The organism is Paracraurococcus lichenis, from assembly GCF_030657435.1.
Classification (GTDB): domain Bacteria; phylum Pseudomonadota; class Alphaproteobacteria; order Acetobacterales; family Acetobacteraceae; genus Paracraurococcus; species Paracraurococcus lichenis.
The window spans coordinates 1-55,627 of record NZ_JAUTWS010000005.1 but is presented as its reverse complement, the minus strand read 5'-3'; the positions used below and the strand labels follow the sequence as shown (position 1 = coordinate 55,627).

The following is a 55,627-nucleotide window of genomic DNA, read 5'->3' as shown; positions in this document are numbered from 1 at the left end:
GCGCGCCTCACGGCGCTCGACCGGGTGCGCGCGGCGCTCGCGGCCGGCCAGCCGCTCGGCGAGGGCCTCGGCGGCATCGACCAGCCGCCGGCCGCGCTCACGCGCTTCGCGCAATCGGCGCCGCCGACGCTGGCCGCGCTGCAGCAGGGCTTCGAGGATGCGGCGCGCGCGGCGCGCGACGCGGCGGTGCCGGCCGCGCAGGGCGGCAAGGCGGACCCGGTGGACAGCGCGCTGGCGCGCGTCGGGTCCTTGTTGACGGTGCGGCGTGGCGACCAGGTGCTCTGGGGGGACTCGATCGAGCCGGACCTGGAACGCGCGCGCCGCGCCCTGGAGACGGGGGACCTGGAGATGAGCCTGCAGCATGTCGGGAAGCTGCCGCCCTCGGCACAGACGGCGATGGCGCCCTGGGTGGACCAGGTGAAGGCGGTGATCGCGGCCCGTGCCGCGCTGCGCCAGATGGCGGCGGGCTGAGCCGATGCGGATTGCGATCCTCGTCCTTCTGGTCCTGGCGGCAGGCGTCGCCGGGTCCATGTGGCTGGCCGGCCTCGGCGGCACGGTGGAGATCAAGGTCGGCGATTCCCTGGTCGCCACCAGCTTCCCGATGGCCGTGCTGATCGCCGCCATCGCCTTCCTGGTGCTGCACGCGATCCTCTCCGTCATCGGCGCCATCCGCCGCTGGCCGCGGCGGGCGCGGGTGACGCGGACGCTGCGCCGGCGGGAGCAGGGCGATGCCGCGGTGACGCGCACCCTGATCGCGCTCGCCGCCGGCACGGGGGATGCCGCGCGGGTCGAGGTGCGCAAGGCCCGCGGCCTGCTCGGCGACACGCCGCAGACCCTGCTGCTGGCGGCCGAGGCCGAGCGCATCTCCGGCAACGAGGAAGGCGCGGCGGAGGTGTTCCGCCAGCTCGCCGGGCGGGACGATGCCCGCTTCCTCGGCCTGCGCGGCCTGCTGCGGCAGGCCATGCAGAAGGGCGACTGGGACGCCGCCCGCGCCATCGCCAAGGAGGCCGAGGCGGTTCAGCCCGGCGCTTTCTGGCTGCGCGAGGAGCGGACGCAGCTCGCGCTCGAGACCCGCGACTGGCGGGAGGCGCTGGCGCTGGCCACGCCCGAGCAGCCGCGCGCCCAGCTCGCCCTCGCCGCGGCGGAGCAGGAGAGCGACCCGAAGCGGAAGCTGGAGCTGGAGCGGCAGGCCTTCCAGTTCGACAAGGGCTTCGCGCCGGCGGCCATCGCCTTCTCCAACGGACTGCGGCAGGCGGGCAGCCTGCGCAAGGCGAGGGCGGTGCTGGAGGAGGCCTGGCAGGCCGCCCCGCATCCGGACTTGGCGGAGCCCTACCTGGTCGTCGAGCCCGATGCCCTGTCGCGCCTCCGGGCGACAGAGGCGCTGATCCGCCGCAACCCGGCGGCGCCCGAGAGCCGGCTGCTGCTGGCGCGCTCGGCCATCGCGGCCGGGCAGCTCGGCAAGGCGCGGGGCGCGCTGGAGCCGCTGATCGCCTCGGGCGAGGCGGACCGGCGGGCCTATCTGCTGATGGCCGAGCTGGTCGAGGCCGAGAAGGGCGATGCCGGGCGGGTGGCGGCGCTGCGGGAGGAAGCCGAGGCGGCGAAGCCGGCGCCGCGCTGGCTCTGCGCCCATTGCGGGGCGGAGCACACCTACTGGAAGCCGGTCTGCACCGCCTGCGACACGGCGGGGCAGCTCAACTGGACGGCGGAGGCACCGCCTGCCGAGCCGGTGGCGACCCGGCCGGCCGCCTGACGCGCCGAAAGCATGCCAAAGGCTGCGATCGGGCGTTGCCCTTTCGCCGCCCGGCGTGTATCTCCCCGCGGCCTGGAACGCCGGCATAGCTCAGCGGTAGAGCAACTGATTCGTAATCAGTAGGTCCACAGTTCGATTCTGTGTGCCGGCACCAGTCTTCCCCCTCCGATTGACTCCCCCCGCCGCCGGCCAGCACCATGCCGGCAAGCAAGAGCGGCCGTGCGATCCGGCCGGCCCGGGGGGAACCACCATCATGCACCGCAGAGGCCTGCTGGGCGCGCTCGCGCTCTCCACGCCCGCCATCACCGGCGCCTTCGCCCAGGGGGGCGCCCATGCCGAGCGCTGGCCGACGCGCGAGATCCAGCTCGTCACCGGCTTCGGCCCCGGCGGCGGCACCGATGTCGTCGCCCGCGCCATCGCCGCGCATATGGAGAAGACCCTCGGCGTCCCGGTCGTCGTGCGCAACACGCCGGGCGCCGGCGGCACGCTCGGCCCGACCCGCATCGCCCAGGCGAAGCCGGATGGCTATACCTTCGGGCTGGTCGGCTTCTCCGCCCTTGTCGTCGCGCCGATGACGATGGATCTCTCCTACCGACCCTGGGAGAGCTTCGACTTCCTCGGCATCACCTCCGAACTGCGGATCGCCATCCCCGTCGGCCCCTCCCTGCCGCAGGTCCGGACCATCGCCGACTTCATCGCCGAGGCGCAGCGCCGCCCGCTGACCTTCGCCAGTACCAATCCAGGCTCCGCCGTCTCCTTCTTCGACCTGCAGCGCCTCGCCGGCATCCAGATGACCTATGTGCAGATCCCGAGCATCACCGAGGCCGCGAGCCAGGTGGCCGGCGGGCATATCGACACCTACTCCGGCACGGCCGAGATGATCGGCCTGGTGAAGGGCGGCAACCTGCGCATGCTGGCGAGCGCGAGCCTCGACCGCTGGCCGGAATTCCCCGAGGTGCCGACGCTGATCGAGCAGGGCTACGAGACGGCGACGCGGCAGCTCATCATCTGGGCCGGCCCGGCCGGCCTGCCGCCGCCGGTGCGCGAGCGGCTGGCCTCGGCGCTGATGGCCGCGGCGGCCGACCCGGAGGTGATCGCGCGGCAGAACGTGGCGAGCATCGCGCCCCGCCCGGTGCCACGCGAGCAGGCCATGGCGCTGATGCAGGAGGTGCGGCCGGGCGTCGAGGCAGCGCTGGTCGCCGCCGGCCAGGCGCGGAAGCGCGGCTGAGCCCGTCTACTCCGCTGGCCGGGACAGCGCCTCGAGCAAGCCCCGCGGCGGATGCGCCGGGGTGCGCCGCCCTGCGCCGGCGAGCGCGACGACCGCGTCCGCCTGCTCCTGCGCCAGCACGCGCGGCAGGCCGGGGCGCAGCACGGTGAGATAGGCCACCAAATCGGCCAGCGCCGCCTCCGCCGGGCAGCCGCGCGCGAGCAGGCTCCGGTAGCGGTGCACAGCGCTGCGCAGATGGGGCGGGGCCTCGGGCGGCGGCGGGGCTTCGGGCATGGGGCTTACTAGAACATAACATGAACATATGGGCCAGGGCCTCGCGCGGCCGAGAGCCGCCGCGCCGCCGGACCACTCGGGATGTCAGGCACTTGCGGCCTGCGTCGGCTGCGAAGGAGCCCTCGACCCGGACCGGCCGGGATGCCGTTACCGGTCAGCCCGATTCCGCCGCTAAGCGACCTGGCCCGGTCCTCGCCCGCCCCGCGCCAGGCCGGACGCCTGTCCGCCGCGCCTGTCGCACGCCGCCGTGACGTGAAATATCCATTTCCACGCCGGACATGCTTGACAGATTACGACCAACCATCGCTATATATCCGCGTCGCCGGGGCGTTCCGCGCCGGCACCGCGGGATTTGATCCATGCAGCTTGCACCGCGTCACCAAGCGCTAAAGCGCCACCGCCTCGGCCAGGGCCTTCGTGCCCCGTGCCGTCCCGGCGCGCGCTGTCGGCGCTGACGTTCCCCGGGCGCCCCGCGCCCTGACCCACCCAGCCCATCCAGCCGCCCGCCGTGACCGCACGGCCAGAGGACCCACCATGCACACCTCCCGCCCCATCGAGGTCGAGGGACGCTTCCTCGGCGTCGCCGTGACCCATGCCGCCGGCCAGGCCGGCCCCGCCTGGCGCTTCATCGCCACCGACCCGGTGGTCGAGGACCTGGACGGCGCCAGCTTCCCGAGCCCCGCCGAGGCGCAGCGCGTCGCCGGCCTCGTCGTGCAGCGCAGCCGGCAGCCCGCCGGCATCCTCCGGAGGCCCTTGCCGCTGCGATGATCGGCCAGACCCTCCGCACCCTTCTCGTCCTGGGCGGCCTGCTCGCCGCGCTGGCCGCCGCCGGCCTCGCGCAGCCGCCGCACCTGCCCGGGCTTCTGACGGAATTCTCCCGATGACCACACGCCGCCTGCTGCTCGGCGCCGGCCTCGCCGCGCCCTTCCTCCCGCTCGCCAGGGCCGGTGCCGGCACCGGCCCCGCCGGCTTCCCGGACCGGCCGGTTCGCACCATCGTGCCCTTCACGCCGGGCGCGACCAACGACAACGTCGCCCGCACCATGGCGCGCGCCCTGCTGCCGCGGCTCGGCCAGCCCGTCGTCGTGGAGAACAAGCCCGGCGCCGGCGGCGCCATCGCCGCCCGCTTCGTGGCCGAGGCCAGGGCGGACGGCCATGTGCTGCTGAACGCCTCCGCCGCCAACCTGACCATCGCGCCGCACCTCGCCCCGGTCGGCTACGACCCGCTGCGGAGCTTCGCCCCCGTGGCGCTGGCCGGCGAGGCCTTCGCGCTGGTGGCCGTCAACAACGACCTGCCCGTGCGCAGCCTGCCGGAGCTGATCGCCTGGGCCCGGCAGCACCGGGGCGCGTTGAACTACGCCTCGCCCGGCATCGGCTCCATCGCGCAGCTTCGCGCCGCGCTGCTGGCCGACGAGGGCGGGTTCGAGGCCGTGCACGTGCCCTTCCCGGGCAGTGCCCCGGCCGCGACCAGCGTCATCGCCGGCGACTGCCACCTGCTGATCGACCCGGTCGCCGCCCCGCATGTCGAGGCCGGGCGGCTGCGCGCGCTCGCCGTGGTCGGCGCGACGCGCTGGGACGCCTTCCCCGAGGTGCCGACGCTCGGGGAGTTCGGCCTCGGCCAGGAATGGCCGGGCAGCGGCTGGTTCGGCCTGGTCGCCCCGGCGGGCACGCCGGCGCCGGTCATCGCCCGGCTGAACCAGGCCTATAACGAGAGCCTGGCCGAGCCCGAGGTGGATGCCGCGCTGAAGCGCCTCGGCCTGCGGCCGGAGCCGCTCTCGCCGGAACAACTGGCGCGGCGGCTCGCCGCCGACCATGCTGCCGCCGGGGAGGCGCTGCGGCGCCTCCGCATCGCCTGACCGGCGGTCTGGATCGATCCGCCCAGACAGGGGTTGGGGCCAAGAGACGGAGGAACGGCGCATGGCGCACCCGATCCAGTTCATCGGCATGATCTCCCACCGGCGGCAGTCGGAGATCCATCCGCCCACCGGCCCGGTGGTGGACCCGGACTACATCAGCCGCTTCGCGCAGGCGCATGAGGCGGCCGGCTTCGACCGCATCCTCGTCGCCTGGGGCAGCACGTCGCCGGATGCGCTGCTGGTCGCCGCCCAGGCCGCGGCGGCGACCCGCCGCATCGGCTTCATGGTGGCGCACCGGCCGGGCTTCGTCGCGCCGACGCTCGCGGCCCGGCAATTCGCCACCTTCGACCATCTCTCGGGCGGCCGCGCCGCCATCCATGTCATCAGCGGCGGCAGCCCGACCGAGCAGAAGCGCGACGGCGACTTCCTGCCGCATGACGAGCGCTACCACCGCACGGAGGAATATGTCGCGCTGCTGAAGCGCCTCTGGACCGAGCCGAAGCCCTTCGACCACGCCGGCCGCTACTACCGCTTCGAGCAGGGCTTCGCCGAGGTGAAGCCGCTGCAGCAGCCGCATATCCCGGTCTATTTCGGCGGCTCCTCCGACATCGCCATCGAGATCGCCGGGCGGCTCGCCGATGTCTATGCCTTCTGGGGCGAGACGCTGGAGCAGGCGCGCGAGACCATCGCCCGCGTCCGCGCCAGCGTGGCGAAGGCCGGGCGCGACCCGGCCGCGATCCGCTTCAGCCTCTCCTTCCGCCCCGTCCTGGCGTCGACCGAGGAAGCCGCCTGGGCGCGCGCCGAGCGCATCATCGCCCGCATCCGGGAACTGCGCTCGGCCGGCTCCGGCGGGCCGAAGCCCGAGAGCGTCGGCTCGCAGCGCCTGCTCGAGGCGGCGGCGGGCGGCAGGGTGCGCGACAAGCGGCTCTGGACCGAGGTCGCCGCCGCGGTGGGTGCGGGGTCGAACACCACGGCGCTGGTCGGCACGCCGGAGCAGGTGGCCGACAGCCTCGCCGACTACCACGCGCTCGGCATCGACACCTTCCTGATCCGCGGCTTCGACCCGCTGGAGGATGCCGCCGAATACGGCCGCTCCCTGCTGCCCGCGGTGCGGGCGGCGATCGCGGCGCGCGGCATCCCCGCCGCGGCCGAGTAGCCGAGGCCCGCCCCCCATGCTCTCCCGCCGCACCGCGCTCGCCGCGCCGCTCCTCCTGCTCGGCGCGCCGGCGCGTGCGCAGGACTACCCGGAGCGGACGGTCCGCCTGATCGTCCCCTTCACCCCCGCGGGGCAGACCGACATCATCAGCCGCCTGGTCGCGCAGCGGCTGCAGCAGGACTGGGGCAAGCCGGTCGTCGTCGAGAACCGGCCGGGCGCCAATGCGCAGCTCGGCGCCGATGCGGTGGCGAAGGCGGCGCCGGACGGGCACACGCTGCTCGCCATCACCCTGACCCATGCGGTGAATACCTCGCTCTTCCCGCACGCGTCCTATGATTTCCTGCGCGACCTGCAGACGCTGACCCTGCTCGGCTCCCTGCCGCTGGTCGTCGTGGTGCGCGCCGGCGCGCCCTGGGAGGACCTGCCGGCGCTGGTCGCCGCGGTGCGCGGCGGGGCGCGGCTGAACGTGGGGTCCTCCGGCAGCGGCTCGCCGCCGCATCTGGGCCTCGAGCTCTTCCGCCGCGCGACCGGCGCGGCCGAGCGGCTGACGCATGTGCCCTATCGCGGCGGCGCGCCCTCCGTCACCGACCTGGTGGCGGGCAACCTGGACCTGCTGGTCTCCAACCTGCCGGAATGCATCGGCCAGGTGCAGGCGGGGCGGCTGCGGGCGCTGGCGGTGACCGCCGATGCGCGCCACCCGCTGCTGCCGGAGGTGCCGACCGCCACGGAGGCGGGACTGCCGCAGCTTCGCATCACGAGCTGGACGGCGATCCAGGCGCCCTCCGGCCTGCCGGAGCCGCTGGCCGGGCGCATCGCCGCCGCGATCCGGCAGACGCTGACCGACCCGGGGCTGCGCGGCCGCGCGGCGGAGCTCGGCTTCGACCTGGTCGGCCTGGACCTCGCGGCGTCCCGCCGCTTCGTCGCGGCCGAGGTCACGCGCTACGCGCAGCTCGTCGCCGAGGCCGGCATCCGCGCGGAGTAGCGGCGCCCGGGGCTACCGGCGCGGCGGCACGTCGCGCCCCGCTAGGTAGCCGCCGAGGCCGAGCAGCAGCGCGAGGGCCAGCGTGCCGAAGGCGATCGGCCAAGCCTCCCCGCGCGGCGCGACCGCCACCGCCCAGCCCGTCAGCGCCGGCAGCGCCGCGCTGCCCAGCGTCTGCGCCAGGTTCACCGTCGTCGCCCCGCGCCCGACCAGGTGGTCGGGGAAGAGCGAGCGGCCATGCGCCACTACGACGACGGGATAGCAGGAGAGCAGGCAGAGGCCGGTGAGCAGCGCCACGGCCGCCGCCAGCGGCGGCTGCGGCCAGAGGGTGAGCGCGAGCAGCACCAGCGCCGCGCCGCCGGACAGGGCAGCGACCAGCCATTTGCGGGTGTTCAGCCGCCGCTCCAGCGGTCCGACACCCAGCAGCCCCGCAACCAGCGCCAGCCCCATGCCGAAGAGCACCGCGCCGCGCGGGCCGGGCTCCAGCCCATGCACCTCCGACAAATAGGGCCCGGCCCAGACGGCGAGCACCGTCGCCATGGCGGCATAGCCGACCAGGTGCATGCAGAGCACCGGCAGCAGCCCCGGCGTCCGCCAGACCGTGACCTGGCCGAGCAGCGCCTCGCCCAGCGTCTCGGCCGGGCGATGTGGCGGCGGGCGGTCGGGCGGGTCGTCCCGCACCCAGGCCCACCAGAGCGCCGCCAGGGCCAGCGTCGCCGCGCCGGAGAGCGCATAGGCGCCGCGCCAGCCGAGCACCCCGGCCAGGGCGGCGAAGGGCGCGCCGGCCAGCAGGATGCCGCCCTGGCTCAGCGCGAAGACCCGGGCGAGGGCGGTGGTCAGCCCCGGCCCGGCATGCCAGCGGGCGCAGAGCACCACCGAGGCCATGAAGGAGGCGGCGCAGCCGATCCCGAGCAGGAAGCGCGCCGCGAGGAACCAGCCGGCGTCCGGCGCCAGCGCCTGGCCGAGCGCCCCGAGCGCCGCCGGTAGCGCCAGCCAGGCCACGGTCCGCCGCGGCCCGATCCGGTCGAGCGCCAGCCCGACCGGGACCTGCAGCAGCAGCAGCGCCAGGAAGAAGGCGCCGTTGGCCGCCCCGAGCAGCCCGGTGCCGGCCCCCAGCGCCGCCGCCAATTCCGGCCCCACCACCCCGAGCGCGGCGCGGTGGAACTGGCTGGCCGCGGTCATCAGCGCCAGCGCCGCCAGCAGCCTCGTGGCCGGGGCGAGGCCCGTGGCCGCCGGCAGGGTGGCCGTTCCGCCGCTCCTCATGCCGCCACCCCCAGCGCCTCGTGCAGCCGGCGCGCGCCCTCGGGCGTCACGGCGAGGCGGCGGCGGGCGAGGGGATCGCCCTCCGCCTCGCCGGGCAGCCGGGCAACCCAGTGGCGGCGGAGGCAGCAGGCGGCGATCTCCCGCCCCAGCCCGCCGGCGAGATGCGCGCGGCGTTCCGACCAGTCCATGCAGTCGCAGGCGAAGCGCCGGGCGCGGCGGGCCGAAGGCAGGTCCACCCCGAGCGCGGCGAGGCTCTCTTCCCCCGTCGGGGTCGCCGCCCAGCCGCCCGGCGCCGGCGCGATCCAGCCGCGCGCCGTCAGCCCGGCATGCAGGGCGACGCCGAGCCTCCCCGCGAGGTGGTCGTAGCAAAGGCGGGCGGTGCGGAAGGCCTCGCCATGCGGCCAGCGGCGCGGCGGCGGGGCGACCTCGGCGGCGAGGCCGCCGAGCATCTCGATCGCCGCCGCCACCTCCTCCGAGGCCAGGCGGTGGTAGCGGTGGCGCCCCTGCGGATGCACCACGACCAGCCCGCCTTCGACCAGCCTGGCCAGATGCGCGCTCGCCGCCGGCGCGCCGATGCCGGCGACGCGGGCGAGCTCCCCGGCGGTCAGCGCCTCGCCGGAGAGGAGGGCCTGCAGCATGGCGGCGCGCGGCGGCTCGGCCATCAGGGCGGCGGTGGCGGCGAAGGCGGCGGGGCTGGTCATGCCGGGCAGCCTAGCGCGCTCCGTTCTGGGGCGCTTCGGGCCGGGGCGAAGGACAGGCGGGGGCGGGGCATGCCAGGCTGCGGGGCAGGGAGGAGCCCGCATGATCGCCGTGATCTTCGAGGTCGAGCCGGCCGAGGGCCGGTTCGAGGACTATCTGGACCATGCCGCCCGGCTGAAGCCGGAGCTCGAGAAGGTGCCGGGCTTCATCTCGGTCGAGCGCTTCCGCAGCCTGAGCAACCCGAAGAAGCTGCTCAGCCTCTCCTTCTGGGAGGACGAGGCGGCGGTCGCCTGCTGGCGGACCCATCCGGGCCATCGCGGCTCCCAGGCGGCGGGGCGGGCAGGGATCTTCGCCGGCTACCGGCTGCGGGTCGCGGCGGTGCTGCGGGACTACGGCATGGCCGAGCGGCGGGAGCAGGCGCCGGCGGATTCCCTCGCGCTGCATGGCTGGTAGCGGTTGGCCATCCGTCGGCGCCTTGCCCCGGACGGAACGCCGGAACCCGCGAGGCGCCATCACGGAAGCGTCAAATTGGTCTTGCGTCGCCCGGTGATCGTATGCAGTATCCAATCGCGTTCCCGTGAGGCCCGGCTATCGGAGCCCGCGCCGGCACGCCGCCCGGATACCCGAGGAGCGGGAAGGGTGAAGCAGCCTTGGTGGCCCGGTGCGAGGCCTTCTGCGGAGTCCCCCTTTTCATGTCGCAGGTCATTCCCTTCCGGCCTTACCAGCCCGCCACCCTGCCCGAGGACGTCGCCAGCCTCTCCGCCCGGCTGCTCCAGGTGGAGACCGCGGAGACGAGCGACGAGGATCTGCTGGACCTGCTGCTGGAGGCTGAACTGGCCGCCCTCGGGGCGCTGGCGCGGTCGCGGGCGACCACGTTGGGGGAGGCGGTGCTGAAGCTGGCGACGCTGGTCCGCCGCATCGGCCAGGACCGCGACGGCCCGCTCTGCGAGGGCGAGATCGGCCTGCTGCGCTCCACCCTGCGGGACTTGCAGCGCCTGTCCGCCGCGCCGGGAACCGCGCTGCAGGCCTGATATCAACGGACCGGTCTGCTGACCGGTCCGAGCGCCCGAACGGGCGCCGCGCCGGATGACGCGAAGCCGAGCAAACCGGAGGTTTGCGGCCGGCGTCTGAGGGGCCCCTGAACGTGTCAAGGTTCAGGGGCGTTGGCATGGGGCCGGCCGCCGCGGCCTGATCGGCCAGGTCCCCCGGCACTGCCGCACCGGCCGCCCGGGGGCGCCCGTTGCCCCCGGGCGACGTAACCGCTGGGCGCGCCGATCCCGGGCTCCGGGACGCCCGCGCGCAGCCGTCAGGCGATGGCGACCTCCTCGGCATCCATCCAGCAGCGGTTGCAGGTCTGCCGCTCGGCATGGCGGCCTTCCGCCATCTGCGCCCGCATCCGCTGCCGCGCCGGGGAGAGCAGCACCTCCAGCAGCGGCTGCCGCGACAGGTCGCCGATCGGCTCCAGCCGCTCGAAGTCGAAGCAGCAGCCCATCACCAGCCCGTCGCAGTCGATGATCAGGTCGTCCAGCGCCGCCGGCCCGCAGCGATTGGGCACCGGCGTGAGGGCGAGGCGGTCGAAGACCGAGCGGTCCTCGGCGCAGCGGCTGCTCAGCTTGTCGAAATGCACGCCGCCGGCCCCGGCCGCCAGGAAGTGCCGGCGGATCTCCCCGAGTTCCGGCAGGTTCAGCCGGCTGACCGGGCAGCTCACCTGCACGAGGCCGCCGAAATCCTCGAGGATGGCGTCCATCTTCGGCCGCACGCGCTCGAGGCGGAGCGGCGCCATGAGCTCGGCATAGGCTTCCGGCCGCAGCGATTCGACATGCAGGGCGAGGATGTCGATGGTGCCGCGCAGCGCCTGGTGCCGGGCGCGGTTGTAGGCGGCGCCGTTGGTATTCACCGAGATCTCGACATCCGGCAGGTGGCGCCGGATCAGCCGCGCGCGCTCGACCACATGCGGATCCACCAGCGCGTCGCCGAACAGGCCGAGCGAGATCTGGATGTCCACCGTCAGGTGCAGCCCGGCCATCTCCCGCAGGATGCGCTCATAGAGGTCGAGCGGCATGGGCGTGCGCGGCACATGCGCCGTCACCGGCTTGCCGGTCGGGCAATGCACGCAGGAGGCGTTGCAGAGCCCGGTGGTGCCGATGGCGACGAAGCGGATGCCCGCCGGGATGGCCTCCGGCGCGATGCCGCGCGCGGCGGCGATCTCCTCCCGCATCGCGCGGTTGCGGCGGGCCTTGACCGCGCGCAGCGCATCCCGTGCAAGCCCATGCATCGGCTCCCGCGCCATGATGCCGGCGAGCGTGTCATGCGCCTCCGCCAGCCGGACCTCGCGCGCCTGCAGGGCGGCGAGTGCCAGGGCATGCTCCGCCGTCCCGAGATCGGCCGCGACGGCGCGCCGCAGGATCAGCGCCGCGCTGTCCGGCAGGTCCAGCGCCTCGATCGCCGGGATCAGCGCGATCAGCGGCTGCAACGGCGGCGTGGGCAGGTCGAGGAGGGCGGTGACGCTCTCCGCGATCGGCGCCGGGTCGCGGCGCGCGACGGCCTCCTGCAGGTCCTGCAGCAGCCGCGCGCCATGCAGGCCGAGGAGCCGGTCCCGTTCGCCCCGCAGCAGCGCATCCTCCGGCGCCAGGCGGAGGCCCTGCGTGATCAGCCCGAGCGCTTCCGCGAAGGCGCCGCGGCGGCCGACAACGTGACCGAGATGCAGCAGCGTGTCGGGGTTGTCCGGCTCGAGCGCGATGGCGCGGCGATAGGCCTGCTCGGCGGCATCGGCGTCGCCGCCTTCCTGCAGGGCATGGCCGAGCTGGACCCAGATGGGCGCGAGGCCCGGATCGCGGGCCAGCGCCCGGCGATAGCCGGCCACCGCGGCGGGCCAGGCGGCCCGGTCGCGCGCGGCATCGCCGGCCTGGATCAGCCGGGCGGTCCGCCGGCGGGAGGCGGCGCGGAACAGGCGGGTGAGCGGGACGGGAAGGACAATGCCAGGACGATGCACGATCGCGAATCGATTGTTGTTTCGTGCACCTAATAACAACTCTTGGCTGAGAGCGCGACGGGGTTGCGGCGGGCGGCCGGCAGGCGGGCACGTGTCCGCCTGCCGGTCCTCACGTCGCGATGGTCCGGCCGGCGCTCAGGCCGGCGCCGGGGTGCGGTGCCGCGGCCTCAGCGCTTCCACCAGCCGCGGCGGCGGGGGGCCTCCTCGCCCAGCGCATCGACGCTGATCGGCTGGATGGCCGGGCCCTGCACCACGACCTCCGCCGGGGCGGGTTCCGGCGCCGGTTCCGGTGCGGGCGCCGCGGCAACGGGCTCCGGTTCCGGCGTAGCCTCGGGGGCTGCCAGGGCGGGCTCGGGTGCCGGCGCCTCGGCGGCGGGGGCCGGCGCCTCCGCCACCGGGGCCGGTTCGGGAGCCGCCAGCTCCGGCGCCGCATCGGTCGGCACGGCCTCCGCCAGGACGGCCGGCTCGGGGGCCGCGGCGACGGGCTCGGCCTCTGGCGACGCGGCGGTCGCCGGCTCGGATGCGGGCGCCTCCGACACCGGCTCGGGCGAGGGCGCCTCGGAAGCCGCCTCGGGCACCGGCGTCTCGGCAACCGGCTCCGCCACCACCGCCTCGGCGACCGCGGGCACCGCGGCGCGGGCCCGGCGGCTCGCCGCCGCGGCAGCCTCGGCGGCGGCCTCGGCCGCCTCCATCGCCGCGAGGATATCGTCCACATGCCCGGCGAAGGGATCGGCCGGGGTCGGGCCCATGTAGCGGGGCGCCTGCGGCTCGACGACGCGCGGCGGGTATTCGATGCCCGGGCGGCCCGGCTGGCCTTCCGGCCCGCCGCGGCCGCGGCGCCCGCGGCGGCGGCGGCGCTGGCCGTCGCGGCCGGCCTCGCCCGTCTCGTCGCCCGGCTCGGCGGCACCCTCGGCCGCCTCGGCCGGGGCTTCCGGCCCGGCTTCGGCCTCGGCCTCGGCGCGCGGCGCCTCAGCGGCCTCGCCCTCGGCATCCGCCGCGGCCTCGGCCTCCTCCTCGCCCTCCTCGCCCTCGCCCTCGGCGCCGTCCGGCGCCGCGCCGGCCTCCGGCTGCGCGCCGTTGACGCGGCGGCGACGGCGGCGGCGGCGGCGGCGGCCGTCCCGGTCGCTCTCGCTCTCGGTCTCGGCGCGGGCGGGCGCCTCGGCGCCGGCCTCGGCTTCCGCCTCCTCCATCTCGGCGGGCACCTCGGCGGGCTCCTCGGCCTCCTCGGGCTCCGGCGCATAGTCCATGCGCAACGCGGCGGGCGCCGTCTCCACCGGCCGGGCCGGGTCGGCGGCGCGCAGCCGCTCGATGCGGAGCGCCGGCGGCAGCAGCGTGTCGTCGGTCTCGAAGACCACGGCCATGCCGAAGCGCTGCTCGATCTGCGCCAGCTTGTCGCGCTTGCGGTTCAGCAGGTACAGCGCGCAGGAGGTATGGACATGCACCGCAATCTCGGCGGCGCGGCGCCGGGCGCCCTCCTCCTCGATCGCCCGCAGGACCTGCAGGGCGCTGCTCTCGATGCTGCGGACCTGGCCGCGGCCCTGGCAATGCGGGCAGGTGACGAAGGTGGTCTCGGTCAGGCTGGGGCGCAGCCGCTGCCGCGACATCTCCAGCAGGCCGAAATGGCTGATCCGGCCGACCTGGATGCGGGCGCGGTCGTGCCGCAGCGCCTCCTTCAGGCGCCGCTCGACCATCCCGTCATGCTTGCTCGACTCCATGTCGATGAAGTCGATGACGATGAGGCCGGCGAGGTCGCGGAGCCGGAGCTGCCGGGCGATCTCGTCCGCCGCCTCCATGTTGGTGCGGAAGGCCGTGTCCTCGATATGCCGCTCGCGCGTCGCGCGGCCCGAGTTCACGTCGATGGCGACCAGCGCCTCGGTCTGGTTGATGACGATGTAGCCGCCGGAGCGGAGCTGCACGGTCGGCGAGTGCATGGCGTCGAGCTGCTGCTCGACCGAGTGCCGGGCGAAGAGGCCGCCGTCGCGGAAGAGCTGGATCTTGCGCGTCTGCTGCGGCATCAGCATGCGCATGAACTCGCGCGCCTCGCGGAAGGCGTCCTCGCCATCCACCAGCACCTCCTCGACGTCGCGGGAGAAGACGTCGCGGATGGAGCGCTTGATGAGGTCGGCTTCCTCGTAGATCAGCGCCGGCGCGGTGGACTGCAGGGTCCGTTCGCGGATGTTGTCCCAGAGGCGCAGCAGGTACTCGCAGTCCCGCCGGATCTCGGGCTTCGGCCGGTTGGCGCCGGCGGTGCGCACGATCAGGGACATGCCCTGCGGCAGGCCGAGCTCGTCGATGACCTCCCGCAGGCGCTTGCGGTCGGCGGCCGAGGTGATCTTGCGGGAGACGCCGCCGCCGCGCGGCGAGTTCGGCATCAGCACGGAGAAGCGGCCGGCGAGGGAGATGTAGGTGGTCAGCGCCGCGCCCTTGGTGCCGCGTTCCTCCTTGACGACCTGCACCAGCATGATCTGCCGGCGGCGGATCACCTCCTGGATCTTGTAGTGGCGGAGGAAGCGGGGCGGGATGCGGCGCTCGCGCGCGACTTCCTCGGGGCCCTCGCCGCCGATGGTCTCGGGCGGCGGCGCCTCCTCCTCCGGCTCCTCCTCGTGCTCGGCCTGGAAATGGCCGTTGGCATGCCCATTCGGCCGCGGGCGGGCGAGGTCGGGCTGGTCGCCGAGGCCGCGGGCGAGCGGCGGCGCGGCCGGCTCGGGCGCGGCCTCGGCAGGCGCCTCCGCGGCCGCGGCGACGGGTTCGGCGGGTGCTTCGGACGTCGCCTCGGCAGCGGGCGGAGGCTCGGCGGGCGCGGCCTCGGCCGGGGCTTCCGTGCGCCCGGTCGCCTCCGGGGCCGGCGCCTCTGGCTCGGCCGCGGCCGGTTCCGCGGCGGGCCCTGCCGCCTCGGGCGAGGCCTCGACCGCCGCCTGGTGCTCGACCTCGAGCGCGAGGGGCGCCGCTTCGGCGGCGGCCTCGGCCTCCGGCGAGGGCTCCTCGGCCTGGGCGGCCTCGGGCGCGGCGGCGGCGCGGTCCATCGGCGATTCCGGCGCCGCGTCCTCCTCCTCGTCCTCCTCCTCGTCGCGCGCCTCGGCGGCCTGCATCTCCAGCAGGCGTTGCCGGTCGGCGACCGGGATCTGGTAGTAGTCCGGATGGATCTCGCTGAAGGCGAGGAAGCCGTGGCGGTTACCGCCATACTCGACGAAGGCGGCCTGCAGGCTGGGCTCCACCCGGACCACCTTGGCCAGGTAGATGTTGCCCTTCAGCGGCCTCTTGGTCGCGGCCTCAAGGTCGAATTCCTCGAGCCGGTTGCCGTCCAGCACCACCACGCGGGTCTCTTCCGCGTGCGATGCATCGATCAGCATGCGCTTGGTCATGAAAGCCTTGGCTCCGCGCCGCGGTGCGCGCCGGCGGCGCGATGCGGCGGATCGGGGTGGCGTGGCCCGATCGAGGACGACTGCGCAGCGCCGGCATCAAGCAATCCCTGCCTCCATGCGCGCGTGTCCCGTCCTCTCTCGGCGGAGCGGCCACGGGGCACCGGCGCGCCAGGATCGGCCTGCGGCGGTCCCCCGGGGCGGCGCCCCAGGTTCGTGCCCACGCGCATGGCGCGACGCCCGCAGCGGGCGGGCGAAGCGGCGTCGGTCACGCTGGCACCAGGGACGGCCCGGGGTGACGGGGGCTCGCCGAGGGTTCAGGGCGCGACAGGTCCCGCGAGGACGAAGGCGGGCGAACCGGGCCGGCCCTGATCGGGGCGGCAACCCGGCCTGGCGGCCCGGCGAAGCGCGGGTGCGGCAACAGCCGCCTACCCCAAGCCGGGCCTCTGCCGCGCGCCGCATCGGCGACCACCCCGGGTTGGGGTTGCGGCCGGCCGGCGCGGCTGCGCCCAAACCTCCGCCGGCAGCGGGCGCCGCCGGGGCGACTCACCATAATCGTGTGGCCGGTCCTTTCACAAGGCCGCTGTCCTTGGGCATGGCGCCGACTCGCCCCCGTTTGGTATGCCGAATGCCGCGAGCCTGGGCATCCGCGGCGGCGATCTGCCGCGCAAGGAGGCGCCGGGGCGCGGGCGACGGATCGCGGAGCCGGGGGGAGCCGCGTCCCCGCCGCCGGCACAGGGGACAACGGGACCAGCAGGACCATGGAACAGGACGGCGCCGAGGGCGCCTGGGGACGGCGCGGGCTGCTCGCCCTGGCGGCGGCGCTCGGCGCGGCGCCGGCGGAGGCGGCCGGCCTGTCGGTATCCGTCGGGGCGGGGCGGACCCGGGTGACCCTGCCGCTCGCCCGGAGCATCGCCTGGCGGCTCGCCGCGGCCGCCGATCCGTCGCGGCTGGTCCTCGACCTGCCGGGCCTGCCCTGGACCGGCCCGGCCCGGCAGCGCGGCGCCGGGCTGGTGACGGGGCTGGAGCGGCGTGGCCCGGCGCTCACTCAACAACTTGTGATTCTGCTCGCCGGCCCGGTGGCGGCGCCGGTCGTCCGCGAAACGCCGGGGCGGCTGGTGATCGAGCTCGCGGCCGGCCCGGCCGCCGGATTCGCCCGGCTGGCGGATGGCCGGACCCTGGCCGCGGCCGGGCCGCGCGGGCCGCTGCCGCTGATCGTGCTCGACCCCGGGCATGGCGGGAAGGACCCGGGCGCCATCGGCCTGCGCGGGACGCTGGAGAAGCGGATCACCCTCGCCGCGGCGCTCGAGCTGAAGCGCCAGCTCGAGGCCGACGGGCATTGCCGGGTGGCGCTGACCCGCACCCGCGACGTCTTCATCCCGCTCGGCGAGCGGATCGAGCAGGCGCGGCGGCGGGAGGCGGCGCTCTTCCTCTCCCTGCACGCCGATTCCGCCCCGGGGGCGCGGGGTGCCAGCGTCTACACCCTGTCCGAGACCGCGACCGACAGCTTCTCCGCCGCCCTCGCGCAGCGGGAGAATGCCGCCGACCGGGCCGGCGGCCTGCGCCTGCCCTCCGTCCCGCCGGAGGTGCAGCGCATCCTGCTCAGCCTGATGCGGCAGGAGACGCGGACGGGGTCCGAGCGCGTCGCGCGGCTCGCGGTCGCGGCGCTGGAGGGGGAGGTGCCGCTGCTGCCCAATACCCACCGGCGGGCCGGATTCGTCGTGCTGAAGGCGCCCGACGTGCCCTCGGCCCTGGTGGAGATGGGCTTCCTCAGCCACCCGCAGGACGAGGCGGCGCTGAACCGGCCGGCGCACCGGGCGCGGGTGGCGGCGGCGCTGGCCGAGGCGGTGCAGGCCTTCCTCGCCGCGCGCGGGCCGGTGCTGGCGGCCGAGGGGTGACATTCCCCACCGCGGGCGCAAGTAACTCCGGAGGTATTTAATCTATAAGTTGATAGTTCGCCTTCCGATCCGCCACGATTGCGCTAGCCGGCCTCGACTCACGATTTGCTGCGCACGTGGCGCGAGCCGTCCCCGGTACTGCTGAGCCCATCGACATACCCTCAGGACGGCGGGCCGGGACTTCCCGGCCGGGCCTCCGCAAGACGGGACAGCAGAGCTTGAGCGACAGCATCCTCGCCCGCACCGGCGGACGCGCCGCCGACTATGTGCGCATCGCGCGGCCCGACCACTGGATCAAGAACATCTTCATGCTGCCCGGCGCGGCGCTGGCCATCGTGCTGGGCCGGGTCTTCGAGCCGGCGGCGATCGCCGAGGTGCTGGCGGCGCTGGTGGCGCTCTGCCTGATCGCCAGCGCCAACTACACGATCAACGAGTATCTCGATGCCGAGACCGACCGGCACCATCCGCTGAAGCAGGCCCGGCCGGGCGCCCAGGGCCGGCTGGATGGCCGCATCGTGGTGCTGCAGTACCTGCTGCTGGCCGCCGCCGGGCTCGGCATCTCCATGTTCCTCGGCAAGCCCTTCCTGCTGACCGCCTGGGTCCTGCTGGGCATGGGCATCCTCTACAACGTGCCGCCGATCCGCACCAAGGACCGCGCCTATCTCGACGTCCTCTCGGAGAGCGTGAACAACCCACTGCGCCTGCTGATGGGCTGGTTCGCCATCATCCCCGATGCGCTGCCGCCCTCCTCCCTCATCCTCGCCTACTGGTTCGGCGGCGCCTTCCTGATGGCGATGAAGCGCTACAGCGAGTACCGCCGGATCGGCAATCCGGAGATCGCCGGCGCCTATCGCCGCAGCTTCCGCTTCTACACCGAGGACACGCTGCTGCTGTCCTCCTTCTTCTATGCCCTGCTGGCGAGCTTCCTGCTCGGCGTCTTCCTGGTGAAGTACCGCATCGAATACGTGCTGGTGCTGCCGCTCTTCGCGCTGCTCTTCACCTGGTACCTCGCCATCGCGCTGCGCGCCGACAGCGCGGCGCAGGCGCCCGAGAAGCTGCACCGCGAGCGGCGCTTCCTGGCCTTCTGCGGGCTGCTGACCGCCGTGGTCGCGCTGCTGACCTTCGTGGACCTGCCCTTCCTCGAGGCCCTGATGGTGCCGTTGCGCTACTAGGCACGGGCTGCGACCGGTCCCATGTCCACCGCGCTGTCGGGGGTGCCGCGGCAAGACCGCGCGCGCGACCTCTCCGGATGGGCGCCGCCGCTCGGCGGCGCCGGCCGCCTCGCCCTGATCCTCCTGGTCGGTGCCGTGGCCTTCCTGCCCTTCCTGCTGGTGGGCCGCTTCCCCAGCCAGGACGGGCCGGCGCATGTGCAGACGGCGAGCAGCTTCGCCCTGCTGCAGGCCGGGCAGGCGCCGGTCTCGGCCCTGTTCATGGTGGTCAACGACCCGGGCCCGACCAACAACCTCGCGCCCTGGCTGCTCTCCCGCCTGCTCGAATGGCTGCCGCCCGCCCGGGCGGAATGGGCGCTGGCGCTCGCCGAGGTCGCGCTGCTCCTCGCCGCCGTCCTGTTCGGCCTGCGGCAGATGCGCGGCCGGCTGGCGGATGCCGCGCTCGGCGTGCTGCTCTGCGCGCCCGTGCTGCTCTACATGGGCTCGCACAGCCTGGTGCTGGCCATGGCCTTCGGCTTCGCCGCCCTCGCCTTCGCGGCGCGGCACCTGGAGACGGGACGCGCCGCCGAGGCGCTCGGCTTCCTCGCCGCCTCGGTGCTCGCCTGCGCCGGCAATATCCAGGCGGCGATCCCGATCCTCGCCGCCGTCCTCGGCGGCCTCGGCGGCAGCCTGGCCTGGCGGCGGCTGCGCGGCGGCCGGCTGCGGCCCGCGCGGACGGAGATCTCGCTCGCCCTGGCGACGCTGCCGCTGATCGGCCTCGTGCTGGTCTACAAGCTGGTCCTCGGCGGCGCGGAGTTCGGCGTGCCGCTGTGGTGGCCGCAGCGGGCGGCCTCCGCCCTGCTGCTGCGCGGCGACGTCGCCTGGTTCTGGTATTCCGACTGGATGCTGCTCGGCCTGCTGGCCTGCACGCTCTGGGCGCTGGCCGCCTGGTGGCTGCTGCGGGGGGCGGAGGCGGTCACCCCCGCCTCGCCCGCGCCCTGGGCGCTCTGGGGCGGCTTCAGCATCGCGGTCCTGTCGATGCTCGCCCCGACCGAGACGGCGCTGGTGCCGCAGATCCCGATGCGGCTGACGCCCTTCGCGCATTACCTCGTCTTCCTCTGGTTCTGCGGCGCACCGCTGCCCCTGCCGGCCCGGCGCGCGGTGATCGGGCTGGCGGCGGCGGCGGGGATCGGCCTGACCGTCACCCGCAGCCTCGGCCATGTGGAGCTCGCCGGGCGGCTCGCGGAACTGGACTGGGCGGAGCGGCAGGTGCCGGACGGCGCCGTCATGGAGGCGCTGCGCATGACCTTCCTCGGCGGGCCCTTCGACCAATTGCCGGGCCAGCAGATCCACGGCTTCCGGCTGCGCTTCGGCTCGCTGATCCATACCGGCTACGGCTTCGTCGGCCGCGACGTCGCCAACCTCTCCGATTATCAGTTGATGTCGGACTGGCACTTCTTCCGGCTGCGCCCGGCGCCGGCGGTCGAGGCGCTGCCCGGGATCGGCCAGGCCGACGAGATCCTGCGGGCCGGCGGCATTCCCGGCGGCTTCGCCGGGCACCGCGCGGAGCTGCGGGCGGCGACGGGTCGGGACATCGACTATGTCCTCTTCATGACCCAGGGCATGGATGTGCCGGAGCGGGCGAAGACATGGCCGCCGCTCGCCGATGTGCTGCGCGACCTCGAGGCCGGCTACGAGCGGCTCGCCCGGTCGGCGCCGACGGGCCTCGTGGAGGTGTGGCGCCGCCGTGATCTGCCGATGCGGTGAGGCGTCCGGCGGCGGCCGGTGCCTCGGCCTCCGGGAGTCATCGCACCGCGCAGCGAACCCGTGTATGAGCCCGCGCCATGCCCCCCCGTGACGAGCCGATCCCGGACCTGACCGCCGACCCGAGGCCGCCGCGCCCGCCGGCGCCGCCGAAGGAGAGGCCGCGCCGCCGCCGCCGCGGGCCCTTCGGCGGCATCTTCCGGTTCCTCTTCACCCTCGCCGCCGTCGGCCTGGTCGCCGGCGGCGTCGCCGCCTTCGGCCTCTATCGGCACATCGCCGCCGATCTGCCGGACTACCGCTGGCTCGCCGACTACCAGCCGCCGCAGATGTCGCGCATCTATGCCGCCGACAGCCGGCTGCTGGCGGAGCTTGCCTCCGAGCGGCGGATCTTCATCCCCATCGAGGCCATCCCGAAGCGGCTCCAGGCCGCCTTCGTCAGCGCCGAGGACCAGCGCTTCTGGGAGCATCACGGCGTCGACCCGATGGGCATCCTGCGCGCCGTCATCACCAATATCGAACAGTACGGCACCGGCCGGCGCATGGGCGGCGCCTCCACCATCACCCAGCAGGTCGCCAAGAACATGCTGGTCGGCGCCGACCGCACCATGATGCGCAAGGCGCGGGAGGCGATCCTGGCGATCCGCATCGAGGAGGCGCTGCCGAAGGAGCGCATCCTCGAGCTCTACCTGAACGAGATCTTCCTGGGCTACCAGGCCTATGGCGTGGCCGCCGCGGCGCAGGCCTATTTCAACAAGGGGCTCGACGAGCTGACGCTCGGCGAGATCGGCTTCCTCGGCGCCCTGCCCAAGGCGCCGAACAACTACAACCCGCTCCGCTACCCCGAGGCCGCGCGCGCCCGGCGCGACTGGGTGCTCGACCGCATGGCCGAGGACGGCGCGGTGACGCGGGAGGAGGCGCAGGCGGCGAAGGCCGAGCCGATCGTCCCGCGTCCGCTGCGGCGGCCGGAGGTGGTCCCGGTCGGCCAGTACTTCACCGAGGAGGTGCGGCGCGACCTGATCAGCCGCTTCGGCGCGGAGCAGACGACGCAGGGCGGTCTCGTCGTCCGCACCTCCATGGACCCCGCGCTGCAGGCGGCGACCGAAGGCATCCTGCGCGGCGGCCTCGCAGCCTATGACCGCCGGCGCGGCGGCTGGCGCGGACCCGTCGCGCGCATCTCGGCCGGCGCGACGGACTGGATGCCGCAGCTCGAGGCGGTGCAGCGCCCGGGCGGCGTGCTGCCGGAGTGGAAGCTGGCGGTGGCGCTGGAGGTGCGGCCGGGCGAGGCGCGGCTCGGCTGGGTGGAGCGGCCCGACCCGCGCCTGCCGGCGCAGCCGCGCAGCGCGTTGCTGGCGCTGGACGATGCCGCCTGGGCGCGCAAGGCGCTGGGCGAGGGGCGGCTCGGCCCCGCGCCGCGGCGGATGCAGGACGTGCTGGCGGTGGGCGACGTGGTGCCGGTGGAGGTGATCCCCGGCACCCCGGCCCAGGGCCGAGTGGCGGCGCGGCCGGAGCGCCTCGCGCTGCGCCAGGTGCCGCAGGTGGAGGGCGCGATCGTCGCCCTCGACCCCGCGACGGGCCGCGTGCTGGCCATGGCTGGCGGCTGGTCCTTCGACAAGAGCCAGTTCAACCGCGCGACGCAAGCGCAGCGCCAGCCCGGCTCCTCCTTCAAGCCCTTCGTCTACCTGCCGGCGCTGGAGGCGGGCGTGCCGCCGAACCAGCGCTTCCTCGACGGGCCGATCGAGGTGATGACGGCGCAAGGGCCCTGGCGCCCCTCGAACTACACCGAGGGCAGCTACAACGGCTACGTCACCATCCGGACCGCGCTGCAGAAGTCGCTGAACCTGGTCACCGTGCGGGTGGCGCAGGAGGTCGGGATGGCCAAGGTCGCCGAGACCGCGGCGCGCTTCGGCGTCATCGACGCCATGCCGAAATACCTCGCCATGTCGCTCGGCTCGGGCGAGACGACGGTGCTGCGCATGGCGGCCGGTTATGCCGGCTTCGCCAGCGGCGGGCGTCGCGTGACGCCGACCTTCATCGACAGCGTGCAGGACCGCCGCGGCAAGGTGGTCTGGCGCAGCGACGCCCGCGCCTGCGAGGGCTGCGCCGCGCCGGCGCCGTCCGAGGAGCCGCCGGCGCTGGTGGATGCGCGCCCGGAGATCGCCGACCCGATCGCCGCCTACCAGATGACGAACATCCTGACCGGCGTGGTGCAGCGCGGCACCGGCATGGCCGCGGGGAAGGGGCTGAACCGGCCGATCGCCGGCAAGACCGGCACCACCAATGACTACGTGGACAACTGGTTCGTCGGCTACACGCCCGACATCGTCATCGCGGTCTGGCTGGGCTTCGACGAGCCGCGGAGCCTCGGCAAGGACGAGACGGGCGGGCAGAACGCCGCGCCGATCTTCCGCGAGGTGCTGCAGGCGGCGCTGAAGGACAGCCCGCCGGTACCCTTCCGTGCGCCGCCGGGCGTCGCGCTGGTGCGCATGCAGGACGGCAATGCGACGATCCTGGAGGCCTTCCGGCCGGGCACTGAGAACAGCGCGCGGCCGGTCGGCGGCGAGTCCGGCGGCGGCACGGCGGCGGGCGCGGACCAGAGCCTCGGCGGCCTGTACTGACACCCCGCGTCAGCGGAGGCGCCTTACGGCTCCTTCGACTGCGTCGAAGGCGACCATTGCTGACGGCCATGATGCCGGAGCCGCGTCAAAGGCATAGCCGCGCGTCGCGCGAATAGCGCGCCTTCGGCACGACGCGCGGTGCGGCGAAGCCGCACCCTTGACGCGGCTCCGGCATCATGGCTTGGGCTCGGGGTCGCTCGACGGTGTCGAGCGCCCTGCACGGGCGCCCGTTTGACGCGATCAGGTGCGGGCGAAGGGCACCGGCCCGCCCGGCGCCAGTTCCGCCACCACCTGCCGAAAGGTGTCGCGGTAGTCGGTGGCGACGCGCAGGTCCACGCCCTCCTCCAGCGCCTCCGTCGAGAGGCCGGGCCAGGGCCCGAACTGCCGCGCCAGGCCGAAGGGCCGGTGCCCGCCGCCGCCGAAGGCGAACATCACGCCCGCCCGGCCATGATCCGTGCCGTTGCTGCGGTTGGCGCGCAGCCGCCGGCCGAACTCGCTCGCCACCAGCACCGTCCAGCGCCGCGGCAGGTCCCGCAGGTCGGCATCCAGCGCCGCCAGGCCCTGCGCCAGCACCCGCGCGCGGTTGGCGAAGCGCCCGGCCTGGCCGTCATGCGTGTCCCAGCCGCCAAGGTCCACCGCGGCGGCGGTCAGCCCGGGGTCGAGCTTCGCCACCTGCGCTACCGTCGCCAGCCCGCGGCCGAACTCGGCCGCCGGGCCGTAATCGACCCCCGCGGCCGGCGCATAGGGCAGCACATGCCCGGCCGCGTCGCGCGGCAGCGCCCGGTCGAGGCTGGCCAGGCTGGCCAGCGCCTGCCGCCCCGCCTCCGCCGCCGGGCCGGCGGCCTGGCCGTGCAGCGCCTGCAGCATCGCCTCGCCGAAGGCGCCGCCCGGCACCTCCAGCCCGCCCGCCAACGTCGGCACCGTCAGCGTCCGCCGCCCGCCGACCAGCGCCGCCGCCGCCGCGTCCTGGCCGGAGAGCGCGATCACCGGCGCGCCGCTGCCCAGCCCCTCGGCCCAGGCGGCCAGCCAGCCGCCATGCGGCGGCGCCTCGCCGGAGCGGCCCTGGCCCCAGCCCATCAGCGCCTGCGCCTCGAAATGGCTGCGCGTCGCCAGCGGCACGCCGGCCGCCGGCCAGATCGCCATCCGCCCCTCCCGCCAGATGGTGGCGAGCGGCGCGGCCTCCGGATGCAGGCGGAAATCCACCTCCCGCGAGGCATCGAGCCGCGCCCCGGCCCTCTCGCCCTCCGCCGCGGTGCGCAGCGGTGCGATCCGCAACTCGGTGAAGTCCCGGTCGTCGGCCGGGGAGAGGAAATGCAGCCCGTCCATCCCGCCGCGCAGCGAGACGAGGATGAGCAGCGGCACCTCCCGCGCCGCCGGCGCGGCGAAGGCCAGGCCGCGCAGGCCGGGAAGGGCGGTGGCGGCGAGTCCGGCGCGGAGCAGGCCGCGGCGGCCGAGCAGCATCGTCATGGCGCGGTCTCTCCTTCTCTCACACCCGCTGGAAGGCCGGCGCCGTCAGCACCCAGCCGGCAAGTTCCGCCACCTCGGCGCCACCCGGTCGCTCGGGCCGCCCGGCCTGCAGCCAGACGCCGGCGACGGTCTCCGCGACCGGCGCGCCGGCGGGCCCGAGGGCGAGCCTCGCCAGCCGCGCTGTCGCCGCGGCGACCGGCTGGCCCGCCAGTTCCGCGAAGAGCGGCGAGGCGCCGGTGCCGCCCGCGCCGCGGGCGAGGTTGAGCAATATCCCCCAGCGCAGTCGCAGCGCGCCGGCGCCGTCGTACTGCGTGGCCTCCAGCGGCTGGCCGTCCGGCGAGGGCCAGCCGAACAGCGCCTGCCCCGCGCCGGCCATCTGGCCGAGCAACGGGGCCGTCGGCGCGAGCGGCAGCGCATAGGCGCGCGCCGCGGCCGCCACCGCATCCAGCGGCCGGCGCATGCGGCCGAGGTGCGGATCGGCGATCTCCGGCCCGGCCAGGATGGCGCGCACCGTGCGGGCGATCTGGTCCGGCGCGGCGAGGCCGCTGCGGAAGGCGGCGACGGCGCGGCCGACCACGGCCTCGGGCACCGGCTCGCCCACCAGGAAGCGGACCAGCTTGGTGCAGACGAAGCGCGCGGTCGCCGGGTGCCCGGCCAGGATGTCGAGCACCGCGCGGCCATGCGCCATGGCGCCGGCGAAGGGCTCGAGCTGCCGGCCGAGCACCTGCTTCTGGTACTGGTCGTGCCAGGGCTCGACGAAGATGAACTCGCCGCTGTCGGGCAGCCGGCGCGCCCCGTCCAGCGGCTGCCCGGCCGCGACGGTCCAGCCGGTGAAGGCGCGCGCCGTCTCCCAGACATCGGCATCGACATAGCCGGCAAGCCGGCCCTCGGCGTCGCGCGGCACCTCCTTCGTCGTGCGCGCCGCGCCGTAATAGGCGGGGCGGCCGAGGGTGTGCAGCTCCAGCAGCTCCCGCGCATAGTTCTCGTTCGGCGCGCCGGCGCGGGAGCTCTGGTTGTTCAGGTAGAAGAGCATCGCCGGGCTGGTCGCCGTCGCCTCCAGCAGGGCGCGGAAATTCCCCAGCGCCTGGCCGCGGATGCGCCGGTCGTGCTCGACCAGCGAGGCCTGCACCTGCGCCGCGGCGGCGACGCCGACCGAGAAATGGTCGTGCCAGAACTCGACCAGCCGCTCGCGGAGCTGCGCCTCGGCCGCAGTCTTGCGGACCAGGGTGGCGACCGAGAGCTCGAGGCGGGCGCGCTCGATCTCCTGCGGCGCGACCAGGGCGGCGGGACGGCCCGGGGCCTCGGCGCGGGACCAGAAGCGCCAGTTCTCCGCCTGGCTCATGCCGAGCCGGGTCAGCGGCCGGTCCTCCTCCACCGCCGGCCAGGCGCCCTCCTTCGCGGGGTAGCGGATCGGCAGGCGCAGCGCGGCGAGCCGCGCCTCGATCGCCGGCTCCTCGGCCGGCAGGGCGAGCTGCCGCTCGACCCAGGGGGCGAGGCCGTCACGGGACAGCGCCTCGGCCTCTCCGGGACGGGCGCCATAGGCGGCGCGGGCGAGGACGCGATGGGCGGCGTCGAGGCCAAGTGCGGATGCGGCCAAGGCAATCTCCTGGCGAAACCGGCAGGGTCACAGGCTATCCGGCCGCCTGGCCGGAGGGCGAGTGAACTCGGGTGAAGGAATGTCGCCTTCCTTAACCGTCGGTCCGGCGCTGGACGGCCCGCCGCGCCGGCCCTATCTCAGCCGCCATGCGCGCCGACGCCGAATCCCTGAACGAGCAGATCACCGCCTCGGTGTCCCTGCTGAGGAGGCATCTTTGACTGGGATGCCGCCCTTCGCCGCCTCGATGAGCTGAACGCTCGCGCCGAGGATCCCACCCTCTGGAACGACGCCGCCGCGGCGCAGAAGGTCATGCGCGAGCGTGGCCGGATCGCCGACCAGGTGGAGGGCGTCAGGAAGCTCGAGCAGGCCGTGCGCGACGCGCTGGAGCTGATCGAGCTGGCCGAGGCCGAGGGCGATGCCGTGACCGCGGATGCCGCCGTCGCCGATCTCGAATCCCTCGCCGCCGAGGCCAAGCGCCGCGAGATCGAGAGCCTGCTCTCGGGCGAGGCGGATGCCAACGACGCCTATCTGGAGGTCAATGCCGGCGCCGGCGGCACCGAGGCCCAAGACTGGGCCGAGATGCTGCTGCGCATGTACCAGCGCTGGGCCGAGCAGCGCGGCTACAAGGTGCAGCTGACCGAACAGTCCGAGGGCGAGGAGGCCGGGATCAAATCGGCCACCATGCAGGTCAGCGGCCCGAATGCCTATGGCTGGCTGAAGACCGAGACGGGCGTGCACCGCCTGGTCCGCATCAGCCCCTTCGGCGGCAACGACAAGCGCCAGACCAGTTTTGCCAGCGTCTACGTCTATCCGGTGATCGACGACAAGATCGAGATCGAGATCAATCCGGCCGACCTGAAGACGGACACCTTCCGTGCCTCCGGCGCCGGCGGCCAGCACGTGAACAAGACGGAATCGGGCGTCCGCTTCACCCATATCCCGACCGGGATCATCGCCGCCTCCACCCAGGACCGCAGCCAGCACCGCAATCGGGCGATCGCCATGGAGATGCTGAAGGCGCGTCTGTATGAGCTGGAGCTGCGCAAGCGGGAGGCGGTGAGCGACGCGGTCGAGGCCGGCAAGACCGATATCGGCTGGGGCCACCAGATCCGGAACTACGTGCTGCAGCCCTATCAGCTCGTCAAGGACCTGCGGACCAACCTCGAGAAGGGCAATCCGGCCGCCGTGCTGGACGGTGACCTCGATGACTTCATGGCCGCGGCGCTGGCCGCCCGCGTCGGCGCGACCCGGTCGGAGGCGAGCGCCCAGGCGCGCTGAGGCCAAGCCGTGGATGCTGGGCGGGCCGGCTCAGGCCCCTGCGCCGTCCGGTGCCCCGGCCGAAGCGCGCCTCACGCCTCCAGCCGCAGCATGACCTGCTGCCGCACCGAGGGATGGCGGAGCGCGATCTCCCCGGGCTGCACCGCGGCCTGCCAGCCGCCATGCCGGGCATGGCGCATCAGCGCCGCCGGCAGGATGGTCACCCCCTCCGCGGCGCGGCGGTTCGTCACCAGGATGCGGTCGGGGGCGAATTCCACGCGCCACCCCTCGCGCTGGGCGAGGCGGAGCAGGCTGGAGAGGACTGACCAGTCCGTGCGGTCGAATGCGGGCTGCATGCATCGGCGCTAAGCGGGGGTGGTGACCCTCGTTGCGTGCCGCGCGTAAAAGTGTGCCCGCACCGGGCTCCGGCAGCCTGCCCGGCCTTCACGAAGTCGTTTGCCCGCCCTGGAGGCATGGTGCATGAGGGGGCGGCGGCGGACAGACCTGCCCGCCTCACCACAACGCAGGGTTGCGACCGCATGCGGGTCCTCTTCGTGCACCAGAACTTCCCGGGCCAGTACCGCCATGTCGCGCCGGCCCTTGCCGCCCGGCCCGGCACCCGGGTGGTGGCGCTCGGCGAGAATGCCGGGGAGGCGCTGCCGGGCGTCCAGCACCTGCGCTACCAGCCGCCCTCGGCCGCCAGCGAGAAGACCCACCGCTATGTCCGGCGGCTGGAGAATGCCGTCTACCGCGGCCAGCAGGTGGCGCGCGCCGGCCTCGCGCTGAAGGAGCGGGGCTTCGTTCCCGACATGGTCTGCTGCCACCCGGGCTGGGGGGAGGGGCTGTACCTGCGCGACGTCTTCCCCGATGCGCGCATGCTCTATTATTACGAGTACTACTACACCTCCGCCGGCGGCGATGTCGGCTTCGACCCGCCCGGCCCGGTGCATATCGACGATGCCGCGCGCGTGCGGACGCTGAACGCCAACCACCTGCTCTGCCTGCAGGCCTCCGACTGGGGGCATACCGCGACCCGCTGGCAGGCCAGCCGCTTCCCGGACTGGGCGCGGGACCGCCTCTCGGTGGTGCATGAGGGCGTGGACACGGAGACCATCCGCCGCCTGCCGGACCCGGCCTTCACCCTGCCGAACGGCGCCACGCTGCGCCGGGGCGACGAGGTGGTGACCTTCATCGGCCGCGGGCTGGAGCCCTATCGCGGCTTCCCGACCTTCATGCGCGCCCTGCCCTCGATCCTGGAGCGGCGGCCCAATGCGCAGGTGGTCCTGGTCGGCGGCGACGAGCCGCATTACGGCTCGAGACCACGGGAAGGCGGCACCTGGCGGGCGGTGATGCTGCAGGAGGTTGGCGAGCGGATCGACCAGGGCCGCGTGCATTTCGTCGGCAAGGTGCCGCATCCGCAGCTCCAGGCGATCCTCAGCCTGTCCTCCGCGCATGTCTACCTGACCTATCCCTTCGTGCTCTCCTGGTCGATGCTGGAGGCCATGGCCAATGAGTGCCTGATCGTCGGCTCGGCCACGCCGCCGGTGCAGGAGGTGATCGAGGACGGCAGGAACGGCCTGCTGGTCGATTTCTTCTCCCCCGTGCAGGTTGCCGATGCGGTGGTGCTGGCCCTGGCCGAGCCGGAGGCTTGGTGGCCGCTGCGGCGGGCGGCGCGGCAGACGGTGGTGGACCGCTACGACCTGCGGAGCCGCTGCCTGCCCGACCTGATCGATCTGATCGACGACGTCGCGGCCGGGCGGAGGCCGCGGCTCGGCGGCAGCCGCGACCTGGTGCCGCCCGGCCTCGGCTAGAGCGGATCGCAGGCGGAGGTGGACGTCCGGGAGCGTGAATTCGGTATGCGATCAATGGCCTGCAGTGGATTGCATTCAGTATTGAATACAAACCACTGCAGCCTTCCGGCAGCCGTCTGTGCGTTGGCGCACAGTGCGTCGCGGCGCCTGATTCCGGTATTGCTGCAGCGCGGCAAGACCCGATTGTCGAGCGGTTGCCGGTGAGGTATCCGGCGCATCAACCCAGCGAAGAGGCGGCTTTGCGGTGATCGTTCCAGTGATCCTGTCGGGTGGCACCGGCACCCGGCTCTGGCCCCTCTCGCGGGAAGGCTATCCGAAGCAGTTCTGGCCGCTGGTCTCCGACCGGACCATGCTGCAGGAGACCGCGAGCCGCGCCAAGGGCGCCGGCTTCGCCCCGCCGCTGGTCGTCTGCAACGAGGCGCATCGCTTCCTGGTCGCGGAGCAGTTGCGCGCGGCGAAGGTGGAGGGCGCCCGCATCATCCTGGAGCCGGCCGGGCGCAACAGCGCGCCGGCCATCGCCGCGGCCGCGCTGCTGGTGCAGCAGGAGGATCCCTTGGCGGTCCTCTGGCTGATGGCGGCGGATGCCTCGATCCGCGACGTGCCCGCCCTGCACGCGGCACTCGAACAGGCGATGACCGCCGCCGAGGGCGGCCGGATCGTCACCTTCGGCATGCGGCCGACCTCGGCCGAGACCGGCTATGGCTATATCGAGGCCGGCAGCCCCCTGCCGGACGCCCCCGGCGTGCAGGCCATCGCCCGTTTCATCGAGAAGCCGGATGCCCGCAAGGCATCGGATCTCCTGGCCGGCGGCCGGCATCTCTGGAACAGCGGCATGTTCGTCGCCTCCGCCGCGACCCTGGTCGCCGAGCTGGAGCGCCATGCGCCCGAGGTCCTGCGGGCGGTCAAGGCCGCGCTCGCGGGGGCGAAGCACGATCTCGACTTCGTCCGCCTCGGCGCAGAGGCCTTCCGGACCGCGCCCGCCATCTCCATCGACTACGCCGTCATGGAGAAGACCGACCGTGCGGCGGTCGTGCCGGCGGATATCGGCTGGTCCGACCTCGGCTCCTGGGACTCGATGTGGGATGCCTCCCCCAAGGAGGCCGGCGGCAACGTCACGCATGGCCCGGTCGAGCTCGTGGAGAGCGAGGGCTGCTATGTCCGGTCCGAGGGCATCCTCACCGGCGTGGTCGGGCTGAAGGACATGGTGGTGGTGACCACCGAGGATGCCGTGCTCGTCATCCCGCGGGAGCGCGCGCAGGACGTGAAGCTGCTGGTCGAACGGCTGCGCGCCGCAGGCCGCAAGGAAGCGACCGAGCACCGCCGCATCTACCGCCCCTGGGGCCATTACGAGGGGCTGATCCAGGGCGACCGCTTCCAGGTGAAGAAGATCTCGGTGCGGCCGGGGCAGAAGCTGTCCCTGCAGAAGCATTTCCACCGCGCCGAGCACTGGGTGGTGGTGAACGGCACGGCCGTGGTCCAGCGCGATGCGGACTCCATCCTGTTGCGGGAGAACGAGAGCATCTACTTGCCGCTCGGCTGCGTGCACCGGCTGGAGAACCCGGGCATGATCCCGCTGACGCTGATCGAGGTGCAGTCGGGCGCCTATCTCGGCGAGGACGACATCGTCCGCATCGAGGATACCTACGGCCGCGTGTGATCGGGCATCCCCGGCCTGTCCGTGCGCCTGCTCGGCCTTTGCCTGCTCCCAGGAGGAAGGCGGCCGAGCGGGTGAGCGGCCAGGCTCGGGCGTCCCGGCCGATCCTCTTCCGACGGCGCTGGCGGCATGCACGGCGATGTCGGCGGTCTCGGACACGCGGGTGGCGGTCAGCAGCAGCAGGCGCATGAACGCCCGCAGCTTGGGCGACTCGCGCTTCGCTGCCTGCCACACCGCCAGCCATTCCCACGCCCTGACGAACCACCTCGCCCGGCCGGAGGGGAGAAGGCGCAGCACCAGCCCGCGCACCGCGATGTCGCACAAGTCCTGTGCCTTGCCACCCTCGCGGCGGAGGTCAGCGATGGCCGACTCGGATAGGATGATCCTCATGACCAGACACTCGCGTCTCATCCGGCGAGACAGCAAGGCGCTCGGTCAGGCGGCAGGTTGCTTATAGGGTCTCGACGCAGGCCGCCCCGGCAAGGCGGGGATCGGCGCTACACCTTGATTATGGCCGCCCCGGGTGAGGGCCCGATCGGGGTCGCGGCGGCCCGGAGACCGGCCAATCCACCATGCCGGTCCCGCCACTGGCTTGCCGCCATCGGCCTGTCCCGCTAAGCTAATGGGATAGGCGGGCGTAGTTCAGAGGTAGAACGTCAGCTTCCCAAGCTGAATGTCGTGGGTTCGATTCCCATCGCCCGCTCCAGCCTTCAAAGGGTCTCAGCAAACCCCTTGGGCTTCCGCCGCAAGAAGATCTTCAGCAGGCTTCCGTCTCATGGAATCGGGCCGCCCTGGGATCTTTTCGAACGATGGCCCAATCCGCGATAGCCTGCCTTAGGTTGGCTGGATCGTCTCTCGATCGACCCGGATCATGGCGGGTGCTCGTGTTCGAAGCCAGAACGGCCGACCGGGGCCGTGCGGAGGTCTGCTGGCGCGCAGGACCTTCGCGTTGGACGTCTTCCAGAACTCGAGGATGTTCTGGGGCGCGGTCCCGGAACGCGGCTTCGAGCAATTCTTTCCCATGCTGAAGGATCCGGAACACTGTCCCGGGCGCCGTCCAGGGATGCGTCGTCCAGAGCATCGAGCAGATGCGCGAGGCCGGCCGCGGCGTCTCCCCGCTGCAGCGCAGAGCGAGAAGACCGGCCATTGCAGCGCAGCCGACATGCGCCCGTATATGCCAACCCATCGTCCGGGATCCGGGCGCGGCATACCGGCATGGCGCCGGGACCTTCGGCACGAATCGCACGAACACTGAATCTCGGCCCGCGAATACTACCAATCGGCATACGAACCCGGAGGCGTTGCCGTCAGTCGCATTGGCTCGGCGAGCCTCGATCTGCCGAGACATGCTCCCTTTCCGGGAGGAGAGTGCCCGCCGGGGGACTCGAACCCCCACATCCCCGAGGGACTGCGGATTTTAAGTCCGCTGCGTCTACCATTCCGCCAGGCGGGCGTGCCGGCCGCGCTACTTGCCCTCTTTCACGATCCGCCGGCAATGGTCCAGCGCGGCGCCGATCAGGTTGTCGCTCGCCTCCGGGGTCCGGAAGGCGGCGTGGGAGGTCAGCGTCGCGTTGCGGATGCCCTTGAGCCGATGGCCAACGGGCAGCGGCTCCTCAACGAAGACGTCGAGCGCGGCGTGGCCCAGATGCCCGCTCTCCAGCGCGTCGCACATCGCCGCCTCGTCCACCACGGCGCCGCGGGCGGTGTTCACCAGGATGGCGCCCTTCTTCATCCGCGCGATCCGCTCGCGGGAGAGGAAGCCGCGCGTCTCGTCGTTCAGCAGCAGGTGCAGCGAGACCGCGTCGCTCTCGGCCAGCAGCCGCTCCAGCGGCACGAACTCGACGCCGGGCAAGGATTTGGGCGACCGGTTCCAGGCCAGCACCTTCATGCCGATGCCGGCGCAGAGGCGGGCCATCTCCGCCCCGATCCCGCCCGTGCCGATCAGGCCGATGGTCTTGCCGGTGAGCTGCATGCCGACCACGCGTGGCCAGTCCCCGGCGCGGATGGCCGCATCCATCATGGCGACCTGGCGCGCCGCGTCCCACAGCAAGGAGAAGGCCATCTCCGCGACGGCGGTGTCGCCATAGCCTTTGATGATGTGGACCTGGACGCCGCATTGTTCGGCCAGCTCCTCCGGGTTCATGTAGCTGCGCGCGCCGGTGCCGAGGAAGACGACGTGCTTCAGCGACGGGCACTGCTTCACGATCTCGGTCGGGAAGGCGGTGTGGTCGTCGATGGCGATCTCGTGGCCCGCGAGCAGCCTCGGCAGGTCGGCCGGGCTGATTTCGGCGTCGAGGTTGATCCCCACCTCCGGGTCGTCGGGGCGCAGCAGCCGCTCGGTGACCGCGGCCAGCGAGTCATTGGCATCCACGAAGAGTGCACGCATCGGCCTCGGTCCCCCGGCTCTGGACAATCGACTGGCGGGCGGAGTTTCGTCGTCGGGCCGTTCGGCCCTGCGGCGCTCCGCTCCGGCGCGCATGGTAACGACGGCGGCAGCACGGTCCAGGGCCGCTCGGCGGCGGGCGCGGTCCCCGGCCGGCAGGCGATCCAGCGTGATCAGGCCGTTGCGCGGGCCACGGCCTCGTCATGGGTCATGCTGCCCCGGGTGGGGCCGCCGGGCAGCCGGACGGAGCCAAGCTAGCCGGTCCAGGCGGCGAGCCATGGCAGGGCGAGCAGGAGGGGAAGGGCGCGCCTGGAGCAGATCGCCGCAGGGTGGAAACGCCCGGGGCGTAGATCGGCCCGGCGTATCAGACGCCTGGAGCATCCTCTCGCTGCGCGGTCGGCGTGAGGATGCCCTAAGCAAACCCCTTCGGATTTGCGCTGCAATAAAGCCCTAAGCAGGCTTTCGCTGCAAAGGGTTGGGCCGCACGAAGTGTGGCCCAACACGCGAAAGTCTGCTTAGACATCGGCGGCCCAGCGGGCCAGCGCCGCATCCTCCCAGTGAAGGCCGAGACCCGGCCGCTCCGGCACCAGCCCCATCCCGTCCCGCACCTCGAGCGGGTTGCGCAGTAGCGGCCCGGCCACGTCGAGGTGCTCCAGCAGATGCGCGGTCGGCGTCGCGGGCAGGAGCTGCGCGCTGGCCTCGACGAAGATGTGGGAGGACATCGGCACGCGGTGCGCCGCGGCGAGCGCCGCCGCCTGTTGCCAGCCCGTCACGCCGCCGATCTTCATCGCATCCGGCATGCAGAGATCGACCGCCCCGGCCGCCAGCGCCCGGGCCATGCCCTTCGGCGCCCACCAGTTCTCCCCGCCCTGCACCGGCAGCCGCAGCGCCCCGCGCAACGCGGCGAGGCCGGCATCGTCGTCCACCGGCAGCGGCTCCTCCAGCCAGCGCACATCGAGCGCCTCGAGGGCGAGGCCGCGCCGCTCCGCCTCCGGCCGGGTGAGGCCCTGGTTGTAGTCCACCAGGATGTCCACGCCCGGGCCGACCGCCTCGCGCACGGCACGGACCGTGTCCAGGTCGTCCTCCAGCCGCGGCTGCCCGAGCTTGAACTTCACCGCCCCCGCGCCGAGCGCGGCCACGGCCTGCCCGGCCTCCTCGGCCAGCATCGCCGCGCCCCAGCCGCGCAGCGAGGCATAGATCGGCACCGCGCGGGGCTCCGCCCCGAGCAGCCGGCAGAGCGGCTGGCCGGCCGCCCGCCCCAGCGCGTCCCACATCGCCATGTCGAGGCAGGAGAGGGCGATCTGCACCAGCCCCTCCGTGCCCAGGATACGGAAGGAATTGTGCAGCTCCGCCCAGAGCGTCGCCGGCGCCAGGGCCCGGCCGGCGAGGCCGGCACCGATGTTCCGCACCAGCGCCGCGGTCGCGCCGAGCGCCACGGGCGTATAGGGGAAGACATAGGCATGGCCCGCCACGCCCTCCCGCGTCCGGACCTCCGCGATCACCAGCGGGGCGCGCGGGATCACGTTCAGGCTGTTGCGCAGCGGCGGGTCGAGCGGCGCGTCGACCGCGCGCACCGCGACCTCCTGGATGGTCAGGCTGGGCAGCATGGGCGTTCCTCCGGCTCGGCCGGATGGTGCCGCCCGCCCGCCGCCCCGGCAACCGCGCGCCGGCAACCACGCGCCGCCGCCGTGCGTCAGGTCCCGACAGGCAGGAGGACGCCATGGCCCAGCCGCCCCGCACCCGCGAGCCCGACGAGCCGACCCACGACCCGAGCGACCCCGGCTACCACGACCCGGGCGATGCGGTGCCGGAGGGCATCCCCGGCCCCGGCAGCGAGGTCGGCGACGATGCCCGCGGCATCGAGGCCCGGCCCGACCGCGACCCCGGCGATGCCGTGCCGGAAGGCGTCGCCCCGGCCGAGCCGCCGCCGCTGACGGAGAAGGACAGGCAGGTGAAGCGGCAATTGGAGGAACTGCCGAAGCGCCACTGCTGAGGCGCGCTTCGCATTGCCGCGACGCGGCTGGTTTCGCCTTGCACGGCCGGCGTGTGCTGCGCTCGCATCCCGGGGCCAACTGTGCAGGAGACCGCGCGATGCAGGGTCTTCACCACGGCCGCAGGCCGGATCACGGCGGCATCCGGGCCTATTGCGTGAGGGGCGGCATCGCCTCCCTCGCCGCGGCCGCCTTCATGATCCGGGAGGCGGATGTCCCCGGCCATGTCATCACAATCCTGGAGGCGGAGGATCGCCTCGGCGGCAGCCTGGACGGCGCCGGCGACCCGGAGCGAGGCTATGTCATCCGCGGCGGCCGCATGCTGGAGGCCGAGTTCCGCTGCACCTTCGACCTGTTTTCCTCCATCCCGACGCTCGCCCGCGACCGGACGGTGACGGAGGAGATCCTCGCCTGGAACCGGGTGATCCGCAGCCAGTCCAAGGCCCGGCTGGTGCGGGCCGGGCGGCGGCTCGACACGCCGGCCTTCGGGCTCGCGGAGCGGCACATCCTGACGCTGGAGCGGCTGGGGCTGGAGCCCGAGGGCATGCTCGGCCGCAGCAGCATCGCCGACCACTTCGAGGCCAGCTTCTTCGAGACGAATTTCTGGCTGATGTGGTGCACCACCTTCGCCTTCCAGCCCTGGCACTCCGCCGTGGAATTCCGCCGCTACCTGCTGCGCTTCATGCACCTGATCGGCGGCTTCAGCCGGCTCGAGGGCATCCTGCGCACCCGCTACAACCAGTACGACTCGCTGGTGCGGCCGCTGCAGGCCTGGCTCGCCGAGCGGGGCGTGCGCGTCGAGCACCGCACGCGCGTGACCGACCTGGAATTCGCCGAGGCGGGCCAGGCAAGGCGCATCGCCGCGATCCTTTGCGAAGGGCCCGGCGGACCCCGCCGGATCGAGGTGGGCGCGGAGGACCGCGTCCTCGTCACCCTCGGTTCGATGACCGATGCCTCAAGCTTCGGGGACACCGACCATGCGCCGGCGCCGCGCGAGCGGACGGAGGGCGCGGCCTGGCGCCTGTGGGAACGCATCGCCGATGGGCGGCCGGAATTCGGCCGGCCGGTGGTCTTCGACCGGCATGTCCCGGACTCGCGCTGGGTGTCCTTCACCGCCACGCTGCGCGATCCCGCGCTGTTCCGCATGGTGCGCGACTTCACCGGCAACGTGCCGGGCGAAGGCGGCCTGATCACCTTCGCGGAGTCCGGCTGGCTGCTCTCCATCGTCCTGCCGCACCAGCCGCATTTCGCGGACCAGCCGGAGGAGGTGCAGGTCCTCTGGGGCTATGGCCTGAAGGTGGACCGGCCGGGCGATGCCGTGGCGAAGCCGATGCTTGCCTGCACCGGCCGCGAGATCATGCAGGAGGTGCTGGCCCAGCTCGGCCTGGGCGGGGAGGCAGCCGAGCGGATCCTGGCGACGACCACCTGCATTCCCTGCCTGATGCCCTTCATCACCAGCCAGTTCCTTTGCCGCGGCCCCGGCGACCGGCCGGCGGTGCGGCCGGAGGGCGCGGCGAATTTCGCCTTCCTCGGCCAGTTCTGCGAGTTGCCGGAGGACGTGGTCTTCACGGTCGAGTACTCGGTCCGCTCGGCCTGGACCGCGGTGCAGGCACTGTTCGGGGCGGGGCGCGTGCCGCCGCCGGTGCATCAGGGCCGCTTCGACCCGCGGGTGCTCTGGCGCGCCTTCCGGACGCTGCACGACCTGGAGGGCTGAGCGGTGCCGGATCGCCCGGCGGTCGGTATGGACCCTTCGCCGAGGACATGAGCAGGGGTGGCGTGCGCGCAATCGACGATTGACAGCCCTGAAATATTGTATACAAATCTTCGTGATTTTTGGGCCTCGGCTGCCCTCATCCCGAAGGTGATCACAATGGGCCAGCCGCAAGGCGCCGGGCGGGGCTTCGGCCTCCGCTCCTTCCTCCCCGACCTCCTCCAGCACCGGCGGCTCTTCGCGGAGGCCTATCTCTCCGCGCTGTTGCTGCATGTGCTGGGGATGGTCACGCCGCTCTTCTTCGGGGCGGTGCTGGACAAGGTCGTGGTCCACCACGCGGAATCGACGCTGCTGGTGCTGACCATCGGCGTGGTGCTGGCGATCGGCTTCGATGCCGCCATCGGCCTGGTGCACGACACGCTGCTGCTGCACGCCAACCCGAAGATCGACGTCGCCACCGCCGCGCGGGTCTTCCGCCACGCCCTCTCCCTGCCGCTGCCCTTCTTCGTCCGCCACCAGGCCGGCGCGCTGGTGCGCGACCTGCAGCAGGACCAGGCCGTGCGCGGCTTCCTGACGCAGGGCCTGTTCTTCTCCTTCACCGAGCTTGCGGCGCTGCTGGTGCTGCTGCCCCTGCTGCTCTCCTTCAGCCCGGCGCTGACGGCCGTGGTGCTCGCTTTTTCCGGGCTGATCGCGCTGGTCAGTGCCGGCCTCTCCGGCCCCTTCCGCCGGCGGATGGACGCCAACTACGCCGCGCAGGGGGAGCGCCAAGCGCTGCTGGTCGAGACGCTGCACGGCATCGCCACGGTCAAGGCCCTCGGCCTCGAGGCGAACCGCCAGGCGCGCTGGGAGGCGGCGACGGCGACCGCGCTCGACCGGGCGCGGGACCTGCAATGGCTCGGCACCAGGGCGCGCACGCTGACCCAGGCGCTGGAGCGGCTGATGGCGGTCGCGGTCATCTTCACCGGCGCGCAGCTCGTCTTCGCGGGGTCGCTGACCATCGGCCAGCTCGTCGCCTTCCAGATGCTCTCCGGGCGCGCCACCGGGCCGCTGATGTACTTCATCTCGCTCATCAAGAGCTGGCAGGAGGCGGCGACGGCCGCCCGGCAGCTCGCCCGCGTCATGGAGGCCGCGCCCGAGGCCGCCGGCGGCCGCGGCCTGCGCCCTGTGCTGCGCGGCGGGCTCCGCTTCGAGGGCGTCGCCTTCGCCTATGAGGGCAGCACCGCCACGGCGCTCGAGGCCATCGACCTCGAGATCCCGGCCGGCAGCACGCTCGGCATCGTCGGCCGCAGCGGCTCGGGCAAGAGCACGCTGATCCGCCTGGCGCAGGGGCTGCTGGCGCCGACCGCCGGGCGCATCCTGGTGGACGGCCACGACCTCGCCGACCTCGACCGCGCGCATCTCCGCCGGGCCATCGGCGTGGTGCCGCAGGAGAGCTTCCTGTTCCGCGGCACGGTGCGGGAGAACCTGGCCGTCGCCGAGCCCGGCGCCTCCTTCGACGACATCCAGGACGCCGCCGGGCAGGCCGGTGCCGACGGCTTCATCCGTCGCATGCCCGATGGCTATGACAGCCTGCTGGAGGAAGGGGCGGTGAACCTCTCGGGCGGGCAGCGCCAGCGCCTGGCCATCGCCCGCGCCCTGCTGCGCCGGCCGCCGATCCTCGTCTTCGATGAGGCGACCAGCGCCCTCGACATGGAGACCGAGGCGGAGATCCAGCGGAACCTGGACGTCGCCGCCGCGGGCCGCACCCTGGTGCTGGTCAGCCACCGCCTCGCCGCCGTGCAGGGGATGGACGCGATCCTGGTGCTGGACCGCGGCCGCATCGCCGGCTTCGGCACGCATGCCGAGCTGCTCCGCGGCTGCCTGGCCTATCGGCAGCTCTGGTCGGCGCAGCCGGCCATGGCGGCCCCGGTCATGCTGGCAGCGGAGTGACGACCATGAACCTGGCTCTCTCCCTGCACCCGGCGGCGCAGGCGGTGCTCGACCGCCGCCTGCCGCTGCCGCTGCGCAGCGTCTTCTACCCGCTCGGCGCCCTGATCGCCGGGGCGCTCGCCTGGTCCTCCTCGGCGCAGCTCGACCGCGTCGTCACCGCGCCCGGCCGCGTGGTGACCGTCGAGCGGCCGATGGTGGTGCAGCCCTTCGAGCGCGGCGTGGTGCGGGCGATCGAGGTGGTGCCCGGCCAGCGCGTGCAGCGCGGCCAGGTCCTCGCCACGCTCGACCCGACCCTGGCCGAGGCGGCGGCGGGCGAGCTGGAGCACCGCCATGCGCTGCTCGCGGTGCAGGTCGCGCGGCTCTCGGCGGAGATGGAGGGGCAGGCCTATGCGCCCGCCGCGCCGGAGGCCGCCGCGGCGCTGGAGGCGCGGCTCTCGGCGCAGCGCCTGGCTGAGCAGGCGACCCGCCTCGCCGGCTTCGAGGCGTCCGACCGCCGCCTGCGCACCCGCATTGGCTCCCTCGCGGCACAGCTCCGGGCGCAGGGCGCGCGCCTCGCCATCGCGCGCGACGTGGAGGGGATGCGGCAGGAGTTGCGGGCGCGGGATGCCGGCACGCGGCTGTCGCTGCTCGACGCCCAGACCGCGCGCTTCGACCTCGAGGCGCAGATCGAGACGACGCGCGGCGAGCTCGCGGACGCCGCCCGGCAGCTCGAGGGCCTGGCGGCCGAGCGCGATGCCTACCGCCATGGCTGGCGGCGCGAGACGGCCGAGCGGCTGATCGAGGCGCGGCGCGACCTGGAGGTGCTGGCGCAGCAGCTTGCCGCGGCGGAGCGGCGGCGGGCCCTGGTGGTGCTGCGCGCGCCGGCGGACGGCATCGTGCTGGAGGTCGGGCGGCGCTCGGTCGGTTCCGTCGTGCAGGAGGCGGAGACGCTGGTCACGCTGGTCCCCGCCGCCACCGCGCTGGAGGCGGAGGTGGAACTCGGTCCGGCCGATAGCGGCCATGTGCATCCGGGGGCCGAGGCGCGGGTGAAGCTCTCGGCGCTCTCCTTCCAGCGGCACGGCATGCTGCAGGGCGCGGTGCGGGTGGTGGATGCGGATGCGCTGCCCTCCGGCGCCGGGCAGCCGGTGCACCATGCGCGGGTCGCGCTGGACTCCACGCTGCTGCCGGATGCGCCTGCGGGCTTCCGGCTGCTGCCGGGCATGGCGGTCTCGGCCGAGGTGAAGGTCGGCACGCGGACGGTGCTGTCCTACTTCCTCGAGCCGGTGCTGCGGGTGCGGCGGGAAGGGCTGCGGGAGCGGTAGGCGTTCAGCCCTCTCCGCGTACCGGGTTGATCCAGGCGACGCCCGCATCGCGGAAATGCCGCTCGTTCGCGGTCACGATGGTCAGCCGATGCACCTCGGCCGTCGCCGCGATGATCATGTCGAGCGCGCTGCGCGGGCGGCCGGTCTCCCTTCCTTCGACCATCAGCCTGGCCCAGGCGAGGGCAGCGCGATCGTCGAAGGCCAGGATGCGGCCGGCGAAGAGGGCCTGCGGTCCCTCCGGGCCGGCGAACCACGCCTCCAGCGCGCGCCGACGTCGGCCGGGCGCCTTCTCCAGGATGCCGCGGCGGATCTCCGCCAGTGTCAGCGCCGCGATATGGAGCGCCGCATCCGGCTGCGCGCCGAGCCAGTTCAGGAGGGCGGCGGAGGGCTGCGGCTTCACCGCCTCGCTGACGATGTTCGTGTCGAGCAGCCAGCCCGTGGTCACAGCCCGGCGTCGCGCCCCGCGCTCTCCTCGCGTGCCAGCTCGAGATCGGTCCCGACCAGGGGAGAACGGCGGAGCGCCGCGAGGATGCCGCCGACCTTCGGGGTTTCGCCCCCGAGGCGGCGGGCGAGATCCGCGCGCAACGCACCCGCCGCCTCGTCACCGGCGGCGAGGCGGCGCGCCAGGTCGCGGAGCAAGGCCTTGTCGGAGGCGAGGCCGCGCACCTCGAACCGCCCGAGGCCGCGTTCGGCGAGCCGGCGTCGATGGGCATCCAGGGCGCGTCGCTGGGGCACCGTGGTCATGGCTCACCCTCGTATCGCCGGCAATATAGCCGGCGCGCCGCGCCTGTGAAAGCCGGCGCTACCCGGCCAGCCGCACCACCATCGCCTCGTGCTTGTTGTGCGCGCCGTGGAAGACCAGGGCGCCGGGGATGGCGGCGAATTCCGCCGTGACGGCGTGGTCCGTCTCGCCCTGGTACTTGATGGTGCAGCAGAGGTTGCGGGCCTTGCCCGCCTCCAGCCAGCGCCGGACCAGGGCCAGCAGCCGCGCGGGGTAGCAGATGATGTCGCTGAACAGCCAGTCGACCGGCGGCTGGTCCCGCGGGTCGAGGCCGAAGGCGCTCTCCTGCCGCATGGTGACGCCGGGCATGGCGGCGACCGCCGGGTCGAGCGGCGCCTTGTCCACCGCCGTCACCTCGGCGCCCAGCCTCGCCAGCGCCCAGGTCCAGCCGCCCGGCGACGCCCCCAGATCCAGGCAGGTCTCGCCCGGTTGCGGCCAGCGGCCGGCGCGGGTCAGCGCCTCCCACAGCTTGAGATAGGCGCGGCTGGGCGGGCCCTCCCGGTCCTCGACGAAGCGGACCTCGCCGTTGACGAAGGGGCTGGTCTTGGTCGGGCTGGCCAGCAGCCGGTCCGGCGCCAGCAGCGTCCAGGCGCCGAGATGCCCGGTCGGCGCCGGCTCGGGGAAGGTTAGCGGCCGCGCCTTCACCGGCGGCAGCCGGTCCTCGATCAGCGCGGCGCGGCGGTGGTGGGCGGCGGCGTAGAGGCCCCAGTTGCGCTGGATAGCGCGCAGCGCGTCGGCGGCCGCCTTCACCGAGGGCGCCGGCACTTCCCGCGGGTCGGTCCAGGTGTCGAGCGACCAGACCATGGGCGCCGGCGGATCGGGCGAGAGGGCGAGGCGGCCATGCCAGGCAGCGATGCTGCGGCCGGCAAGGCGCAGTTCCTCCGCCAGGTCGCGCTCGAAGCCCTCGGCGGCCAGGTAGGCGGCCGCGATGGGCGCCCCGCTCACCGCCGGACCAGGGCGGAGGCCGCCAGCACGCCCCAGGCCGCCATCAGCATGATGCCGCCAAGCGGCGCCACCGGCCCGAGCGAGACGCCGCCGATCGCGCTGGCATAGACGCCCGTGCAGAAGAGCAGCAGGCCGAGCGCGAAGCCGGCGGCCGCGACATGCGGCAGGGCGCCGCCGCGCCGCTCCGCCCAGAGCGCGGCGCCGAGCAGGGCGAGGGCGTGCCAGCCCTGCATGGTGATGCCGTTGTCGAGCGCGACCAGCGCATGGGCGTCGAGCCGCGCCGGCGCGCCATGCGCCGCCCAGGCGGAGAGGGCGACGGCGCCGAGGCCGAAGAGGGCGCCGAGGGCGAGCCAGAGCCGGTGCATGCGCGCGGCTTAGCCCGGCCGGTCGTGCCAGGCCAGCGCCGCCCTAGGTGGAGCACACGAAACGATTGCAATTCGCCGTCGAAAGGAATAAAATCCTTTCAAAATGCGGAATAGGAGGCGTATCCGTGGCTCCCTTGATCGCCCTCGGGCTTTCCGTCCTGCCGGATCTGGCCCGGCTCCTCTTCGGCGAGACCGCCGGGACCGTGACCTCCCGGGTCGCCGACATCGTGACGACCGTGACCGGCGAGAGCGATGCCGCCGCCGCCAAGGCGAGGCTCGATGCCGACCCGACGCTCGCCTCCCAGCTCCGGATCGAGCTGGCGAAGATCGCGGCCGAGGCCGAAGGGGCCCGGCTGGCGGCGGAGGAGAAGCGCCGGCAGTCGGAGCTCGACGGTCTGCGGGAGGAGATCCGCGACCGCGAGGGGGCGCGGGGCACCATGCAGGCGCTGGGGCAGGCGGGGAGCGCGCTGGCCTGGATGCCGGCCGTCACCTCCGGCACCGTCATCGCCAGCTTCGTCGCCATCGTGATCCTGCTGATGACCGGCCGCGGCGTCGACCTGCAGGACCAGAACAAGGTCGCCATCCTCAACATCGTCCTCGGGGCGCTGGTCGCGGCCTTCACGGCGGTGATCAATTTCTGGATCGGCTCCTCCTCCTCCTCGCGCGGCAAGGATGCGCTGGTGCAGGACGTGCTCGGCCGGCAGGCGGGGCTCGTGGACAGCGCGATCACCCGCGCGACGGCGGCGCCGTCCGCCGCGGCCCCGGCCGCCATCGCCGAGGTGGTGCGCAGCGCCGTTGCCGCGACCGCCCGTCCGGCTGCGGGGCCACGCCCGGGCGCCTTCGACCGCTGCGTGGAGGTGGTGCTGGGCAAGGAGGGCGGCTTCGTCGACAACCCGCGCGACCCCGGCGGCGCGACGAATTTCGGCATCACCCTGCGGGTGCTGCAGACCTACCGCGCCGCGCTGGAGGGCGGCTCCGTCCGGCCGCTGACGGCCGAGGATGTGCGCGCCCTGTCGCAGGCCGAGGCGCGGGAGATCTATCGCGCTCTCTATTGGAACGCGATGCGCTGCGACGACCTGCCGCCGGGCATCGACCTGATGGTCTTCGACTTCGGCGTGAATGCCGGGCCGGGCCGCGCGGTCTCCCTGCTGCAGCGGCTGGCGGGCGCCAAGGTGGACGGCGCGGTCGGGCCGAAGACGCTGGAGGCGGTGCGCGCCTGCCACGGGCCGGACCTCATCGACCGCTACGCCCGGGAGCGGGAGGCCTACTACCGCGGGCTGCCGGGCTTCGGGGAGTTCGGCGCCGGCTGGCTGGCCCGCGTCGCCTTCGTGCGGGATGCGGCGAAGCGGTTGGCGGCGGGATGACGCTCAGCAGCCTTTCGCGGGTGGGCTACACGTCGTGCGGCCCAACCCCTTGAGGCGAAAGCCTACCCAGGATTCTGTTGTCGCGCGAACCCCGAGGGGTTCGCTAAGGCGGCGCACGTGACCTGCGCCGCCCGGCCTTGCAAAGGTCGGGGCGGTGCACCGGGCGATGCCGGCCGGGCGGGGCGCCGCGGCTCACACGGCCGCCCGCCGTGCCGCATTCGCCGCCAGATGCGCCTGCCGCGTCGGCTCCGGCAGGCGGTAGCCGCGCAGGCAGCGCTGCACCCAGTCCACCGCCCCGGCCTCCGAGATCCGGTGGCCGGTCGAGAGATAGAGCGGGTTGGACCGCCGCTTCGACCGCAGCACCGTGCCGAGGCGGCGGCCCTTCCAGAGCAGCGGCTGGGTCGCGCCCGGCTCCTCGCCGAGCGGCGCCTCCGGCCGGCCGACCAGCGGCGACTTGGCGACGCCGATGCTCGGGATGTCGAGCACCACGCCGAGATGCGCGGCGATCCCGAAGCCGCGCGGATGCGCGATGCCATGGCCGTCCACCAGCACCAGGTCCGGCTTCTCCGGCAGCTTCGCCCAGGCCGCCAGCAGCGCCGGCACCTCCCGGAAGCCGAGATAGCCGGGGACATAGGGCATCGCCGCGCGCGCGACCGCGGAGGCCTGGGCGACGACGGTCAGGCCTGGCCAGTCCAGGACCACCACCGCGGCATAGACCCGGCCCTCTGGGTCGAAGCGAGTATTGCTGATGTCGACGCCGCCGAGGCGCCGCACCGGCGGGTGCGCGTCCTCCCGTATCACGCGCGCCGAGAGGGCGATCTGCGCCTCCCGCGCCGTGGCGAGGTCGGGCGGGTCGAGCCAGTCCGGCGGGATACCGGGCGCGAGCAGGGCGAGGGTGGCGGGGTCCATCAGGCCAGCCGGAACCCCTCGGCAAGGATCCGGTTCCGTCCCGCCCGCAGGGCGACGCCGCTCACGCGAGCATCGCCGGGACCATCAGGTCCAGGTTGTGCCGCACCATCGCCTCGTAGGTCGGGGCCGGGCCGTCCGGCGCCGAGAGCGTATCGGCATAGAGGCGGCCGCGGAGCGCGGTGCCCGCGTCGCGCGCCAGGCGCTCCATCACCGCTTGGCTGCCGAGGCCTTCCAGGAAGACGGCGGTGATCCGCTCCTCCCGGATCTGGCGGATCAGCGCCGCGACCTGGGCGGCGGAGGGCTGGGCCTGCCCGCCCAGGCCCTGCGGCGCCAGGACCCGCACGCCATAGGCCGCGGCGAAATAGCCGAAGGCGCCGTGGCTGGTGACCAGCACGCGCCGCTCCGCCGGCACGGCGGCAAGGCGCCCGCGCACCCAATCCTCGAGCGCCGCGAGCCGGGCGAGGTAGCGCGCCGCCCCCTCCACCGCGCCGGGATCGAGCGGCGCGAGGCCGGCCGCGATGTTCCGGACATAGGCCTGCGCGAGCCGGACATCCTGCCAGGCATGCGGGTCGGGTGCCTCGGGGCCGTGGCCCGCCATCGGGTCGGCGCGGCGGGCGGCGATGCCCTCCGTCGCGGTCACCACCACGCCGGCGAAGCGGGTGCTGCCGAGCAGCCGGTCCAGCCAGGGCTCGAAGCCGAGGCCGTTGCGGAGCACCAGGGCGGCGCCGCGGATCGCCTCCGCCTCCGAGGGGCGGGGCTGGAAGACATGCGCATCCGTCTCCGGCCCCGCCAGCACGCGCAGCGCGACGCGGTCGCCCGCGACCTGCCGGACCATGTCGCCGAGAATGGAGAAGGAGGCGACCACCGCCGGGCGCGGCTGCGCGCGGCCGGGCCGGGCAGCAAGGCAGAGGGCCGCGATCGGCAGCAGGGCACGACGGGAGAGCGGTGGGACCATGATGTTATACTATAACACTCTGCCGGACCCCGCCATGGGCGGGCCGGGGGATCAGCCCCGCCCGAGCCAGCGCTTCAGCCGGGCCATCAGCCCCTCGCCCCGCGGCGCGATCTTCTGGTGCGAGGCATGCGGCCGGCGCGAGGGCGGCGGCAGCGCCGTCGCCACCGTGTGCCGGCCCGGATCGCGCGCCGCGATCAGCCGGAGTTCCAGGCTGATCACCTGCGCCACCGCCTCGGGCGGGTCGGCGAGGCCGAGCGTCTCCCCGGTCGCGGCGGCATCGGTCCAGGCTTCCGCCCGGCGCAGCGCATCGATCACCCGCACCGTCTGCTCGGCGTCGAGCGGCGGGCCGGCCCGCCAGAGTGCCACCGCCTCCAGCCGCCAGAGGCGGGCCAAGTCGTCGCGGCGGAGGTCGTCGGCGACCCAGGCGGCCTGCAGCGTCGCCTCGGCCGCCGCATGCAGCGCCCCGGTTTCCTCCAGCACATGTGCCCAGGCCAGGAAGCGGCGGGCGAGCGGCGGATAGCTGGCCTCGGCCAGCAGGGCGCGGAAGGGGGCGGCGGCGACGGCCTGCGCGGCCGCCGGATGGGCCTTGGTGATGTTTGGCGCGGCATAGCCGCAGGAGGGGCATTGCTGCAGCCAGCGCGCCATGGTGGAGCGCACCGGCTCCCCGGGCCGGAGGTCGAGGTCCGGCGCCTGTTCCGGCGGGTCGGGCCGGAAGGGCGGCTGCCGGCTGCCCGTGCCGCAGACCGCGCAGCGCGGCATCGCTTCGGCGGCTGGCGGGCGGGAGGGGGCAGGTGAGGGGACCGGCATCACCCAGAACCTAGGCACGATGCCGCGAAAGGCGAAGGGGGGTGGCGCCTCCGCCAAGCCATGCCGGGGACGAATCCCCGCATGCGTGTTTGCGACGTCGCCGGTGTTGCTCCCGGCGCCGCGCATGGGGATATTGCCGGCATGCCACGCGGCGACCTGTTCCCCGACATCGCACCCTACGAAACCGGCCTGCTGCCCCTCTCGGGCGGCCATGTCATGTACTGGGAGCAGGTGGGCAGCCCACGCGGCCAGCCCGTGCTGTTCCTGCACGGCGGCCCGGGCGCCGGCGCCGGCGCCGTGCATCGGCGCTTCTTCGATCCCGGCCATTGGCGGGTGGTGATCTTCGACCAGCGCGGCGCGGGCCGGTCCCGGCCCCTTGGCGAATTGCGGGATAATACCACGCAGCACCTCGTCGGCGATATCGAGGCGCTCCGGAAGTCACTCGGCATCGAGCGCTGGCTGCTCTTCGGCGGAAGCTGGGGCTCGACCCTCGCGCTCGCCTATGCCCAGGCGCATCCCGAGCGCGTGACCGGCTGCGTGCTGCGCGGCGTCTTCCTCGGCCGCAAGGAGGAGGTGGAGTGGTTCCTGACCGGGCTGCGCCGGGTCTTCCCCGATGCCTGGTCCGCCTTCGTCGAGCATCTTCCGCCGGAGGAGCGGCAGGACATCCTCGGCTCCTACCTGCGCCGGCTCTGCGATCCCGACCCGATGGTCCACCTGCCGGCGGCGCGGGCCTGGAGCCAGTACGAGGGAAGCTGCAGCACGCTGCTGCCGAGCCCCGACACGGTCGCGAGCTTCGCGCAGGACCGCACCGCGCTCGGCCTCGCCCGGATCGAGGCGCATTATTTCGCGCATGACCTCTTCCTGCCGGAGGGCGGCCTGCTGGCCCATATGGACCGCATCGCGCATATCCCGGCCGAGGTGGTGCAGGGCCGCTACGATATGGTCTGCCCGGCGGAGACCGCCTTCGACCTGGTGGCGGCCTGGCCGCGGGCGCGGCTGACGGTGGTGCCGGATGCCGGGCATTCGGCGCTCGAGCCCGGGGTGCGCACCGCGCTGGTCAGCGCGGTGGAGCGGTTCCGGCGACGGGGCTGAGAGCGCGGGGACCGACTGCGTCACGTGGCGCGCCGCGCGGCCCTGGGCATGCAAGCCGCGCGCGCATCAGCCGAGCTCGGCAGCAGGTCAGGCGGATGGCACGGTGCCACCCGGCCGCGGGCATCCGGCCGGGTGGTCGTGGTCGCGGGACGGCGCTGCGGCCGCCACCCGCGCGAGGTGTTCAGATACCCGACTTCTTTCCCTGGGTCTCCAGCCGGATATAGGTCTGCACGACGTCCGGCAGGTTCTGGCCGGCCCATTCGGCCATCGCGATCTCCTCCTTCAGCGACTCCTGCAGGAGCTGGATGCCCTGCTGGTCGCCGGCCTGCTGCGCCATCTCGATCAGGGCGCGGTAGGAGGCGATCTCGAAATGCTCGAAGGCGTAGTTAGCGAAGCTGTTCTTCAGCACCTCGTCCTGCATCGGGGCATGCGCCAGGGCGGCCATGTTGCCCATGAAGCCGGTGGCGAGGTCCTTCAGCGTGCTCTCGCTGGTGCCATGGGCCTGCAGGATCTGCTCGAGGCGCTGGGACTGCCGGCGCGTTTCCTCGATATGCTGCTGCAGGCGCTGCCGCATGGCGGGGTAGTTCTCGATCCGCTCCACTTGGCGGGAGAGGAGCTGGTCTGCCTGGGCCTCCAGCGCATGGGCGTTGCGCAGGCCGGTGATGTAGATGTCCTGGATTGAACTGGCCATCGGGCGTGCCTCCATTGGGTGTGATGCGCCAACGGGGGCGGGCCGGGGCGGGTTGCTTGCGCCCGCGGACGGGACGGGTGCTTCGCGGCGGGCGCCGGGCGTGGTATGCGCTCTGCTGGGTCTCCGTAGCTCAGCAGGATAGAGCACCAGATTCCTAATCTGGGGGCCGTGGGTTCGAATCCCGCCGGGGACACCATTCCTCCCCACAAACTCGCTCTCCGGTTGGCTGGCGACCGCGCGGAAGCGCAGGTTTCGCCAGGGTTTGCGCGGTGACCTGGGGAGTGCGGGATCGCAACGAGAGCCCGAAGCGCTCTCCGGACGCCGGATTCTCTCCGAACCTGGGGACTTGGCCGATTTAGTCCCAAGGTTCGGATCCAGGAAAAAGGCCGGTCTCCGAGCGGCAACTCCCGCGTTGGTTGGAGTTTCGATTGCCTGGTCGTTCGGCTCTGGGGACCAACTCACCCGACAAAGCCGTATAGGCGCCTCGGCGCGCTGCGTCCTCACAGTAGGGGAACCAGCGGCAGCGAAGCGTTGCGGCATCCTATTCTTGCTGCGGCGCCACCGAGCCGACGCGAGTGGACTCTAGAAATTTCCGGCTCATCCGGGTACAAAACGAGAATCGGAAGCGGTGAGCGCTTGGCGAAAGATACCAAAATCGAGTGGACGGACAGCACATTCAACCCATGGATGGGGTGCGTGCGAATGTCCCCCGCCTGCAAACACTGCTACGCAGAGACGATCGCCGGTCGGTTTGGCTTAGCTGAGTGGGGCGCGCGTGCCCAACGGCGTTTCTTCGGGGAGGACCACTGGCGCGAGCCGCTCCGCTGGAACAGGGCGGCCCAGCAGGAGGGGCGTCGCAGGCGGGTCTTCTGCGCCAGTATGGCAGATGTTTTCGAGGATCGTCGGGATCTTGATCCCTGGCGTGAGCGCCTTGGTGCGCTGATCGCCGAGACGCCGATGCTGGACTGGCTGCTGCTGACCAAACGCCCGGATCGGGCCGCAGCGTTAGCGCCTTGGCGAGATGCCTGGCCAGAGAACGTGTGGTTGGGAGCGACGGTCGAGACACAACTCTGGGCGGAGAGGCGGATTCCAGCCCTGGCTTCCGTGCCGGCGCGCATCCGTTTTCTCTCCTGCGAGCCTTTGCTCGGTCCACTCGACTTGTCCGCTTGGCTGAAGGCGCGAGCCGTTCACTGGGTTATTGCCGGCGGTGAGAGCGGGCCGCGGGCAAGGCCCTCGAACCCGGTCTGGTTTCGCTCGCTAAGAGACCAGTGCATTCAGACGCAGGTTGCTTTTCATTTTAAGCAGTGGGGTTCCTGGGCGCCTGCGGAAGCGAATGCACACCTGATGCCACGCACGGTCGGAAAGGCAGGGCAGCTCTCTTTGGTTCGTCTATCTAAGGCCAAGGCTGGCCGTGTCCTGGATGGGCAAATCTGGGACCAGCTGCCCGCCAGATGAGTTGTCAGCGCGCACCTTTCGCCTCGCGCATGAGGTGGTCTGCGATTCTGAGAGCGGGTCCGAAGGCTGCTGAGTTGCGATTCGCACAGGCGAAGGCGAGCAGATAAGAGCGTCTTCCGGCGATGCTGAGATCGAGACCGGATGGATGAACGCCGGGTCCGAATAGGTCGCGCAGCCGTCTCAGAACGTAGTCAGTAATGTCTTGCAGGGTTGCGTCGCGCCGCTGGGTTGAGACACCGAAAAGATCAGGCTCGGTCTGCGTAAAAAGGTCGCTCTTCCAATCCGGTCCGCCGAAAAAGCGATCCAGCGCTTTGCGCCAACTGGGCGGAACATCGCCATGCCGGGGCATCACCCGCGCGAGTGCCATCCCTGTCGGGACGAGGAGCCATAGGTCAATCTTGCCCGAGATGGCGATGCGCTCGAGCGTCCGCCAGGACACCTGCATACCGTAGGGGTCGAGGAACATCACCGCGCGGTCGTTCGGCAACTTTTCCAGGCGCTGGCATTCGGCCTCTACAAGGCGGTTCGCATCGCCGCGCAGGATCTGCACTGCCTCGGGTGGAGGGACGTTTTCGCCCCCTGCCAGGGCGGCATCGTATGCGGCGCGGAGGGAGCGAACGTTGCCCCTCATCAAGTCACCAAGCACATAGCGATGGAACCGGAAATCCTTGGGCATCCGCAGCACAGAGAGGGCGCAGCCCATCGCCGCCTCCTTGTCCTGAAGGAGAAGGCCATCCTGAATGGCGTCCGTGCCGCTGCGGCGCCAACCGGAGCCGGCAAAAGCATCGATGTAGGACAGGCGGAATCGCTGTTTCCGCATCACGGTAAGGTAGGCCCGCAGGTAGTCCAGCACAACCTCCTGCTTGAGTAGCGTATGCTCTGCGCCAAACTCCTGCACTCTTAACGTCATCATTCCGCTCGCGCCCAATCGAAACCGAAACATAACGTCCCCAAGGCTCCAAAACAACCATAGGTATAGGTTCTCTTCGAGACCATTGGCCCATTCGACACGGCTACAGAGAAGACGGTGTGGCGCTGGCCAGCATGGCAAATCGGTGGTGGCTTGGATGTAAGCCTAATCGGGGCGCGCGACCGACTACCCTCGTGTACGGTAGAGCACAGATCAAGGATCATGCATGCTGCTGTGCTTCCCGCAAAGGTGTATTCATGCGGTTTCGGGCACAATGATAGCAGGTCGAGTACAACAGAATAGTTGAGGTGACCGCCAAGAACCCTGTCAGTCGCCTCGCCGGCGTACTGGAGCGAGTGGTGCGCGGAGCGTTGTTCCCGCCGGTGAGGCAAGTTGGTGCTCGAGCCATTGCGCTCGAATTGTGCGCGGAGCGCGTAGAATAATGCTAAACTCGACTCTGAGCGTCCTTTCTCTGCTGGTTCCGGAATCCGATTCTCGGACGCCTGATCATGGCCTTTGGTGCACGAACTTAGGTAGCTCAGAGCAGTTTCAGTAGTCCGCCTGCAGAGTGGACCTATAAAACAAGAGCAGTTTCATCCAAGAAAGTGAATATAGACATGAGCGATGCATTGATACTAGACGGCATAACTAATGTGCCAGCTCGACTGGATCGATTGAAATGGGACGACTGGCATACACGAGCGGTAACGGCACTCGGTATATCTTGGGCCCTCGACGGACTCCAAGTGACGCTATTCGCATCTCTTTCTGGAGCAATTCACGAGAGTGCAAAGAACGGCTTTCTCGCACTTAGCGAGACTCAGATTGGCAGTGCTGCTTCGGTGTATTTGGTTGGGGCAATTTGCGGCGCACTTTCATTTGGCTGGCTGGCAGATCGTATGGGAAGAAAACGCCTCTTTTTTGTTACGCTCTCCATTTACATGTTAGCCAGTGTTGCTAGCGGTTGTGCTTGGAATTTTTACTCCTTTGTCTTCTTTCGTGCTCTGACTGGTGCCGGCATAGGCGGTGAGTATGCGGCGATCAACTCGGCCATCCAGGAGCTAGCTCCGGCAGATCGGCGTGGCAGGACCGACCTAGCTGTCAATGGTACTTTTTGGGGCGGCGCCTTTATCGGTGCCATAATGTCGTTAGTAGTGCTGGATCCAGCGCTCATCCCACCTGAAATTGGCTGGCGCCTAGCCTTTGTCATCAGCGGATTGCTATCGCTGACCGTAATATGGTTGCGTCATCACCTAACCGAAAGTCCCCGATGGCTGATTGTGCGTGGCCGTCTGGAAGAAGCAGAGAGCATTCTTGAAGAAATTGAACGCGCCGTGCAATCACGTCGTGGTGCACTGCCGCCTTTAGGATATGGTCCGATGGCACTTCGCCTCCGCGGACATGTCGGAATATTTGAAATTGGAGCAGTCCTTATGGACTGTTACCGAGACCGAGCGGTGCTTGGACTGGTCCTGATGGCTTGTCAGGCATTCTTCTACAACGCAGTGTTTTTTACATATTCGCTAATGCTCATGCGTATTTTCCATGTCGAGGCGCGGCACGTGGGCTGGTACATCTTGCCGCTTGCATTCGGGAACTTGGCTGGACCGCTGTTGCTAGGGCGTTTTTTCGACACAATCGGGCGCAGGCCCATGATCATCGCCACCTATGGAATAGCAGGGGTGATGATGATGGTTACTAGCCTTGCTTTCGGTGAGGGTTGGTTCTCTGCATGGACATTAACCGCGGTCTGGAGCCTGATTTTCTTCTTTGCCTCGGCTGCTGCTTCCGCAGCATATCTCACAGTGGGCGAGAGCTTCCCGTTGGAAATGCGGGCCACAGCTATCGCTTTGTTTTATGCGGCCGGTACCTTTATAGGTGGTGTCATAGGTCCGCCTTTGTTTGGGCGGATAATTCAGGTTGGAAGGTCGGAAGATCTGATGTGGGGCTACCTAGTTTCCGCAGCGTTGATGCTGATTGCCGCTGCGACAGAGTGGCGCTTGGGTTTCGTCGCGGAGAAAAAGCCACTGGAACACGTGGCGCCGCCTCTTTCCTCCGTGCCGAGCGATCATTGCAACATGCGGATTCCCGGCAAAATACGTTTGAGGAAAGGCGAAGGACGTCCCTTCGTGTTCGTACTCCTCGTTGCCACTGCAGGTGGATGGCTCGCAAACTGGTCCGGCAGCCTGTCCGAAAGCGTTGGCGTAACTTGCGGTGCCGCATTAGGAGCTCTCCTCGCCAGGTGTCCGAGACCGAATTTCAGTCGCGATTAGGCGCCGGCCATGAGCGATTTTGGATACAAAGAAATTCTGGAAAAGCTCGTGACACCCGGAGATTTCGCGGCAGCTTTGGCTGGTGCTGCTGTGGGCGGTTTTACAGGGTCGTTTATCTTGCCTTCCATCACTGTAGGTACAACGGTGCTGACAGGTGCCAGTACGGCTCTTTGTGTGAAGAGGGTCTGCGAGAGCCCATTCGTGCGCTGGTTGATCCTCGCTAGGGCAAGGCGGCTCAAATTTTGTATCGAAAATGACGAGGTTCTAGAGTTAAAGCGACGGAGTGTGCTCGCTGCTAGGCTAAATAGATTGATTCGGGCTATTGAAAACAAAACCAGCAACAACTTTAAGTATTCGGAAATCTATAACGGAATATGGAACGACTACATGAAAGATTTAGAAGAAAGGAAAGATGAAGACTGAATTGGCAGTTTTGTGAGAAGACTCGATTTGCTTAGTGACTGCGACTTTGCTTGCGGCTGGTCACGGTACCGCTACAGTCTCATACGGATGATGCGACCATCGTCGCCACTTCGCTATCGGGAGTGAGTGTCTCATGTGTGACACGCCGGGCCGCGCCGTGGGCGACCGCTTCGAGACCGACGTTCCTGCCAGGCTCGACCGGCTGCCCTGGAGCGGCTTCCATTGGCGCGTCGTCATCGCCCTCGGCATCACCTGGGTGCTGGACGGGCTGGAGGTGACGCTGGTCGGCAGCCTGGCCGGCGCCATCCACCAGAGCCCGAGCCTCGCCCTGACCGAGACCCAGATCGGCCTCGCCGCCTCGGCCTACCTGATCGGCGCGGTCGCCGGCGCGCTCGGCTTCGGCTGGCTGGCGGACCGGATCGGGCGGCGGCGGCTCTTCTTCGTCACACTGGTCGTCTACATGCTGGCTAGCATCGCCACCGGCTTCGCCTGGGACTTCTGGTCCTTCGCCCTGTTCCGGGCGCTGACCGGCGCCGGCATCGGCGGGGAATACGCCGCAGTGAACTCGGCGATTCAGGAACTGATCCCGGCCCGCTACCGCGGCACCACGGATCTCTGCGTCAACGGCACCTTCTGGGGCGGCGCGGCGATCGGCGCCGTGGCCGCGCTCGTGGTGCTGGACCCCGCCATCCTCGACCCGGAGATCGGCTGGCGCGCCGCCTTCGTCGTGGGCGGCGCCCTTTCGGCGGTCGTCCTGCTGCTGCGCCGCCACCTGCCCGAGAGCCCGCGCTGGCTGATGCTGCATGGCCGGCCGGAGGAGGCGGCGCAGATTGTCGGCAGGATCGAGCGGGACGTGGAGGCGGTGAAGGGGCCGCTGCCGCCGCACCCCTACGGCAATGTCGTGCTGCACCGGCGCGGCGCGGCCAGCCTGCCCGAAGTCTGGCACGCCATGTTCGACAGCCACCGCGAGCGGGCGATCCTCGGCCTGGTGCTCATGTCCTGCCAGGCCTTCTTCTACAACGCGGTGTTCTTCACCTATGCGCTGGTGCTGACGAAGTTCTACGGCATCCCGCCGCATGAGGTGGGGTGGTTCATGCTGCCCTTCGCCCTCGGCAACCTCATGGGACCGCTGCTGCTCGGGCGGTTCTTCGACACGATCGGGCGCAAGCCCATGATCACCGCGACCTATGCCCTGGCCGGCGTCCTGATGGCCGCGACCGGCGCCGCCTTTGCCGCCGGCTGGCTCTCCGCCTGGGAGCAGACGCTAGCCTGGACGGTGATCTTCTTCTTCGCCTCGGCCGCCGCCTCCGCCGCCTACCTGACGGTGGGGGAGAGCTTCCCGCTCGAGATGCGGGCGATGGCGATCGCGCTGTTCTACGCCATCGGGACCGCTGCGGGCGGCGTGGTCGGCCCGCCGCTGTTCGGCTGGCTGATCGAGGGCGGTCAGCGCACCGACATCCTCTGGGGCTACCTGCTGGCGGCGGCGCTCATGCTGGTGGCGGCGCTGACGGAGTGGCGGCTCGGGTTCGCCGCGGAGGGTAAGCCGCTGGAGCAGGTCTCCGCCCCGCTCTCGGCGATGAGATGGCGCGCCGCAGACCGATAGGTGTCCAACGTTGCCAAGATGGTGCCACGTCCAACCCGACCGCATCTTCATACCCGACATACCCGACGAACCAAGGCCTGACTATTGGGCCAAGCCGACGCGCTTGGCTGCAATCTATTGGCCGGCATGGCTTCGGAGGGTTAACCATCCAGTGCTGCCGTTGCGATCGCAGCGCGTTGCGCGTCCCACATGCTGGGTATAAGCACCGGCAGCGCTGGAAGTCCCAGATCAGCTGTCCGCTGCCCATCCAGGACCGCCTCAACGATATCGGGCGCAAGCAGCGTTAGCCGCAGCATCTTGCCGAGATAGGACCGGTCGATCTTCTCGGCTGCGGCTAGCTCGCCGAGCGAGGCGTAGCGGCCGCTCTCCAGCAGCCGCTTCCATCGGTGCGCCCGGGCTAGCGCTTTGACGAGGGCCGGATCGGCCCGCGTGCGCGTCAGCGCGGCGCCGGGCATGCCGCCGTCTGGCGAAACGACGAGCTTCCGCCCGCCACGGCGGCGGATGGCCAGCGGGACGCGGACGGTGATGCTGGTGGCCGTGGTCATGCGGCTCTCCGGGTCTCGGCCCCGATGCCGCCGAGATCGCACACCAGGCTGGCCAGCCCCGCCGTCCTGAGCCTGATGTCGGCACCGTTGGGACTGATCTCGACCCGCTCCACCAGCAGCCGAACGATGCGGGCCTGCTCGGCCGGGAACAGTTCGTCCCACAGCGGGTCCAGCCGCTCCAGGGTGGCTAGGGTCTCGGCCTCGGTCAGGTCCGGCGCTTCGGCCCGCGCCGCCCGCCAAGTGCCGACCACCACCTCGGGCTGGCGCAGCAGCGCCCGAACCTGGTCCACCACCGCGGCCTCGATCTCGGCCGCGGGCAGCCGCCGCACCGGGCAGTCGTCGGGCGTTCCCTTCAGCACGGCTTGGCTGACGTAATACCGGTAGAGCCGCCCCCGTCGCCGCGTGTGGGTGGGCGACATGGCGCGCCCG

47 protein-coding genes and 4 tRNA genes (1 of these 51 cut by a window edge) are annotated in these 55,627 nt (G+C 72.2%); 29 read left to right on the top strand and 22 right to left on the bottom strand.

The annotated features are described in order from the left end of the window. From Q7A36_RS06735 to Q7A36_RS06720, 4 genes are all read left to right on the top strand, one after another. Window positions 1–471, top strand: partial view of a hypothetical protein gene (locus tag Q7A36_RS06735; protein WP_305102900.1) — the 3' end only. 1,011 nt of this gene lie to the left of the window's left edge; only the last 471 of its 1,482 coding nucleotides appear in the window; its start codon lies off the left edge, out of view; its stop codon occupies window positions 469–471. A 4-nt stretch (window positions 472–475) separates the two neighbouring features. Then, the gene (locus Q7A36_RS06730; RefSeq protein ID WP_305102899.1) at window positions 476–1,750 is read left to right on the top strand and encodes a heme biosynthesis HemY N-terminal domain-containing protein; all 1,275 of its coding nucleotides are present in this window, start codon (window positions 476–478) and stop codon (window positions 1,748–1,750) included. A 79-nt stretch (window positions 1,751–1,829) separates the two neighbouring features. Continuing rightward, a tRNA-Thr gene (locus tag Q7A36_RS06725) sits at window positions 1,830–1,904 on the top strand. Between the two features lie 99 nt (window positions 1,905–2,003). Then, on the top strand, window positions 2,004–2,978 hold the full coding sequence (locus Q7A36_RS06720; protein WP_305102898.1) for a Bug family tripartite tricarboxylate transporter substrate binding protein: 975 nt from the start codon (window positions 2,004–2,006) through the stop codon (window positions 2,976–2,978). Window positions 2,979–2,984: 6 nt separating this feature from the next. On the opposite strand, the gene Q7A36_RS06715 is transcribed toward Q7A36_RS06720, so the two are convergent. Beyond that, window positions 2,985–3,251, bottom strand: a complete 267-nt coding sequence (locus Q7A36_RS06715) for a hypothetical protein (RefSeq protein WP_305102897.1) — start codon at window positions 3,249–3,251, stop codon at window positions 2,985–2,987. A gap of 534 nt (window positions 3,252–3,785) precedes the next feature. On the opposite strand from Q7A36_RS06715, the gene Q7A36_RS06710 reads away from it, so the two are divergent. The 4 genes from Q7A36_RS06710 to Q7A36_RS06695 all read left to right on the top strand — a co-directional run bounded on the left by Q7A36_RS06710 (window position 3,786) and on the right by Q7A36_RS06695 (window position 7,244). Beyond that, window positions 3,786–4,019, top strand: a complete 234-nt coding sequence (locus tag Q7A36_RS06710; RefSeq protein WP_305102896.1) for a hypothetical protein — start codon at window positions 3,786–3,788, stop codon at window positions 4,017–4,019. Window positions 4,020–4,131: 112 nt separating this feature from the next. Then, on the top strand, window positions 4,132–5,106 hold the full coding sequence (locus tag Q7A36_RS06705) for a Bug family tripartite tricarboxylate transporter substrate binding protein (protein ID WP_305102895.1): 975 nt from the start codon (window positions 4,132–4,134) through the stop codon (window positions 5,104–5,106). A gap of 61 nt (window positions 5,107–5,167) precedes the next feature. Next, complete coding sequence (locus Q7A36_RS06700; protein WP_305102894.1) at window positions 5,168–6,262, top strand: LLM class flavin-dependent oxidoreductase; 1,095 nt, start codon at window positions 5,168–5,170, stop codon at window positions 6,260–6,262. A 16-nt stretch (window positions 6,263–6,278) separates the two neighbouring features. Further along, window positions 6,279–7,244: a Bug family tripartite tricarboxylate transporter substrate binding protein gene (locus Q7A36_RS06695; RefSeq protein ID WP_305102893.1), complete on the top strand. Its 966-nt coding sequence runs from the start codon at window positions 6,279–6,281 to the stop codon at window positions 7,242–7,244. A 12-nt stretch (window positions 7,245–7,256) separates the two neighbouring features. Here Q7A36_RS06695 and Q7A36_RS06690 read toward each other — a convergent pair whose 3' ends face one another. Further along, window positions 7,257–8,504 (bottom strand): MFS transporter, encoded by a 1,248-nt coding sequence (locus Q7A36_RS06690; RefSeq protein WP_305102892.1) that lies wholly within the window; start codon window positions 8,502–8,504, stop codon window positions 7,257–7,259. Next, window positions 8,501–9,205, bottom strand: coding sequence for an ArsR/SmtB family transcription factor (locus Q7A36_RS06685; RefSeq protein WP_305102891.1), 705 nt, complete (start codon window positions 9,203–9,205; stop codon window positions 8,501–8,503). Before Q7A36_RS06685 ends, Q7A36_RS06690 begins: the two co-directional genes overlap by 4 nt. Window positions 9,206–9,305: 100 nt before the next feature. On the opposite strand from Q7A36_RS06685, the gene Q7A36_RS06680 reads away from it, so the two are divergent. After that, entirely contained in the window at window positions 9,306–9,656 is a 351-nt protein-coding gene (locus tag Q7A36_RS06680; RefSeq protein WP_305102890.1) for an antibiotic biosynthesis monooxygenase family protein, read from the top strand. A 239-nt stretch (window positions 9,657–9,895) separates the two neighbouring features. Then, window positions 9,896–10,234, top strand: coding sequence for a hypothetical protein (locus tag Q7A36_RS06675; RefSeq protein WP_305102889.1), 339 nt, complete (start codon window positions 9,896–9,898; stop codon window positions 10,232–10,234). A 275-nt stretch (window positions 10,235–10,509) separates the two neighbouring features. On the opposite strand, the gene Q7A36_RS06670 is transcribed toward Q7A36_RS06675, so the two are convergent. Together Q7A36_RS06670 and Q7A36_RS06665 are read right to left on the bottom strand one after the other, a co-directional pair. Next, window positions 10,510–12,195 (bottom strand): tetratricopeptide repeat protein, encoded by a 1,686-nt coding sequence (locus Q7A36_RS06670; protein WP_305102888.1) that lies wholly within the window; start codon window positions 12,193–12,195, stop codon window positions 10,510–10,512. Between the two features lie 167 nt (window positions 12,196–12,362). Further along, the gene (locus Q7A36_RS06665; protein ID WP_305102887.1) at window positions 12,363–15,557 is read right to left on the bottom strand and encodes an Rne/Rng family ribonuclease; all 3,195 of its coding nucleotides are present in this window, start codon (window positions 15,555–15,557) and stop codon (window positions 12,363–12,365) included. Between the two features lie 758 nt (window positions 15,558–16,315). Here Q7A36_RS06665 and Q7A36_RS06660 point away from each other — a divergent pair. The 4 genes from Q7A36_RS06660 (at window position 16,316) to Q7A36_RS06645 (ending at window position 22,979) form a co-directional block, all read left to right on the top strand. Continuing rightward, window positions 16,316–17,452, top strand: coding sequence for an N-acetylmuramoyl-L-alanine amidase (locus Q7A36_RS06660; RefSeq protein ID WP_305102886.1), 1,137 nt, complete (start codon window positions 16,316–16,318; stop codon window positions 17,450–17,452). 218 nt (window positions 17,453–17,670) lie between these two features. Continuing rightward, window positions 17,671–18,624, top strand: a complete 954-nt coding sequence (locus Q7A36_RS06655; protein ID WP_305102885.1) for a UbiA prenyltransferase family protein — start codon at window positions 17,671–17,673, stop codon at window positions 18,622–18,624. A gap of 21 nt (window positions 18,625–18,645) precedes the next feature. Then, on the top strand, window positions 18,646–20,367 hold the full coding sequence (locus Q7A36_RS06650) for a hypothetical protein (protein ID WP_305102884.1): 1,722 nt from the start codon (window positions 18,646–18,648) through the stop codon (window positions 20,365–20,367). 77 nt (window positions 20,368–20,444) lie between these two features. Beyond that, a complete protein-coding gene (locus Q7A36_RS06645; protein WP_305102883.1) occupies window positions 20,445–22,979 on the top strand; it encodes a penicillin-binding protein 1A in 2,535 nt (844 codons plus the stop codon). A 240-nt stretch (window positions 22,980–23,219) separates the two neighbouring features. On the opposite strand, the gene Q7A36_RS06640 is transcribed toward Q7A36_RS06645, so the two are convergent. Continuing rightward, window positions 23,220–24,446: a DUF1501 domain-containing protein gene (locus Q7A36_RS06640; protein WP_305102882.1), complete on the bottom strand. Its 1,227-nt coding sequence runs from the start codon at window positions 24,444–24,446 to the stop codon at window positions 23,220–23,222. Window positions 24,447–24,465: 19 nt separating this feature from the next. Next, window positions 24,466–26,043, bottom strand: coding sequence for a DUF1800 domain-containing protein (locus Q7A36_RS06635; protein ID WP_305102881.1), 1,578 nt, complete (start codon window positions 26,041–26,043; stop codon window positions 24,466–24,468). Between the two features lie 146 nt (window positions 26,044–26,189). Here Q7A36_RS06635 and prfB point away from each other — a divergent pair. After that, window positions 26,190–27,321, top strand: a protein-coding gene (gene prfB / locus Q7A36_RS06630; protein WP_305102880.1) for a peptide chain release factor 2 whose coding sequence is annotated in 2 segments (ribosomal slippage) — window positions 26,190–26,258 and window positions 26,260–27,321 — 1,131 coding nt in all. Because the reading frame shifts where the segments join, the coding sequence is not laid out codon by codon here. Window positions 27,322–27,392: 71 nt separating this feature from the next. Here the strand turns inward: prfB and Q7A36_RS06625 are convergent. Further along, entirely contained in the window at window positions 27,393–27,656 is a 264-nt protein-coding gene (locus tag Q7A36_RS06625) for a hypothetical protein (protein WP_305102879.1), read from the bottom strand. Window positions 27,657–27,839: 183 nt separating this feature from the next. Between Q7A36_RS06625 and Q7A36_RS06620 the strand changes: the two genes are divergently transcribed. From Q7A36_RS06620 to Q7A36_RS06610, 3 genes are all read left to right on the top strand, one after another. Continuing rightward, a complete protein-coding gene (locus Q7A36_RS06620) occupies window positions 27,840–29,111 on the top strand; it encodes a glycosyltransferase family 4 protein (protein WP_305102878.1) in 1,272 nt (423 codons plus the stop codon). A 244-nt stretch (window positions 29,112–29,355) separates the two neighbouring features. After that, a complete protein-coding gene (locus Q7A36_RS06615) occupies window positions 29,356–30,768 on the top strand; it encodes a mannose-1-phosphate guanylyltransferase/mannose-6-phosphate isomerase (protein ID WP_305102877.1) in 1,413 nt (470 codons plus the stop codon). Window positions 30,769–31,396: 628 nt separating this feature from the next. Then, window positions 31,397–31,471: transfer RNA gene (locus tag Q7A36_RS06610), tRNA-Gly, on the top strand. 663 nt (window positions 31,472–32,134) lie between these two features. Here Q7A36_RS06610 and Q7A36_RS06605 read toward each other — a convergent pair. The 3 genes from Q7A36_RS06605 to Q7A36_RS06595 all read right to left on the bottom strand — a co-directional run bounded on the left by Q7A36_RS06605 (window position 32,135) and on the right by Q7A36_RS06595 (window position 34,755). After that, a tRNA-Leu gene (locus Q7A36_RS06605) sits at window positions 32,135–32,218 on the bottom strand. Between the two features lie 12 nt (window positions 32,219–32,230). Beyond that, window positions 32,231–33,151, bottom strand: a complete 921-nt coding sequence (locus Q7A36_RS06600) for an NAD(P)-dependent oxidoreductase (protein ID WP_305102876.1) — start codon at window positions 33,149–33,151, stop codon at window positions 32,231–32,233. A gap of 512 nt (window positions 33,152–33,663) precedes the next feature. Next, complete coding sequence (locus Q7A36_RS06595) at window positions 33,664–34,755, bottom strand: enolase C-terminal domain-like protein (RefSeq protein ID WP_305102875.1); 1,092 nt, start codon at window positions 34,753–34,755, stop codon at window positions 33,664–33,666. A 113-nt stretch (window positions 34,756–34,868) separates the two neighbouring features. Here Q7A36_RS06595 and Q7A36_RS06590 point away from each other — a divergent pair, with 113 nt between their 5' ends. From Q7A36_RS06590 to Q7A36_RS06575, 4 genes are all read left to right on the top strand, one after another. Then, the gene (locus Q7A36_RS06590) at window positions 34,869–35,141 is read left to right on the top strand and encodes a hypothetical protein (protein ID WP_305102874.1); all 273 of its coding nucleotides are present in this window, start codon (window positions 34,869–34,871) and stop codon (window positions 35,139–35,141) included. Window positions 35,142–35,239: 98 nt separating this feature from the next. Then, complete coding sequence (locus tag Q7A36_RS06585) at window positions 35,240–36,853, top strand: oleate hydratase (RefSeq protein WP_305102873.1); 1,614 nt, start codon at window positions 35,240–35,242, stop codon at window positions 36,851–36,853. A gap of 156 nt (window positions 36,854–37,009) precedes the next feature. Then, window positions 37,010–38,779, top strand: coding sequence for a peptidase domain-containing ABC transporter (locus tag Q7A36_RS06580; RefSeq protein WP_305102872.1), 1,770 nt, complete (start codon window positions 37,010–37,012; stop codon window positions 38,777–38,779). A 5-nt stretch (window positions 38,780–38,784) separates the two neighbouring features. Continuing rightward, window positions 38,785–40,080, top strand: a complete 1,296-nt coding sequence (locus tag Q7A36_RS06575) for an HlyD family type I secretion periplasmic adaptor subunit (protein WP_305102871.1) — start codon at window positions 38,785–38,787, stop codon at window positions 40,078–40,080. Window positions 40,081–40,084: 4 nt separating this feature from the next. Here Q7A36_RS06575 and Q7A36_RS06570 read toward each other — a convergent pair whose 3' ends face one another. Genes Q7A36_RS06570 through Q7A36_RS06555 form a run of 4 tightly spaced genes read right to left on the bottom strand, consistent with a single transcriptional unit; the run spans window position 40,085 to window position 42,171 of the window. Then, window positions 40,085–40,525: a type II toxin-antitoxin system VapC family toxin gene (locus Q7A36_RS06570; protein WP_305102870.1), complete on the bottom strand. Its 441-nt coding sequence runs from the start codon at window positions 40,523–40,525 to the stop codon at window positions 40,085–40,087. Then, window positions 40,522–40,824, bottom strand: coding sequence for a hypothetical protein (locus Q7A36_RS06565; RefSeq protein WP_305102869.1), 303 nt, complete (start codon window positions 40,822–40,824; stop codon window positions 40,522–40,524). The genes Q7A36_RS06570 and Q7A36_RS06565 overlap by 4 nt, the downstream gene beginning before the upstream one ends. 58 nt (window positions 40,825–40,882) lie before the next feature. After that, window positions 40,883–41,806 (bottom strand): SAM-dependent methyltransferase, encoded by a 924-nt coding sequence (locus Q7A36_RS06560; RefSeq protein WP_305102868.1) that lies wholly within the window; start codon window positions 41,804–41,806, stop codon window positions 40,883–40,885. Then, complete coding sequence (locus tag Q7A36_RS06555) at window positions 41,803–42,171, bottom strand: DUF423 domain-containing protein (protein WP_305102867.1); 369 nt, start codon at window positions 42,169–42,171, stop codon at window positions 41,803–41,805. Before Q7A36_RS06555 ends, Q7A36_RS06560 begins: the two co-directional genes overlap by 4 nt. A gap of 125 nt (window positions 42,172–42,296) precedes the next feature. Here Q7A36_RS06555 and Q7A36_RS06550 point away from each other — a divergent pair, with 125 nt between their 5' ends. Beyond that, the gene (locus Q7A36_RS06550) at window positions 42,297–43,535 is read left to right on the top strand and encodes a glycosyl hydrolase 108 family protein (RefSeq protein WP_305102866.1); all 1,239 of its coding nucleotides are present in this window, start codon (window positions 42,297–42,299) and stop codon (window positions 43,533–43,535) included. Between the two features lie 192 nt (window positions 43,536–43,727). Here the strand turns inward: Q7A36_RS06550 and nfi are convergent, their stop codons facing one another. The 3 genes from nfi to Q7A36_RS06535 all read right to left on the bottom strand — a co-directional run bounded on the left by nfi (window position 43,728) and on the right by Q7A36_RS06535 (window position 46,158). Next, window positions 43,728–44,444 carry a deoxyribonuclease V gene (gene nfi, locus Q7A36_RS06545; protein WP_305102865.1) on the bottom strand — a complete coding sequence of 239 codons (717 nt, stop codon included), beginning with the start codon at window positions 44,442–44,444 and terminating at the stop codon, window positions 43,728–43,730. 61 nt (window positions 44,445–44,505) lie between these two features. Next, window positions 44,506–45,399, bottom strand: a complete 894-nt coding sequence (locus tag Q7A36_RS06540) for a metal ABC transporter solute-binding protein, Zn/Mn family (protein WP_305102864.1) — start codon at window positions 45,397–45,399, stop codon at window positions 44,506–44,508. A 51-nt stretch (window positions 45,400–45,450) separates the two neighbouring features. Continuing rightward, a complete protein-coding gene (locus Q7A36_RS06535; RefSeq protein WP_305102863.1) occupies window positions 45,451–46,158 on the bottom strand; it encodes a hypothetical protein in 708 nt (235 codons plus the stop codon). 189 nt (window positions 46,159–46,347) lie between these two features. Here Q7A36_RS06535 and pip point away from each other — a divergent pair, with 189 nt between their 5' ends. After that, the gene (gene pip / locus Q7A36_RS06530; protein WP_305102862.1) at window positions 46,348–47,298 is read left to right on the top strand and encodes a prolyl aminopeptidase; all 951 of its coding nucleotides are present in this window, start codon (window positions 46,348–46,350) and stop codon (window positions 47,296–47,298) included. Window positions 47,299–47,479: 181 nt separating this feature from the next. Here pip and Q7A36_RS06525 read toward each other — a convergent pair whose 3' ends face one another. Next, a complete protein-coding gene (locus Q7A36_RS06525; RefSeq protein ID WP_305102861.1) occupies window positions 47,480–47,989 on the bottom strand; it encodes a ferritin-like domain-containing protein in 510 nt (169 codons plus the stop codon). Window positions 47,990–48,108: 119 nt separating this feature from the next. Here Q7A36_RS06525 and Q7A36_RS06520 point away from each other — a divergent pair. Then, window positions 48,109–48,185 (top strand) — tRNA-Arg (locus Q7A36_RS06520). A 440-nt stretch (window positions 48,186–48,625) separates the two neighbouring features. Beyond that, a complete protein-coding gene (locus Q7A36_RS06515; protein WP_305102860.1) occupies window positions 48,626–49,444 on the top strand; it encodes a DUF5131 family protein in 819 nt (272 codons plus the stop codon). A 4-nt stretch (window positions 49,445–49,448) separates the two neighbouring features. On the opposite strand, the gene tcmP is transcribed toward Q7A36_RS06515, so the two are convergent. Next, window positions 49,449–50,342, bottom strand: a complete 894-nt coding sequence (gene tcmP / locus Q7A36_RS06510; RefSeq protein ID WP_305102859.1) for a three-Cys-motif partner protein TcmP — start codon at window positions 50,340–50,342, stop codon at window positions 49,449–49,451. Window positions 50,343–50,971: 629 nt separating this feature from the next. Between tcmP and Q7A36_RS06505 the strand changes: the two genes are divergently transcribed. From Q7A36_RS06505 to Q7A36_RS06495, 3 genes are all read left to right on the top strand, one after another. After that, complete coding sequence (locus Q7A36_RS06505) at window positions 50,972–52,627, top strand: MFS transporter (RefSeq protein ID WP_305102858.1); 1,656 nt, start codon at window positions 50,972–50,974, stop codon at window positions 52,625–52,627. A gap of 9 nt (window positions 52,628–52,636) precedes the next feature. Beyond that, window positions 52,637–53,050, top strand: a complete 414-nt coding sequence (locus Q7A36_RS06500; protein ID WP_305102857.1) for a hypothetical protein — start codon at window positions 52,637–52,639, stop codon at window positions 53,048–53,050. A 133-nt stretch (window positions 53,051–53,183) separates the two neighbouring features. Further along, window positions 53,184–54,653: an MFS transporter gene (locus Q7A36_RS06495; protein WP_305102856.1), complete on the top strand. Its 1,470-nt coding sequence runs from the start codon at window positions 53,184–53,186 to the stop codon at window positions 54,651–54,653. A gap of 140 nt (window positions 54,654–54,793) precedes the next feature. Here the strand turns inward: Q7A36_RS06495 and Q7A36_RS06490 are convergent, their stop codons facing one another. Both Q7A36_RS06490 and Q7A36_RS06485 read right to left on the bottom strand, forming a co-directional pair. Then, complete coding sequence (locus Q7A36_RS06490; protein WP_305102855.1) at window positions 54,794–55,198, bottom strand: hypothetical protein; 405 nt, start codon at window positions 55,196–55,198, stop codon at window positions 54,794–54,796. Continuing rightward, a partial coding sequence (locus Q7A36_RS06485; protein WP_370655638.1) for a recombinase zinc beta ribbon domain-containing protein occupies window positions 55,195–55,627 on the bottom strand: 433 nt, incomplete at its 5' end. The genes Q7A36_RS06490 and Q7A36_RS06485, both read right to left, overlap by 4 nt.

Excerpts from the sequence above, each read along its gene's own strand:
- Q7A36_RS06690 (WP_305102892.1), bottom strand. The coding sequence starts at position 8,504 with ATGAGGAGCGGCGGAACGGCCACCCTGCCGGCGGCCACGGGCCTCGCC.
- Q7A36_RS06595 (WP_305102875.1), bottom strand. The coding sequence starts at position 34,755 with ATGCTGCCCAGCCTGACCATCCAGGAGGTCGCGGTGCGCGCGGTCGAC.
- Q7A36_RS06575 (WP_305102871.1), top strand. The coding sequence starts at position 38,785 with ATGAACCTGGCTCTCTCCCTGCACCCGGCGGCGCAGGCGGTGCTCGAC.
- Q7A36_RS06625 (WP_305102879.1), bottom strand. The coding sequence starts at position 27,656 with ATGCAGCCCGCATTCGACCGCACGGACTGGTCAGTCCTCTCCAGCCTG.
- Q7A36_RS06720 (WP_305102898.1), top strand. The coding sequence starts at position 2,004 with ATGCACCGCAGAGGCCTGCTGGGCGCGCTCGCGCTCTCCACGCCCGCC.
- Q7A36_RS06565 (WP_305102869.1), bottom strand. The coding sequence starts at position 40,824 with ATGACCACGGTGCCCCAGCGACGCGCCCTGGATGCCCATCGACGCCGG.
- Q7A36_RS06505 (WP_305102858.1), top strand. The coding sequence starts at position 50,972 with ATGAGCGATGCATTGATACTAGACGGCATAACTAATGTGCCAGCTCGA.
- Q7A36_RS06730 (WP_305102899.1), top strand. The coding sequence starts at position 476 with ATGCGGATTGCGATCCTCGTCCTTCTGGTCCTGGCGGCAGGCGTCGCC.
- Q7A36_RS06555 (WP_305102867.1), bottom strand. The coding sequence starts at position 42,171 with ATGCACCGGCTCTGGCTCGCCCTCGGCGCCCTCTTCGGCCTCGGCGCC.
- Q7A36_RS06650 (WP_305102884.1), top strand. The coding sequence starts at position 18,646 with ATGTCCACCGCGCTGTCGGGGGTGCCGCGGCAAGACCGCGCGCGCGAC.
- Q7A36_RS06600 (WP_305102876.1), bottom strand. The coding sequence starts at position 33,151 with ATGCGTGCACTCTTCGTGGATGCCAATGACTCGCTGGCCGCGGTCACC.
- Q7A36_RS06525 (WP_305102861.1), bottom strand. The coding sequence starts at position 47,989 with ATGGCCAGTTCAATCCAGGACATCTACATCACCGGCCTGCGCAACGCC.
- Q7A36_RS06660 (WP_305102886.1), top strand. The coding sequence starts at position 16,316 with ATGGAACAGGACGGCGCCGAGGGCGCCTGGGGACGGCGCGGGCTGCTC.
- Q7A36_RS06580 (WP_305102872.1), top strand. The coding sequence starts at position 37,010 with ATGGGCCAGCCGCAAGGCGCCGGGCGGGGCTTCGGCCTCCGCTCCTTC.
- Q7A36_RS06495 (WP_305102856.1), top strand. The coding sequence starts at position 53,184 with ATGTGTGACACGCCGGGCCGCGCCGTGGGCGACCGCTTCGAGACCGAC.
- Q7A36_RS06700 (WP_305102894.1), top strand. The coding sequence starts at position 5,168 with ATGGCGCACCCGATCCAGTTCATCGGCATGATCTCCCACCGGCGGCAG.
- Q7A36_RS06705 (WP_305102895.1), top strand. The coding sequence starts at position 4,132 with ATGACCACACGCCGCCTGCTGCTCGGCGCCGGCCTCGCCGCGCCCTTC.
- Q7A36_RS06665 (WP_305102887.1), bottom strand. The coding sequence starts at position 15,557 with ATGACCAAGCGCATGCTGATCGATGCATCGCACGCGGAAGAGACCCGC.
- nfi (WP_305102865.1), bottom strand. The coding sequence starts at position 44,444 with ATGGACCCCGCCACCCTCGCCCTGCTCGCGCCCGGTATCCCGCCGGAC.
- Q7A36_RS06680 (WP_305102890.1), top strand. The coding sequence starts at position 9,306 with ATGATCGCCGTGATCTTCGAGGTCGAGCCGGCCGAGGGCCGGTTCGAG.
- Q7A36_RS06675 (WP_305102889.1), top strand. The coding sequence starts at position 9,896 with ATGTCGCAGGTCATTCCCTTCCGGCCTTACCAGCCCGCCACCCTGCCC.
- Q7A36_RS06535 (WP_305102863.1), bottom strand. The coding sequence starts at position 46,158 with ATGCCGCGCTGCGCGGTCTGCGGCACGGGCAGCCGGCAGCCGCCCTTC.
- Q7A36_RS06685 (WP_305102891.1), bottom strand. The coding sequence starts at position 9,205 with ATGACCAGCCCCGCCGCCTTCGCCGCCACCGCCGCCCTGATGGCCGAG.
- pip (WP_305102862.1), top strand. The coding sequence starts at position 46,348 with ATGCCACGCGGCGACCTGTTCCCCGACATCGCACCCTACGAAACCGGC.
- Q7A36_RS06590 (WP_305102874.1), top strand. The coding sequence starts at position 34,869 with ATGGCCCAGCCGCCCCGCACCCGCGAGCCCGACGAGCCGACCCACGAC.
- Q7A36_RS06645 (WP_305102883.1), top strand. The coding sequence starts at position 20,445 with ATGCCCCCCCGTGACGAGCCGATCCCGGACCTGACCGCCGACCCGAGG.
- Q7A36_RS06640 (WP_305102882.1), bottom strand. The coding sequence starts at position 24,446 with ATGACGATGCTGCTCGGCCGCCGCGGCCTGCTCCGCGCCGGACTCGCC.
- Q7A36_RS06695 (WP_305102893.1), top strand. The coding sequence starts at position 6,279 with ATGCTCTCCCGCCGCACCGCGCTCGCCGCGCCGCTCCTCCTGCTCGGC.
- Q7A36_RS06540 (WP_305102864.1), bottom strand. The coding sequence starts at position 45,399 with ATGGTCCCACCGCTCTCCCGTCGTGCCCTGCTGCCGATCGCGGCCCTC.
- Q7A36_RS06620 (WP_305102878.1), top strand. The coding sequence starts at position 27,840 with ATGCGGGTCCTCTTCGTGCACCAGAACTTCCCGGGCCAGTACCGCCAT.
- Q7A36_RS06715 (WP_305102897.1), bottom strand. The coding sequence starts at position 3,251 with ATGCCCGAAGCCCCGCCGCCGCCCGAGGCCCCGCCCCATCTGCGCAGC.
- Q7A36_RS06500 (WP_305102857.1), top strand. The coding sequence starts at position 52,637 with ATGAGCGATTTTGGATACAAAGAAATTCTGGAAAAGCTCGTGACACCC.
- Q7A36_RS06710 (WP_305102896.1), top strand. The coding sequence starts at position 3,786 with ATGCACACCTCCCGCCCCATCGAGGTCGAGGGACGCTTCCTCGGCGTC.
- Q7A36_RS06490 (WP_305102855.1), bottom strand. The coding sequence starts at position 55,198 with ATGACCACGGCCACCAGCATCACCGTCCGCGTCCCGCTGGCCATCCGC.
- Q7A36_RS06585 (WP_305102873.1), top strand. The coding sequence starts at position 35,240 with ATGCAGGGTCTTCACCACGGCCGCAGGCCGGATCACGGCGGCATCCGG.